The 55,728-nt window shown below is 59.8% G+C and carries 56 protein-coding genes (2 of these 56 only partly in view); 33 read left to right on the top strand and 23 right to left on the bottom strand.

From position 1 onward, the window contains the following. On the bottom strand, positions 1-119 hold the start of the coding sequence (locus tag JOE29_RS14175) for an ANTAR domain-containing protein (protein ID WP_003392969.1). It extends 457 nt beyond the left edge of the window; the window shows 119 of its 576 coding nt (coding positions 1-119); the start codon lies at positions 117-119; its stop codon lies off the left edge, out of view. A gap of 14 nt (positions 120-133) precedes the next feature. Further along, positions 134-1,345, bottom strand: a complete 1,212-nt coding sequence (locus JOE29_RS14170) for a CmpA/NrtA family ABC transporter substrate-binding protein (RefSeq protein ID WP_044311551.1) — start codon at positions 1,343-1,345, stop codon at positions 134-136. A 251-nt stretch (positions 1,346-1,596) separates the two neighbouring features. Here JOE29_RS14170 and JOE29_RS14165 point away from each other — a divergent pair, with 251 nt between their 5' ends. Continuing rightward, a complete protein-coding gene (locus tag JOE29_RS14165) occupies positions 1,597-2,628 on the top strand; it encodes a quinone-dependent dihydroorotate dehydrogenase (protein ID WP_003346110.1) in 1,032 nt (343 codons plus the stop codon). A 140-nt stretch (positions 2,629-2,768) separates the two neighbouring features. Here JOE29_RS14165 and JOE29_RS14160 read toward each other — a convergent pair whose 3' ends face one another. Next, complete coding sequence (locus tag JOE29_RS14160) at positions 2,769-2,984, bottom strand: ribosome modulation factor (protein WP_002553055.1); 216 nt, start codon at positions 2,982-2,984, stop codon at positions 2,769-2,771. A 588-nt stretch (positions 2,985-3,572) separates the two neighbouring features. Between JOE29_RS14160 and rlmKL the strand changes: the two genes are divergently transcribed. Then, positions 3,573-5,825: a bifunctional 23S rRNA (guanine(2069)-N(7))-methyltransferase RlmK/23S rRNA (guanine(2445)-N(2))-methyltransferase RlmL gene (gene rlmKL / locus JOE29_RS14155; RefSeq protein WP_074997704.1), complete on the top strand. Its 2,253-nt coding sequence runs from the start codon at positions 3,573-3,575 to the stop codon at positions 5,823-5,825. 202 nt (positions 5,826-6,027) lie between these two features. Next, positions 6,028-8,418: a diguanylate cyclase gene (locus tag JOE29_RS14150; RefSeq protein ID WP_210079622.1), complete on the top strand. Its 2,391-nt coding sequence runs from the start codon at positions 6,028-6,030 to the stop codon at positions 8,416-8,418. A gap of 52 nt (positions 8,419-8,470) precedes the next feature. On the opposite strand, the gene dacB is transcribed toward JOE29_RS14150, so the two are convergent. Continuing rightward, positions 8,471-9,937 carry a D-alanyl-D-alanine carboxypeptidase/D-alanyl-D-alanine-endopeptidase gene (gene dacB, locus JOE29_RS14145; RefSeq protein ID WP_003346102.1) on the bottom strand — a complete coding sequence of 489 codons (1,467 nt, stop codon included), beginning with the start codon at positions 9,935-9,937 and terminating at the stop codon, positions 8,471-8,473. A gap of 338 nt (positions 9,938-10,275) precedes the next feature. Between dacB and JOE29_RS14140 the strand changes: the two genes are divergently transcribed. Continuing rightward, a complete protein-coding gene (locus JOE29_RS14140; RefSeq protein ID WP_003346101.1) occupies positions 10,276-10,620 on the top strand; it encodes a 50S ribosome-binding protein YggL in 345 nt (114 codons plus the stop codon). A 93-nt stretch (positions 10,621-10,713) separates the two neighbouring features. Here JOE29_RS14140 and JOE29_RS14135 read toward each other — a convergent pair whose 3' ends face one another. The 7 genes from JOE29_RS14135 to JOE29_RS14105 form a co-directional block, all read right to left on the bottom strand. Continuing rightward, complete coding sequence (locus JOE29_RS14135; protein WP_080393283.1) at positions 10,714-14,334, bottom strand: transporter substrate-binding domain-containing protein; 3,621 nt, start codon at positions 14,332-14,334, stop codon at positions 10,714-10,716. A gap of 8 nt (positions 14,335-14,342) precedes the next feature. After that, positions 14,343-14,969 (bottom strand): response regulator transcription factor, encoded by a 627-nt coding sequence (locus tag JOE29_RS14130; protein WP_003423744.1) that lies wholly within the window; start codon positions 14,967-14,969, stop codon positions 14,343-14,345. Positions 14,970-15,328: 359 nt separating this feature from the next. Continuing rightward, on the bottom strand, positions 15,329-15,721 hold the full coding sequence (locus tag JOE29_RS14125) for a response regulator (protein ID WP_046719638.1): 393 nt from the start codon (positions 15,719-15,721) through the stop codon (positions 15,329-15,331). A gap of 249 nt (positions 15,722-15,970) precedes the next feature. Next, positions 15,971-17,302: a deoxyguanosinetriphosphate triphosphohydrolase gene (locus tag JOE29_RS14120; protein WP_003392987.1), complete on the bottom strand. Its 1,332-nt coding sequence runs from the start codon at positions 17,300-17,302 to the stop codon at positions 15,971-15,973. A gap of 179 nt (positions 17,303-17,481) precedes the next feature. Further along, a complete protein-coding gene (locus JOE29_RS14115) occupies positions 17,482-17,838 on the bottom strand; it encodes a hypothetical protein (protein WP_010415778.1) in 357 nt (118 codons plus the stop codon). After that, on the bottom strand, positions 17,835-18,227 hold the full coding sequence (locus JOE29_RS14110) for a phage holin family protein (RefSeq protein WP_002553117.1): 393 nt from the start codon (positions 18,225-18,227) through the stop codon (positions 17,835-17,837). The genes JOE29_RS14115 and JOE29_RS14110 overlap by 4 nt, the downstream gene beginning before the upstream one ends. Before the next feature lie 4 nt (positions 18,228-18,231). Then, positions 18,232-18,546, bottom strand: a complete 315-nt coding sequence (locus tag JOE29_RS14105) for a DUF883 family protein (RefSeq protein ID WP_003315618.1) — start codon at positions 18,544-18,546, stop codon at positions 18,232-18,234. A gap of 247 nt (positions 18,547-18,793) precedes the next feature. On the opposite strand from JOE29_RS14105, the gene JOE29_RS14100 reads away from it, so the two are divergent. The 8 genes from JOE29_RS14100 to pcaC all read left to right on the top strand — a co-directional run bounded on the left by JOE29_RS14100 (position 18,794) and on the right by pcaC (position 25,826). After that, positions 18,794-19,864 carry an acyltransferase gene (locus tag JOE29_RS14100; RefSeq protein ID WP_058444900.1) on the top strand — a complete coding sequence of 357 codons (1,071 nt, stop codon included), beginning with the start codon at positions 18,794-18,796 and terminating at the stop codon, positions 19,862-19,864. A 57-nt stretch (positions 19,865-19,921) separates the two neighbouring features. After that, positions 19,922-20,164, top strand: a complete 243-nt coding sequence (locus tag JOE29_RS14095) for a glutaredoxin family protein (RefSeq protein WP_003315616.1) — start codon at positions 19,922-19,924, stop codon at positions 20,162-20,164. Positions 20,165-20,216: 52 nt separating this feature from the next. Then, complete coding sequence (gene pcaQ / locus JOE29_RS14090; RefSeq protein WP_044311546.1) at positions 20,217-21,137, top strand: pca operon transcription factor PcaQ; 921 nt, start codon at positions 20,217-20,219, stop codon at positions 21,135-21,137. Positions 21,138-21,274: 137 nt separating this feature from the next. After that, positions 21,275-21,994, top strand: a complete 720-nt coding sequence (gene pcaH, locus JOE29_RS14085; RefSeq protein ID WP_003392994.1) for a protocatechuate 3,4-dioxygenase subunit beta — start codon at positions 21,275-21,277, stop codon at positions 21,992-21,994. Positions 21,995-22,005: 11 nt separating this feature from the next. Then, a complete protein-coding gene (pcaG, locus tag JOE29_RS14080; protein ID WP_003366941.1) occupies positions 22,006-22,608 on the top strand; it encodes a protocatechuate 3,4-dioxygenase subunit alpha in 603 nt (200 codons plus the stop codon). Positions 22,609-22,695: 87 nt separating this feature from the next. Beyond that, positions 22,696-24,045, top strand: coding sequence for an MFS transporter (locus JOE29_RS14075; protein ID WP_044311545.1), 1,350 nt, complete (start codon positions 22,696-22,698; stop codon positions 24,043-24,045). Between the two features lie 24 nt (positions 24,046-24,069). Next, positions 24,070-25,431: a 3-carboxy-cis,cis-muconate cycloisomerase gene (locus JOE29_RS14070; RefSeq protein WP_044311544.1), complete on the top strand. Its 1,362-nt coding sequence runs from the start codon at positions 24,070-24,072 to the stop codon at positions 25,429-25,431. Further along, a complete protein-coding gene (gene pcaC / locus JOE29_RS14065; RefSeq protein WP_003315610.1) occupies positions 25,428-25,826 on the top strand; it encodes a 4-carboxymuconolactone decarboxylase in 399 nt (132 codons plus the stop codon). The genes JOE29_RS14070 and pcaC overlap by 4 nt, the downstream gene beginning before the upstream one ends. A 58-nt stretch (positions 25,827-25,884) precedes the next feature. Here pcaC and JOE29_RS14060 read toward each other — a convergent pair whose 3' ends face one another. Further along, positions 25,885-27,141 (bottom strand): OprD family porin, encoded by a 1,257-nt coding sequence (locus JOE29_RS14060; RefSeq protein ID WP_044311543.1) that lies wholly within the window; start codon positions 27,139-27,141, stop codon positions 25,885-25,887. 236 nt (positions 27,142-27,377) lie between these two features. Between JOE29_RS14060 and JOE29_RS14055 the strand changes: the two genes are divergently transcribed. Continuing rightward, entirely contained in the window at positions 27,378-28,265 is an 888-nt protein-coding gene (locus JOE29_RS14055; RefSeq protein ID WP_003423758.1) for a DMT family transporter, read from the top strand. 488 nt (positions 28,266-28,753) lie between these two features. On the opposite strand, the gene JOE29_RS14050 is transcribed toward JOE29_RS14055, so the two are convergent. Beyond that, positions 28,754-30,082 (bottom strand): MFS transporter, encoded by a 1,329-nt coding sequence (locus JOE29_RS14050; RefSeq protein ID WP_003423759.1) that lies wholly within the window; start codon positions 30,080-30,082, stop codon positions 28,754-28,756. Between the two features lie 617 nt (positions 30,083-30,699). Here JOE29_RS14050 and quiC point away from each other — a divergent pair. After that, complete coding sequence (gene quiC, locus JOE29_RS14045; RefSeq protein WP_044311542.1) at positions 30,700-32,607, top strand: 3-dehydroshikimate dehydratase QuiC; 1,908 nt, start codon at positions 30,700-30,702, stop codon at positions 32,605-32,607. A 107-nt stretch (positions 32,608-32,714) separates the two neighbouring features. Further along, positions 32,715-33,371, top strand: coding sequence for a TetR/AcrR family transcriptional regulator (locus JOE29_RS14040; RefSeq protein ID WP_024665557.1), 657 nt, complete (start codon positions 32,715-32,717; stop codon positions 33,369-33,371). Between the two features lie 3 nt (positions 33,372-33,374). On the opposite strand, the gene JOE29_RS14035 is transcribed toward JOE29_RS14040, so the two are convergent. After that, positions 33,375-34,229: a shikimate dehydrogenase gene (locus tag JOE29_RS14035; RefSeq protein WP_074997711.1), complete on the bottom strand. Its 855-nt coding sequence runs from the start codon at positions 34,227-34,229 to the stop codon at positions 33,375-33,377. Positions 34,230-34,415: 186 nt separating this feature from the next. Here JOE29_RS14035 and JOE29_RS14030 point away from each other — a divergent pair, with 186 nt between their 5' ends. Beyond that, positions 34,416-35,306 carry a pseudouridine synthase gene (locus tag JOE29_RS14030; RefSeq protein ID WP_003423764.1) on the top strand — a complete coding sequence of 297 codons (891 nt, stop codon included), beginning with the start codon at positions 34,416-34,418 and terminating at the stop codon, positions 35,304-35,306. 77 nt (positions 35,307-35,383) lie between these two features. On the opposite strand, the gene JOE29_RS14025 is transcribed toward JOE29_RS14030, so the two are convergent. Both JOE29_RS14025 and mobA read right to left on the bottom strand, forming a co-directional pair. Beyond that, complete coding sequence (locus tag JOE29_RS14025; RefSeq protein WP_003315600.1) at positions 35,384-35,608, bottom strand: YgdI/YgdR family lipoprotein; 225 nt, start codon at positions 35,606-35,608, stop codon at positions 35,384-35,386. A gap of 96 nt (positions 35,609-35,704) precedes the next feature. Next, positions 35,705-36,310 carry a molybdenum cofactor guanylyltransferase MobA gene (mobA, locus tag JOE29_RS14020; protein ID WP_210079621.1) on the bottom strand — a complete coding sequence of 202 codons (606 nt, stop codon included), beginning with the start codon at positions 36,308-36,310 and terminating at the stop codon, positions 35,705-35,707. A gap of 75 nt (positions 36,311-36,385) precedes the next feature. Here mobA and moaB point away from each other — a divergent pair, with 75 nt between their 5' ends. The 3 genes from moaB to JOE29_RS14005 all read left to right on the top strand — a co-directional run bounded on the left by moaB (position 36,386) and on the right by JOE29_RS14005 (position 39,159). Beyond that, complete coding sequence (gene moaB / locus JOE29_RS14015) at positions 36,386-36,925, top strand: molybdenum cofactor biosynthesis protein B (RefSeq protein ID WP_002553131.1); 540 nt, start codon at positions 36,386-36,388, stop codon at positions 36,923-36,925. Between the two features lie 6 nt (positions 36,926-36,931). Further along, entirely contained in the window at positions 36,932-38,143 is a 1,212-nt protein-coding gene (gene glp / locus JOE29_RS14010; RefSeq protein ID WP_210079620.1) for a gephyrin-like molybdotransferase Glp, read from the top strand. Between the two features lie 89 nt (positions 38,144-38,232). Further along, entirely contained in the window at positions 38,233-39,159 is a 927-nt protein-coding gene (locus tag JOE29_RS14005) for a glycosyltransferase (protein WP_003393011.1), read from the top strand. 37 nt (positions 39,160-39,196) lie between these two features. Here the strand turns inward: JOE29_RS14005 and JOE29_RS14000 are convergent, their stop codons facing one another. Further along, positions 39,197-41,005: a monovalent cation:proton antiporter-2 (CPA2) family protein gene (locus JOE29_RS14000; protein WP_057405622.1), complete on the bottom strand. Its 1,809-nt coding sequence runs from the start codon at positions 41,003-41,005 to the stop codon at positions 39,197-39,199. Positions 41,006-41,249: 244 nt separating this feature from the next. Between JOE29_RS14000 and JOE29_RS13995 the strand changes: the two genes are divergently transcribed. Continuing rightward, positions 41,250-41,438, top strand: coding sequence for a hypothetical protein (locus tag JOE29_RS13995; protein WP_003393013.1), 189 nt, complete (start codon positions 41,250-41,252; stop codon positions 41,436-41,438). Between the two features lie 30 nt (positions 41,439-41,468). Here JOE29_RS13995 and JOE29_RS13990 read toward each other — a convergent pair whose 3' ends face one another. Continuing rightward, positions 41,469-41,861: a Fe2+/Zn2+ uptake regulation protein gene (locus JOE29_RS13990; protein ID WP_099315010.1), complete on the bottom strand. Its 393-nt coding sequence runs from the start codon at positions 41,859-41,861 to the stop codon at positions 41,469-41,471. A 225-nt stretch (positions 41,862-42,086) separates the two neighbouring features. After that, on the bottom strand, positions 42,087-43,115 hold the full coding sequence (locus tag JOE29_RS13985) for a FecR family protein (RefSeq protein WP_210079619.1): 1,029 nt from the start codon (positions 43,113-43,115) through the stop codon (positions 42,087-42,089). Between the two features lie 271 nt (positions 43,116-43,386). Here JOE29_RS13985 and JOE29_RS13980 point away from each other — a divergent pair, with 271 nt between their 5' ends. The 4 genes from JOE29_RS13980 to map all read left to right on the top strand — a co-directional run bounded on the left by JOE29_RS13980 (position 43,387) and on the right by map (position 45,851). Continuing rightward, positions 43,387-44,418: an Ldh family oxidoreductase gene (locus tag JOE29_RS13980; protein ID WP_210079618.1), complete on the top strand. Its 1,032-nt coding sequence runs from the start codon at positions 43,387-43,389 to the stop codon at positions 44,416-44,418. A gap of 102 nt (positions 44,419-44,520) precedes the next feature. Then, a complete protein-coding gene (locus tag JOE29_RS13975; protein ID WP_003416217.1) occupies positions 44,521-44,718 on the top strand; it encodes a hypothetical protein in 198 nt (65 codons plus the stop codon). 87 nt (positions 44,719-44,805) lie between these two features. Next, entirely contained in the window at positions 44,806-45,063 is a 258-nt protein-coding gene (locus JOE29_RS13970; RefSeq protein WP_003346037.1) for a ParD-like family protein, read from the top strand. Next, on the top strand, positions 45,060-45,851 hold the full coding sequence (gene map / locus JOE29_RS13965) for a type I methionyl aminopeptidase (RefSeq protein WP_003416218.1): 792 nt from the start codon (positions 45,060-45,062) through the stop codon (positions 45,849-45,851). Before JOE29_RS13970 ends, map begins: the two co-directional genes overlap by 4 nt. A 74-nt stretch (positions 45,852-45,925) precedes the next feature. Here the strand turns inward: map and JOE29_RS13960 are convergent, their stop codons facing one another. The 3 genes from JOE29_RS13960 to JOE29_RS13950 form a co-directional block, all read right to left on the bottom strand. Next, a complete protein-coding gene (locus JOE29_RS13960) occupies positions 45,926-46,162 on the bottom strand; it encodes a DUF6555 family protein (protein ID WP_044311535.1) in 237 nt (78 codons plus the stop codon). A 222-nt stretch (positions 46,163-46,384) separates the two neighbouring features. Then, positions 46,385-47,086 carry an endonuclease I family protein gene (locus JOE29_RS13955; RefSeq protein ID WP_003423784.1) on the bottom strand — a complete coding sequence of 234 codons (702 nt, stop codon included), beginning with the start codon at positions 47,084-47,086 and terminating at the stop codon, positions 46,385-46,387. A gap of 4 nt (positions 47,087-47,090) precedes the next feature. Further along, complete coding sequence (locus JOE29_RS13950) at positions 47,091-47,342, bottom strand: DUF1654 domain-containing protein (RefSeq protein ID WP_004418201.1); 252 nt, start codon at positions 47,340-47,342, stop codon at positions 47,091-47,093. Between the two features lie 137 nt (positions 47,343-47,479). Between JOE29_RS13950 and JOE29_RS13945 the strand changes: the two genes are divergently transcribed. From JOE29_RS13945 to JOE29_RS13910, 8 genes are all read left to right on the top strand, one after another. After that, positions 47,480-47,704 (top strand): YgdI/YgdR family lipoprotein, encoded by a 225-nt coding sequence (locus tag JOE29_RS13945; protein ID WP_003315580.1) that lies wholly within the window; start codon positions 47,480-47,482, stop codon positions 47,702-47,704. 193 nt (positions 47,705-47,897) lie between these two features. After that, positions 47,898-48,857 (top strand): sugar ABC transporter substrate-binding protein, encoded by a 960-nt coding sequence (locus JOE29_RS13940; RefSeq protein WP_003346032.1) that lies wholly within the window; start codon positions 47,898-47,900, stop codon positions 48,855-48,857. 53 nt (positions 48,858-48,910) lie between these two features. Beyond that, on the top strand, positions 48,911-50,464 hold the full coding sequence (locus tag JOE29_RS13935; RefSeq protein ID WP_210079617.1) for a sugar ABC transporter ATP-binding protein: 1,554 nt from the start codon (positions 48,911-48,913) through the stop codon (positions 50,462-50,464). After that, entirely contained in the window at positions 50,461-51,453 is a 993-nt protein-coding gene (locus JOE29_RS13930) for an ABC transporter permease (RefSeq protein WP_016567902.1), read from the top strand. Before JOE29_RS13935 ends, JOE29_RS13930 begins: the two co-directional genes overlap by 4 nt. Before the next feature lies 1 nt (position 51,454). Continuing rightward, positions 51,455-52,471 (top strand): substrate-binding domain-containing protein, encoded by a 1,017-nt coding sequence (locus JOE29_RS13925; protein ID WP_074953342.1) that lies wholly within the window; start codon positions 51,455-51,457, stop codon positions 52,469-52,471. Between the two features lie 30 nt (positions 52,472-52,501). Next, positions 52,502-53,422, top strand: coding sequence for a ribokinase (rbsK, locus tag JOE29_RS13920; protein WP_024684328.1), 921 nt, complete (start codon positions 52,502-52,504; stop codon positions 53,420-53,422). After that, positions 53,419-53,823, top strand: coding sequence for a D-ribose pyranase (gene rbsD, locus JOE29_RS13915; RefSeq protein WP_210079616.1), 405 nt, complete (start codon positions 53,419-53,421; stop codon positions 53,821-53,823). Before rbsK ends, rbsD begins: the two co-directional genes overlap by 4 nt. A gap of 23 nt (positions 53,824-53,846) precedes the next feature. Then, positions 53,847-54,872: a nucleoside hydrolase gene (locus JOE29_RS13910; protein WP_210079615.1), complete on the top strand. Its 1,026-nt coding sequence runs from the start codon at positions 53,847-53,849 to the stop codon at positions 54,870-54,872. 22 nt (positions 54,873-54,894) lie between these two features. Here JOE29_RS13910 and JOE29_RS13905 read toward each other — a convergent pair whose 3' ends face one another. Further along, positions 54,895-55,089 carry a hypothetical protein gene (locus tag JOE29_RS13905; protein ID WP_003315568.1) on the bottom strand — a complete coding sequence of 65 codons (195 nt, stop codon included), beginning with the start codon at positions 55,087-55,089 and terminating at the stop codon, positions 54,895-54,897. A 309-nt stretch (positions 55,090-55,398) separates the two neighbouring features. On the opposite strand from JOE29_RS13905, the gene JOE29_RS13900 reads away from it, so the two are divergent. Next, on the top strand, positions 55,399-55,728 hold the 5' portion of the coding sequence (locus JOE29_RS13900; RefSeq protein WP_004418197.1) for an I78 family peptidase inhibitor. 12 nt of this gene lie beyond the right edge of the window; the window shows 330 of its 342 coding nt (coding positions 1-330); its start codon is at positions 55,399-55,401; the stop codon falls past the right edge of the window.

The raw sequence follows: 55,728 nt of genomic DNA, 5'->3' as shown, positions 1-55,728 counted from the left end.
GCGGGCAGGTCGATGACCAGTCCGGATTCGTCGATCACGTCGAAACCGGCCTCTATCAAGGCTGACCTGAGGCGACCGACCTTTTTGGCCGTGTCATTGATAAGCAGGATACGCAGCATGGTTACGTTCTCCTTCAACGACTGGCCACAGCGGGCGCGTCGTCGGCCAGCGAGTGGAGCTTGAAGCTACGCGCGTAGCCCGCCGGATCGCTGCCGTCCCAGACCCTGCCATCGATCAGCTGGCTGCTGCGCAAGGTCGCGGCAGGTACGTCGATGCCCAGCGCACTGGCGGCCTGACGGTACAGGTCGAGTTGCTGCACACGGCTGGCCACCGCCAGGTAATCCGGGTCTTCGCGCAACAGGCCCCAGCGTCGGAACTGGGTCATGAACCACATGCCGTCAGACAGCCAGGGGTAGTTGACCTGTCCCTGGGCATGGAAGCTGACCGCGTGAGGGTCTTGCCAGCGATTGCCGAGACCATCGCTGTACTGGCCGAGCAAACGCGGCTCGATGCAGTCCACCGAGGTGTCCAGGTAATCGGCACCGCTGAGTAGTTGCGCGGTGCTGCGCCGGTTATCGTCGTTTTCCTCGATGAAGCGGCTGGCTTCCAGTACGGCCATGATCAGCGCTCTGGCAGTGTTGGGGTTCTGCTCGACAAACTCACGGGTACAGCCCAGCACCTTGCCCGGGTGATCCGGCCAGATCGACTGGCTGGTCGCCATGGTGAAGCCCAGTTGCTGCTGTACGGCGCTGGCGCCCCAGGGTTCGCCGACGCAGAAACCGTCGATGCGCCCGGCCTGCAGGTGTTGCGCCATTTGCGTGGGCGGCACCACGACACTGGTCACATCATCGAGCGGATGAATGCCTTGGCTGGCCAGCCAGTAGTAGAGCCACATGGCATGGTTGCCGGTGGGGAAGGTCTGCGCGAAGGTCAGCTTTGAGCCGCTTTGGTGCGCGCGTTTGTCAAGTGCTTCAGGAGTGATCACGCCGGCCTGCTGTAATTCGCGGGACAGGTTGATGCACTGGCCGTTCTGGTTGAGCCCCATGAGGATGGCCATGTCGGTCGCCGGGCCACCGCTGATGCCCAGTTCCACGGCGTAGATCAGGCCGTACAGGCTGTGTGCCGCCTGCAACTGCCCGCTGACCAGTCTGTCGCGCAGCCCGGCCCAGGAAGTCTGACGCTCAAGGTTCAGGCTCAGGCCGTAAGGCTGGGCGAAACCCTGCGTGGCCGCGACCACCAGCGGGGCACAGTCGGTCAACGCCATGAAGCCCACGTCCAGGCTGTTCATTTCCGGGGCGTCGCTACCGGCCACCCAGTCCAGCGCATTACCGGTTCGTTCGTTCATCGCGCGTGCTTCATCAAAGGTCCGTCCAGAAAAAAGGCGTCGTCCGACCCATTGCAATGCAAGTGTCGAAGCGACGCCGTTGTCCATGCACCGCTCCGCCGTTGGAGCGAGTGCCGATAGCGGTTTCAAGCAAGGCATATGCCATCGCCGGGGGAGGGCGAGCAACAAGTTTTTCGCGCGCCTCGCCTGACAGGCCCGCACACGTCTATAATCGCCACCCTGAATTCAGCTGCTCACGAGCCCATCCCGCCATGTATAACCTGGCCCGCCAGTTACTGTTCAAACTTTCCCCGGAAACCTCTCATGACCTGTCGCTGGACCTGATCGGTGCAGGCGGACGGCTGGGCCTCAATGGCCTGCTGAGCAAGTCCCCGGCGAAGTTGCCGGTCAGTGTGATGGGCCTTGAGTTTCCCAACCCCGTGGGGCTGGCAGCCGGCCTGGACAAGAATGGTGCGGCCATCGATGGTTTCGCGCAACTGGGCTTCGGTTTCGTCGAGATCGGCACAGTGACGCCACGTCCGCAGCCGGGCAATCCCAAGCCGCGTATTTTCCGCTTGCCCAACGCCGAGGCGATCATCAATCGCATGGGCTTCAACAATCTGGGCGTGGACAATCTGGTGTCCCGCGTCGAAGCGGCAAAGTATCGCGGCGTTCTGGGTATCAATATCGGCAAGAACTTCGACACGCCGGTCGAGCGCGCGGTCGACGATTACCTGATCTGTCTGGACAAGGTCTATGCCCATGCCAGCTACGTCACGGTCAACGTCAGTTCGCCCAACACGCCGGGGCTGCGCAGCCTGCAGTTCGGCGATTCGCTCAAGCAACTGCTCCAGGCCCTGAGCCTGCGTCAGCAGGAACTGACGCAACGGCATGGCAGGCGTGTGCCGCTGGCGATCAAGATTGCCCCGGACATGACCGACGAAGAAACCGTGCTGGTGGCCGCAGCCCTGATCGAGTCCGGTATGGACGCAGTCATTGCCACCAACACCACGCTGAGCCGCCAAGGCGTCGAAGGCCTTCCGCATGCTGATCAGGCAGGCGGTTTATCGGGCGCTCCGGTTCGGGAAAAAAGCACGCACATCGTCAAGGTTCTGGCCGGTGAGCTCGCGGGTCGTCTGCCGATCATCGCCGCCGGGGGGATCACCGAAGGCCGGCATGCCGCCGAGAAGATCGCTGCGGGTGCCAGTCTGGTGCAGATCTATTCGGGGTTCATCTACAAGGGCCCTGCGCTGATTCGCGAGTCGGTGGATGCCATTGCGGCGATGCCTCGCGCCGCACGCTGAACCCGGGTAAAAAAAGGGGCTCTGCAAGAGAGCCCCTGGGCGTTGGCCCGCCGCCCGGGTCGGGCGTGCATGGTGCAGGTGTGAATCAGTCAGTCATGTATGGCCCGACAGAGGCCTGAAAGTCTTTGATGTGAATCGCCTCATCCGACCGCGTGAAGTTCGTTGAGTCTGTGGATGCCCGCAGTGCCGGTCATACCGTCCCAGTTGTCGCCGCGTCCTTCGCGCCAGCCATTGATCCATGCCTGGCGTACTGACGGTAGAGTAAAAGGGCAAAGCTCACGGGATTTACCATGAACGCCGTATTGATAACCGCGTAAAAATGCTCTTTCCAACGGATCACGCTTAAGTCTTCTCATAGGGTAATGCCCTCGTCTGTTGACTGTAATATCCCTGAGACCCCGTGTTGAGGTCGGGCAGAATCTTCTGCCGTTGGGGCCCGCTGCCGGCGTCGCGGGCCTTGATGCCATCACCGTTGCGGCGATGACCTGAGACGATTTCTAACCAAAGCGCAGGGCGGTGTGAATGATCGTTTTGTCATAAGCACGTCACATTCAGGTCTGTCGAGCAATAAGCGCTGACCTGTTTCAACCACGATTTTTTCTGCAGCCCCGTGAACATGGGGGTTTGCGAGCTCATTGAGATCGCTTATCAGGCTCATATACTGGCTCAATGCCTTGGCTGCTTAAGCGACGAAGGGTCACAGTAAGGCTGCGAAAATGTGACTTTTCAAAAAAAGACTTTTGACTGCGCGCCTTTATTGCCGACATCGCCTTGCCTGATATCTGTTCTAATACGCGCCAAAACTGCCGCAATGACATGACAGGATCATGCGGTGGACCGGCACACATCACGTGCCACGCAGGCGTTCTCCATGAAAGACGCCTGTTCAAATCTGGCAGGGCAATGCGTTGCCCGCCGCAGACGGCTCAGGCCCTGGAATACACATGTCGGATCGCTACGAACTTTTCCTCACTTGCCCCAAAGGCCTCGAGGGCCTGCTTGCCGAGGAAGCCACTGCGCTGGGTCTGCAAGAGACCCGCGAGCACACTTCAGCCATTCGCGGCTCGGCTGACATGGAGACCGCTTACCGGCTGTGTCTCTGGTCGCGCCTGGCCAACCGCGTGTTGCTGGTGCTCAAGCGCTTCCCGATGAAGGATGCCGAAGACCTTTACCACGGCGTACTGGATGTCGAGTGGCAGGACCACCTCGAATCCGACGGCACCATTGCCGTGGAATTCAGTGGCCATGGTTCGGGCATCGACAACACCCATTTCGGTGCACTGAAGGTCAAGGATGCGATCGTCGACAAGCTGCGCACCCCGGATGGCGAGCGCCCTTCGGTCGATAAGATCAACCCCGATCTGCGCGTACACCTGCGTCTGGATCGCGGTGAGGCCATTCTGTCCCTCGACCTGTCCGGGCACAGCCTGCACCAGCGCGGTTACCGTCTGCAGCAGGGCGCCGCACCGCTGAAGGAAAACCTCGCTGCCGCCATCCTGATCCGCGCTGGCTGGCCGCGCATCGCTGCCGAGGGCGGCGCGCTGGCTGACCCTATGTGCGGTGTCGGTACGTTCCTGGTCGAGGCCGGTATGATCGCCGCCGACATCGCGCCGAACATCAAGCGTGAACGCTGGGGCTTCTCGGCCTGGCTGGGCCATGTCCCGGCGCTGTGGCGCAAGCTGCACGACGAAGCGCTGGCCCGCGCCGAGACCGGGTTGGCCAAAACACCTTCGTGGATTCGCGGTTATGAGGCCGATCCGCGGCTGATCCAGCCAGGACGCAACAACATCGAACGTGCCGGCCTGAGTGACTGGATCAAGGTCTATCAGGGCGAAGTCGCGACCTTCGAACCGCGTCCCGACCAGAACCAGAAAGGCCTGGTGATCTGCAACCCTCCGTATGGCGAGCGTCTGGGAGACGAAGCCAGCCTGTTGTATCTCTACCAGAACCTCGGTGAGCGCCTGCGTCAGGCCTGCCTTAACTGGGAGGCTGCGGTATTCACCGGCGCGCCTGATCTGGGCAAGCGCATGGGGATTCGCAGCCACAAACAGTATTCGTTCTGGAACGGCGCCTTGCCGTGCAAGCTGCTGCTGATCAAGGTCACGCCTGACCAGTTCGTGACCGGCGAGCGACGCACCCCTGAGCAGCGTCAGATCGAACGCGAAAACCCTGTCGAGGTTGAAGTCGTTGAGCGCAAACTCAACAAGAACGGCAACCCGATCAAGCCGGAACCGGTGGTGGTCGAACAGGCGCGCCTGAGTGAAGGCGGGCAGATGTTTGCCAATCGCCTGCAAAAGAACCTCAAGTTGATGGGCAAGTGGGTGCGTCGCGAAGGGATCGATTGCTACCGCGTGTATGACGCCGACATGCCTGAATACTCGCTGGCGATCGATCTGTATCACGACTGGGTGCATGTTCAGGAATACGCAGCACCCAAATCCATCGATCCGGAAAAGGCCTCGGCGCGACTGTTCGATGCGCTGGCGGCCATTCCGCAAGCACTGAACATCGACAAGAACCGGGTGGTGATCAAGCGTCGCGAGCGTCAGAGCGGCACCAAGCAGTACGAGCGTCAAAGTGCTCAGGGCCAGTTTCTGGAAGTCAGCGAAGGCGGCGTCAAGTTGCTGGTCAATCTGACCGACTACCTGGACACCGGGCTGTTTCTCGACCACCGGCCGATGCGCATGCGTATCCAGCGCGAGGCGGCCGGCAAGCGCTTTCTGAACCTGTTTGCCTACACGGCGACGGCCAGTGTGCATGCTGCCAAGGGCGGTGCGCGCAGCACCACCAGCGTCGACCTGTCGCGGACCTATCTGGACTGGGCGCGTCGTAACCTGTCGCTGAACGGTTTCTCCGACAAGAATCGTCTGGAGCAGGGCGACGTGATGGCCTGGTTGCAGGCCAATCGTGACGAGTATGACCTGATCTTCATCGACCCGCCGACGTTCTCCAACTCCAAGCGCATGGAAGGCATTTTTGATGTCCAGCGTGATCAGGTCGAGCTGATCGATCTGGCCATGGCACGTCTGGCGCCGGGTGGCGTGTTGTACTTCTCCAACAACTTCCGCAAGTTTGTGCTCGATGAAAACCTGAGTCAGCGTTATGCGGTCGAAGATATTACCGCGCAGACCATCGATCAGGACTTCGCCCGTAATGGCAAGATCCACCGCGCCTGGAAAATCATGGCGCGTAGCTGATCCGGTACGCGATGAACGGATCGGTAACGGTCCGTTCATCGCGCCTCGCGACACCTCCTGCACTCGTTTGTATGTCCTTGCGGACAGACCAACGGATCATCCCGAAACAGCCATAAACCTATGAAAATTACTGGCGAATAGCTATAACAGAAGTCATAGCCAGCCTGACGCTTCCGTATGTTGGCGTCACGAGTTTGTGTGTATGACAGTGAAACGCTTCAAACTCAGAATTCTGAGTTTCATCAATGGTCAGCTTTCAGCGTGGCTTATCGCCGTCCTGGCATTGCTGGTCGGCGCGGCACTGACGATCATGCTGGCGCTGGCCGACAATGAGTTGTATCAGCGCCAGTTGCGTCAGCGTTTCGACATCATTGCTGCGGAGCGCTTCAGTCGCCTGCAGGAGCGTCTGGACAGGCAGGTTACCCGGCTCGACACCCTGGCTCGCTTCTTTATCTACTCCCATCAGGTTGAACCGTCCGAATTCGACGGGTTCGTCGCGCCGTTGCTGATTGGGACACAGGCGTATGCCTGGAACCCGAGGGTGCTGCAGGCCGAGCGGGCGGCTTTTGAAAGGCAGTCGCGTGAGGACGGCTCGCCCGGATATGCCATACGCGAGATGGATGAAAACGGCGCCTTGAAAGTCGCTGCCGTGCGAAATGAGTATTTCCCGGTTCGATTCATCCAGACCCTCAGCAACATTCCGACGCCAGCGGGGTTCGATATTGCCTCGGAGCCGGTGCGCCGTGCCGCGCTGGAACGTGCGCGGTTGCTGAAACGAACCGTCGCAACGCCGCGTATCCGCCTGTTGTCTCTGGAGCCATCTGACACCTACGGCATTTTGCTGGTCGCGCCCGTGTTCTCGATTGGCCAACCGGTTGCACAATTGAGGGGCTACGTCACCGCAGTGATCAGCCTGACGCAATTGATGAACGTCGGCACGGCAGATCAAGACAACCTTGCCGTGACCATGCTGGACCTGAGTTCGCCGGAAACACCCGAGCAGGTCTACCAGTCGCCGCTCCCTGCGATAGGCAGTCCGCTGTACGCCAGCAGCCTGCTGAGCCTGGGCGACAGGGATTATCTGGTCGAGGTTCGCCCTACGCAGATTTTCAGCCTGAACAACCAGATCATGATGCCTGGCCGAGTGTTGTGGCTTGGAGGGCTTTTGAGCCTGATGCTCAGCGCCTTGCTCTACAGTCTGATCAGCCAGCGTCAGCGCGCCCTGCAACGGGTGGCGCAACGCACCCGCGAGCTGCGCCAGCGCGAGCAGCAATTGAGGGCTGCGCATGGGCAGTTGCGCAGTGTGTTGGACGCGGCGACCGAAGTAGCGATCATCGCGACCGATCTGGACGGGCTGATCAAGACGTTCAATGTCGGTGCACAGAAAATGCTCGGCTATGCACAGGAGGATGTACTGGGTAGGTTCCGCCTCATGGACTTTTACCAGTCAGCCGATCTGGAGGCCCGCGCGAGCCGCTTGAGCAAAAGCCGTGGGCAACCTATCAGCGCCTCGCAACTGATGTTTCTCGATGCCGTGCAGGACGGTAACCACCCTTCGCAGGAGTGGACCCTGCAGCGCAGCGATGGCAGCACGTTGGTGGTGAACATGCTGGTCACTGCGGTGCGTGACGATCAGGGGCTTTGGACCGGGTACCTGGCGGTGTGCATCGACGTCACCGAGCACAAGCGCGTCAATCAGGCCCTGGCCGAGAAGGGGCAATTGCTGAAAAAGCTTGGCTCGCAAGTGCCAGGCGGCATTTACCAGTACCACCTGGCCGTCGATGGCAGCGCACGTTTCAAGTACGCCAGCGCCGGCATGTGCGAACTGTTCGAGGTGGACGAAGAGCATCTGCTGGGCGATTCCGAAACTATCCTGCGACGCATACAGGCGGTGGACCTGGTGCGGGTCAGAAGCTCCATCCTGATCAGTGCCGAACACCTGACACCGTGGAGCGAAGAGTACCGCGTCGAGCTGCCACGCAAGGGGCTGCGCTGGTTACGTTCGGCGTCGACGCCTGAGCGCCTGGCCGATGGCAGCGTGCTCTGGCATGGCTTTGTGTCCGATATCACCGACCTCAAGCGCGTCGAGCAGGAGCTGCGTGCGCTGTCGGTCACCGATGTGCTCACCGGTGCCTACAACCGGCGCTACTTTCAGGACCGGATGCAGGCCGAGTTGAAAAGAATCGACCGGCACGGCGGTAACCTGTCGATCATCATGCTCGATATCGATCACTTCAAGCGGATCAATGACCGCTTCGGGCATGCCGCAGGCGATCAGGTGCTCAAGGCCATTTCGGAAAAGATCAGCCAGAGGCTGCGCAGCGACGATGTGTTCTGCCGTTTGGGTGGCGAAGAGTTCATGGTGATCTGCCCCGGAACGCGCGGTGCCCAGGCCTATCAACTGGCACTGAGCCTGCGCGAGGAACTGCGCAGGCAGGTTATCGAAGGCGTCGATCAGGTGGTCACAGGCAGCTTCGGGATCGCCAGCTGGCGCGAGGGTGAGGGGATTGACGCGATGTTGCTGCGCGCCGACTCCGGAGTCTACGCCGCCAAACAGGCCGGTCGCGATCGGGTCGAGCCCGAGCAGGACTGATGCAGACAGACCCGCTGCACAAGCGGGCCTGCCGATTGCCGGTATCGATTGGTTACTGCTGGATCGAGACCGTGGTGTTGGTCAACTTGGGCTGCCGGTACAGATCGACCAGTACCTCGTCGAGTATCGACGATGCGCCAAACGGACGCGGGTCGTTGAGGATCGCCACGACGGCCCAGGTGTTGCCGTTGCTGTCGCGGCTGAAGCCGGCAATCGCACGCACGGTATTCAGGGTGCCGGTCTTGATGTGTGCCTCGCCGAGCAGCGGGGTGCGCTTGAGTCGCTTGCGCATGGTGCCGTCGAGGCCGGCCAGCGGCATGGAGCTCATGAACTCGGCAGCATAGGGACTGCGCCAGGCCGCTTGCAGGATCACCGCCATTTCACGCGCGCTGACACGCTCGGCCCGCGACAGCCCGGAGCCATTCTCCATGACCAGATGCGGCGCGGTGATGCCTTTCTTCGCCAGCCACTGACGGATGACACGCTGTGCGGCCTTGCCGTCGTCACCGTCGGCTTCGTTGCGGAACTCTTCGCCCAGGCTCAGGAACAGTTGCTGGGCCATGGTGTTGTTGCTGAACTTGTTGATGTCACGAATGACTTCCACCAGATCCGGGGAAAAGGCCTTGGCCAGCAGCTTGGCATTGCCGGGCAGCACGCCAACGCGGTCCTTGCCCTGAATGGTGCCGCCCAGTTCCTGCCAGATGGCCCGCACTGCGCCAGCCGCATAGGTGGGGTGGTCCAGCAGTGACAGGTAGGTCTGTGAATTGCAGCCATTGCCCAGCTGGCCGGTGACCGTTACGTTGACGCTGCCATCGGCCTGGGTGACCGGGTTGTAGCGCACATCCCCGGTGCATTGCTTCGAGGCGCTTGCCTTGACCTGATTATCAATGCGGATGCTGGCAATAGGCGGCTCGACCGAGACCAGAATCCTGCCGTCGTCATTGCGGGTCACGAAGCGCAGCGCCTTGAGGTTGACCATCAGTGCGTCGGGCTTGACCAGAAACGGCTTGTTGTCGTCATTGCCGTCATCGTTGAACACCGGCAATTGCGGTTGCACGAAATGACTGCGGTCCAGTACCAGGTCGCCGGTCACCTGCTGCACGCCATTGGCGCGCAGGTCACGCATCAGCAGCCAGAGCTTTTCCATATTCAGCTTGGGATCGCCGCCGCCCTTGAGGTACAGGTTGCCGCGCAGCACGCCATTGCTCAGGGTGCCGTCGGTGAAGAATTCGGTTTTCCACTGGTGGGTCGGGCCGAGCATTTCCAGGGCCGCGTAGGTGGTGATCAGCTTCATGGTGGAAGCCGGATTGACCGAGACGTCGGCGTTGAACACGGTGGGCGTGCCGGGGCCATTGAGTGGCAACATCACCAGCGACAGTGCGTCATCGCCGAGTTTGCTGGCTTTCATGGCCTGTTGAACCTTGGGGGGCAGCGTGGTGTTGATGACGGCGGCGTAGGAGGGCAGAGCCAGGGGCAAAAGGAGTGACGCGAGCAACAATGGACGTAGCGACTTGATCATTGACTAAAACCCTACTGCAAAGAGGGAAACGAAAAAGAGGGCATGGATGAATTCCCTCGGTAACTATTGCAAATGTCGATTCGATTTCGATAACTATAGTAGTGAATGCGCGGCGGGCTTTTTTTGTAACACACAATGCCACGCATGAAACGAGCCGCATTATGCCCCAAGCGGGGCAGGCTTGTGACCGGGGGGCAAGCCGGTAAATGCTATTTTTTATTGAATCGGCATGCACGGCGGTCGCAAAGCCGGATATCCATCACACGCCGCAATTGTCGGGCTTTTAAGTCGCCAAGCTGGTAAAGTGCCGCCCGATATTTATTGATGAGGATTGTCCCATGGCCACTAACCGCTCCCGCCGTCTGCGCAAAAAACTGTGTGTGGACGAGTTCCAGGAATTGGGTTTTGAACTGAACCTGGACTTCAAGCAAGAGCTGGACGACAAGGCAATCGATGCTTTCCTTGACGCTTTCCTGAAAGAAGCAATGGAAGCCAACGGTCTTGGCTATGTGGGCGGCGACGACTTCGGTCTGGTTTGCCTGAGCAAGCGTGGCTCGGTCAGCGAAGAGCAGCGTGCTGCTGTCGAAGCCTGGCTCAAGGGCCGCAGCGAACTGACAGAAGTCACTGTCAGCCCGCTGATCGACGTCTGGTACCCGGAAAAGGAAATCAATCCGGCCGCCTGATGTAACGGGAAGCAGGCCAGCGCCTGCTTCCCTTGCTTGTTCCCCGCACGTCTCCCGTCTATACCCCTTCGTTGTATCGTCTCCGGCGCTCGCTCAGTCAGGTTTTGCCTGTTGCAGCATCAGTGCGTCCTCAAGCTCGATCATGGCCAGTTCGACTGCCTGCTGGCAGGTGTAGAACTGTTCATCGGGTGTGTCCGGTTCGCAGGCCAGTTCGAGCGCATCACAGGCATCGACCACCCGTGAAGCGGTGATGATGCGTGCCGCGCCCTTGATCCTGTGCGCCAGGTCGCGGGTTTTCTGACGATTGTTTTCCGGCATCAGTCTGGCCAGCAACAGCCGGTCTTCGTGGTTACTGTGCAGCAGTTGCGCGAGCAGACGCTCAACCATTTCAGGACGGTCACCGGTCAGGTTGCTGACGCTGTCGAGGCTGAAGGGCAGGGCTCGTGTGGGCGCCAGCGGGGCGATGGCTGTCAGCCGTTCGCTGAGCATCGAGAGGCTGATGGGTTTGAACAGGCAGTCGTCCATGCCCGCCGTCCGGCAGCGCTCGATCTCGTCAGGCTGCGCGTTGGCCGTGAAGCCCCAGACAGGGCAGCGTTGGCGTTCGCAGGTGCGCTCATGTTCGCGGATCGCAGCGGTCATGTCGTAGCCGTTCATGATCGGCATATTGCAATCGGCGACGACCAGATCGAAGGCATCTGTTTTCCAGCGATCAAGCCCTTGCGCGCCGTTTTCGGCCATTTCGCAGTGATGGCCGAGAAAGCCGAGCTGCTGGCAAAGCAGCAGTCGATTGGCTGGATGATCGTCGACGATCAGGATCCTGAGGGCCTGATGAGCGACGGCTGCCGGTTGCGCAACGACGGGCTGCCCGGTCAGAGGCTCCAGTGTGGTCAGCACCAGATTCATGCTGATCCGAGTGCCGTGCCCCGGTGTGCTGTAGAGCGAGAGATTGCCGCCCATCATCATGCACAGGTTGCGGCAGATCACCAGCCCGAGTCCGGCGCCGGTACGCGCCATTTGTCCAGTGTTATCGGCCTGGGCGAACGGCTCGAACAAGCGTTGCTGGTCTTCGACACTGATGCCGATGCCGCTGTCCTGAACGGTGATGTGCAGATGCAGCAGTTGCGGGTTCGGGCTTTCGGCTGCTTGCAATACGACCTTGATTCGCCCCATCGGGGTGAACTTGATGGCGTTGCTGACCAGGTTGGACAGTATCTGTTTGAAGCGCAGCGGGTCGATCAGCACGTCGGCGCTGATTCTGCTGTCCAGTTCCAGCACCAGCTCGAGGTCCTTCTGCCGCGCCAGACCGTCGAATACCCTGAGCACCGACTCTACCAGCCGGCGCAGATTCGCCCGCTCGGGGTTGAGTGACAGCCGCCCGGATTCGATGCGGGCGATGTCGAGGATATCGCCGATCAGGTCGAGCAGGTCGTTGGCCGAGCTGTAGGCGACTTCGATGGCGGACCGATCCAGTTCGCCGTGATCGGCACGTTTGAGCGCCAGCTCCAGCATGCCGATCACCGCATTCATCGGGGTGCGGATTTCATGGCTCATGGTGGCAAGGAAGGTGCTTTTGGCTCGGCTGGCGGCGTCGGCCTGTTCCTTGGCAGCCTGCAGGTCTTCGATGAGCTGGCGACGCTCGCTGATGTCGATCCAGCCGCCGATGATGCCCTGTACTTCGCCCAGAGAGTCACGAAACGGCAGGATCCAGTGGTAGATGGTCAGCTGTCGATCGCCAATGCGCAGAGGGCGGTCGAGGATCAATGCGGTATTGCTGGCCATGACCCGCTGATAGTCGGCAGCGTATTCCCGGGCTTCGAAGGCGTTGCCCAGCACCCCTTCGGTAGCGCTCTTGCCGATGATGTCTTCCCGTTGCGCGGAGAACACCCTGAGGTAGCTGTCATTGCACATGCGCAACATACCTTCGCGATCCCGCACGTAGATCGGATGCGGCGTACCCTCGACCAGGGCGCGCATGAATTCGAACTGATCGCCCAGAGCCCGTTCCGCCGCTTCACGCTGACGTATCTGCCGGCGCATCCAGGCATTCCAGGCCAGCAGGCCCAGCAGCAACAGGCCTGCACCCACCACAATCTGATAGATCAGCCGTTCATAGTCATGCCAGTTGGCACGTGAGGGTGTGTAAACGCGCCAGCGGTTGTTGATCGCTGCCATGTCCTGCGGAGCGATGCTTGCCAGGGCCTTGTCGAGAATCGAGCTCAGCTCGATGGCATTGCGTGAGGTCGCCATGGAAATCAGCGCCGGGTCCTCGCCGACGGTAGCGGTCATCTGCAAACGCTCCTCGAAGATCCCGGAAGACAGGAAATAGTCTGCGCTGAGCAGCGAGATGACCGCACCTTCCGCCCGGCCCAGTGACAACATGTCCAGCGCCTGGAACGGGTTGTCGATTTCCAGCGGCACGACCCTGGGGTATTTGCGGCTTAGCCAGTCGAGCACCGGGCTGCCCTGAGTGATCGCCAGACGCTTGCCGTCCATTTGCTCCAGATAGCTGGGGGCACCCTGGTCCTTGCGGGTGACCAGCACGAACGAATTGTCGATGTAGGGGCGGGTGAAGCTGAATCGGTCCTCACGCGCATCACTGGACACCAGCGCGCCGATCATGTCTGCCTGACCTTCGCCGACCTGATTGAGCATGTCGGTCAGGCTGGGCGAGCGTTTGACGTCGAACCTGAGCCCGGTACGCAGGCGCACCAGTTCGAGCAAGTCGGCGGTGATGCCGCGAAAGTTACCCTTGGCATCGAAGAATGTCAGCGGCGCGTACGCTTCGTTGACGACCACGCGCACGGTCGGGTGCTGAGCGATCCAGCGCTCCTCGCGTTGCGTCAGTTGCAGCTTCTGGTCGGTGAGCATCAGGTCGCTGCCCGTGCTCCAGCGTCTGGAAATATTGATCCGTTCATCGACGGGGATGGCTTTCAGCGTCTGATTGATGATGCCCAGCAGTTGCGTGTTTTCGTTGCTGACCGCGAAGCTGAAACCGTTGGGCTCGTGCTTGCCGAAATTCGACATCTGCACGTTGTTCAGATAACCCTTGTTGATGATGTACTGGGTGGAAATCGTATCGCCCAGGAACACGTCCGCCTGATTGAAGGCGACTGCGTTGATGGCGTTCTGAAAAGAGGGATAGGTCTTCAGCGTTGCGCCGGGATAGGACGCTTCGACCTCGGCAGGCGGCAGGTAGTGATAGACCATGCTCAGCCGCATGCCTTTCAGGCCCTCGTTCAGGGGGCGGGTGTCTCCCACCCGGGTGACCAGGACGGGCTGGTCCACCGAGTAAGGCTGTGAAAGCCTGATGTTGCGATCGACGGCTTCAAAACCGTTGGCGGTGCCCAGCAGGTCGATCTGGCCTGCGGCAAGGGCCTTGATCGCCGCATTACGGGTTTCGAAACGCTGGACCCTGACGGGCAGGTCCAGCGCATCCGAAATGATCCCTGCGTAGTCGGCAGTGATGCCTTCGTAATCGTTACCTGAAATCGTGATATCGAAGGGCGGGTAATCGGGGCTCGAGGTGCCGAGAATCAGTTCGCGTTGCCCGCGCACCCACTGCCACTGGTGACTGTCCAGCTTCACGTCCATGTGCGCCGGGCTCGAACGGCCGAGCAGGGTGTAGTGATCGGCCGCATGAATACCGGCCTCAGCACCCCAGCCCAGGCACAGGCTTGTGGCCAGTATTAATAATTGTCTGAAGCGCTTGGGCATCCGTTTTCTCACACTAGCGCGTTGCGTTTTGCCATCTCGATAAGTTCTACCAAGGTTCTGGTTTTCAGTTTTTGCATAAGCCGTGTTTTGTAAGTGCTGACGGTTTTGTTACTGAGAAACATGCCCTTGGCTATTTCCTTGTTGGAACGGCCTTGGGCAAATAACTGCAAGACCATCAGTTCGCGGTCATTGACCAACTTGAACAGCTCCAGCTCGTTGGTCTGGCCATCTTCACGAACTGCGCACGTCAACGCCTGACTGGGAAAGTAATTGTAGCCGGATAATACCGCTTTCACCGAACTGAGCAGTTCGCTAAGGTCTTCCTGCTTGCACACATAACCCGAGGCACCTGATTGCATGCAGCGAATGGCAAACAGGTTGGGGGTCTGCGACGTCAGCACCAGAATCTTGGAGGGCAGCCCCATCGTATTGAAGCGGGCCAGCACCTCGAGGCCGTCGAGCTTGGGGATGCTGATGTCGAGGATGATCAGGTCGGGCATGCATTCACGCACCATCTGCATGGCGTCGACACCGTTGTCGGTTTCGCCGACCACCTCATAATTTTCATTCTCCAGGAGCATTCTGACCGCCATCCGGATGACCGGATGATCGTCGATGATAAAAACTGAGTTCATATTCCATTCCATAACAAGCAGTGAAGAAAGCGCGCACCTTAGCTCAGATGTTCGGGCAGGCACATAAAGAGACTTGCTCGGCAGGCATATATAGGAAAAGTCCTACAAAAATTAGCGTATCGGAGTACGTAAAAGCCTACGTAGAACACAAGTGTGTTTAAACGTTAACGCTTATTTCAATGTGTATTTGACGAGTGATGCATCAAATGTTTATTACTTTCTGGAATCATCATTCATGTTGACTGCTGATTTCCTACGCGTCTGAACGTCGTATTTAATCGGTACGGTTTGTCGGTGTTAAGGTATGTATCTGTTTTTACACGGCCTATCTGAAAGCGGATAAAGCCGGTTTACCGACGTCAGTCAATGAGGTGCCCCAGCAGGCGGCTGAGGTCGGGCCCGTGCAGGGGCTTGCTCAGGCAGCCGAGCAGGGGCAGATCGCGCTGCAGGGCGAGTTGCTGCAGGTTTTCAAGCTGTTTATCCGGCAAGCCGCTGAGCAGAATCGCCTGGCGCAGCAAGCCTTGTCGGGCTGCCTCGTCGATCAGGTCGAGGCCTGACATGTCCGGCAGGCACTGATCGCACAGCACAAGCCCGTACGGTTCGGCGCTGCGTTGCATGGCGGCCATGGCCTCGGCAGCCGTCAGCACGGGCGTCAGCAGGAAGTAGCCATGGTTGTTGAGCAGCACCTGAGTGGCGATCAATTGAAACGGGTGATCTTCCACCAGAAGGATGCGCAGGCTATGTGTGGACATGAGCGTTCCGGAAAGGCCCTGGCGAGGCGTTCAGGCATCGGCAGGCGGCGTGCGGACCCGTGAGTATCGCAGGCGGATGGATGACGTGCCGGGTGGCAGTTGAAGTGGCTGGAATTATTGAGGGATGCAAGAAAAGCTGCGATAGGACTCGTCTGACATGCATGTAGGGCCTGTCTGAGTTTTGCGAGGCAATCAGTCTGACCAGCCTTTTGCCTGCATCCGTTCAGGCAGCGGGCGGGTCGATGGAGGCTATATTTGGCCGGAGCGGCCAGTCATTTCCCGGGCCATTTCACTGGCGTAGCTGTCGGTCATGCCCGCAATGAAGTCGATCATGCGCAGGAACGAGGCATGCAGCGGTGCCTTGGGATCGGGCGCGCTGTTACCCAGTAAATCGAGGATGCGTCGATGCTTGAACGATGGCGTCCTGCCGCCGAACTGTTCGACGGCCGCGCCGCAGAATGCGTTGAGGAGGATCTCCAGCGTGGTGTAGGCACCGATTTCATGCAGTGTCTTGCGCTTGTCCTGAAAGATTTTCTTGCGCGCCATGTCCTTGGCGTTGAGCACACAGCGTTTGGCCGGACCGTGCATGTGCTCGACCAGGTCGCCAGGCAGGGTGCCTGCCAGCAAGGCGTCCTGCTGCTCGACGAAGGCTCTGGCGGCCGCGTTGGTCAAGTGCTCGATGGCCTTGCCACGCAGGATTGCCAGTTTGCGCCGTCGTGAGTCGCCCGGGCCCAGTTGTCGGTAGGTTTCCGGAAGATCGTCGCCGACCAGCCCGAGCAAAAGCGATTCCACTTCTGCGTAGTTGAGCAGGTCCATCTCCAGGCCGTCTTCCAGATCGATCAGGGCGTAACAGATGTCGTCGGCCGCCTCCATCAGATACACCAGCGGATGACGCGCCCAACGCTGGTCTTCGAGCTGCGGCAAACCCAGCTTGCCGGCGATCTGCTCAAGGATCGGCAGTTCACTTTGATAGCAGCCGAACTTGTGCTTCTTGTAGCCCAGCGAGTCCGCGTGGCGGGCGGTCCACGGGTATTTGAGGTATGTGCCCAATGTGGCGTAGGTCAGGCGGGTGCCGCCGTCGAACTGGTGGTATTCCAGCTGCGTCAGCACCCGGAACCCTTGGGCATTGCCTTCGAAATTGAGAAAGTCATTACGCTCGGTATCGCTCATCGCGTCGAGCCAGCCACGCCCGGCCGCCTGATTGAACCAGTTGCGAATTGCATCTTCGCCCGAGTGACCGAACGGCGGATTGCCGATGTCGTGTGCCAGACAGGCCGATTGCACGACCATGCCCAGATCGCTGGGGTCGCACCATTCAGGCAGGGCAGAGCGCAGCGTTTCGCCGACGCGCATCCCCAGCGAACGGCCGACACAACTGACTTCCAGCGAATGGGTCAGGCGCGTATGGATATGATCATTGCTGGACACCGGATGCACCTGGGTCTTGCGTCCCAAGCGGCGGAAGGCCCCGGAAAAGATGATCCGGTCATGGTCCTTGTGAAACGGACTGCGCCCCAGTTCCTCGGGGCTATGCAGGGTCTTGCCCAGTCGTTCGCGGTTAAGCAGTGTTTGCCAATCCAATGCGTTCACTCCGTCAGTAATTGGGGCGTAGCTTCCCGCTTCGACACGCCTGCCGCAAGGGGCGCATTGATGAAAACAGGTCCCGTAGAAAAACAAATGCCTGCACCGGAATTCCGGAGCAGGCATTTATATTAAGGCCAGTACAGTCAGGCCAGGATCATGCTAGACGCGTGGCGCAATCAGACTTTGCGATTGCGATTCTGCAGGGCGCGTGCTTGCATGGCGACCTTGACCACCGGCGTCAACGTGATGCCCAGCTTTAACAGGCGGCCCAACAGGCTGGTACGTCCGGTCTTGGCACGTTTGCCGCTCAGGAAGCCCAGCAGGGCAACCGAGCCCACGCCCCAGAGCGGCGCGTGGCGAAAGCCCAGCGCGCTTTTCCAGTCATGGCGGATACCGCGAAAGCGTTGCAACGGTTGCATCAGTTGCGCCGATTCGTGGCGAATTTCCTGGCGGTGCATCTCCATGCGCAGGCGAATCAATGCCTTGCGCAGTTCTCGACGCGTATTGCTCTGGTGCGACTTGGGTTCACTCATGGCATCAATCGCTCACGGTCATTGGCCAGTTCTTCGAGGGTCGCATGGAAGGGCGAAGACTCGTCGAAGATCGCTGCCTTGAGGCGCAATCCACAAAAGATCGCGGCCAGCAGGTAAAACGTACACAGGCCGACGATGCCCGCCAGGCGATAACTGTCCCACAGAACGATCAGCAGCAAGGCCGAGAGCCCGGTGAGCAGCAGCAGGCCGAAAACCAGTGCCAGACCGGCGAACAGCAGCAGGCTGACGGTTCGCGCTTTCTGTTCCTGCAATTCAATGCCGAACAGCTCGACGTGAGTGTGCAACAGGCCAAGGAAGGCAGCGCCCAGGCGCCGCGGTGAAGAGCCCGGAGTTCCCTCGGGCGGTGCTGATTCCGTTCCCAGAGTCATGATGTTAGCGCCTTGTAGCCAGCAGACCGATCAGAAAGCCGACACCTGCGGCGATACCGACTGACTGCCAGGGGTTGTTCTGAACGTAATCTTCGGTGGCGACCACTGCCGCTTCACCGCGCTCGCGCAACGAATCTTCGGTGGTCTTCAGGGTTTCCTTGGCACGCAGCAGGCTTTCGCGGATCTGGGCGCGCAATTCATCGGCCTGATCACCCGCGAGAGAGGCGGTATGCGCCAGCAATTTCTCAGTGTCGGCAACCAGTACCTGGAAGTCGGCTCTCAGGATTTCCTGAGCATTCTGTGCAGTTTCGCGGGCCATGATGTTCTCCGTTTGGTGGGCGTATGAATGTTTCGAGTACAGGTGATTCCTGAAGGTTCACTTCGATTGGCGTATCGTGTTCGATCAGGCTTTACACTGCCGCTGCACCTTACTCCAAAAGTATCTGCCAGCAAAAACCGCAACCACTGGAAGATTGGGGTTTCGTATTTCTGGCCATTGGCTATGCTCCACACGCGTGATCAAGGGATGGCCTGGCGCGCGCGACATCCGTTGAATGGAGAGAGGCATGGAGCGGCTGTATTCCCTGCAGGGGCTCAGGGGCGTAGCGGTCCTGGGCGTCGTGTTGTTTCACATGATGTCGGTAGAGAGCAAGTTTTCCGGTGGCGATATCCTTTTGCCGCCCTGGCTCGATTTTTTTCAGTTGGGCGTCGATCTGTTCTTCGTCATCAGCGGATTCGTCATGGTGATTGTCAGCCGTGGCCGTTTTCAGAGCGCAATCGAAGCCCAGCGGTTTCTGTTCAATCGGGTATCGCGGATCTATCCCACCTACTGGTTGTACTTTTTCATCACCCTGGCGGTTTATCTGGTGCAGCCGGGCATGGTCAACAGCGGGCATGGCTCGTCCAATCTGATCATGTCGTTCCTGCTGTTGCCCAACGACAAGGTGCTGCTGGTGATGGTGGCCTGGTCGCTGCTGTTCGAACTGTGGTTTTACGTAGTGTTCTCCGGCTTTCTGCTTTTTCGCGAGCGCAGCCTGCCGTTTCTGCTCGGCGGCTGGTGTCTGATCATCGTGGCGTTCAACAGGCTGGCAGACTGGCAGGACTATTCCCCGGCAGTAAAGATCATCCTGCATCCCTATGCCCTCGAGTTCATGCTTGGCGCCGCGCTGGCCTTGTTCTTTTACGGTCGCCACAGTGCCCGCGTGCCGACTGCTGCGGTCTGGTTACTGCTCGGTGTCGCGTTGTTGGCGGCGGTGCCCCTGATCGGCTATTACCGGCTGTATGAGAGTCAGGGGTTGCAGCGCATGCTCATGGTCGGCGGCACGTTCGGCATGCTGGTGGTGACGCTGGCATTGCTCGAACGGCGTCGACACCTGCGGGTGCCCGGGTTTCTGGTTGCCGTGGGCGATATGTCCTACACGGTCTACCTGTCTCATCTGCTGGTGCTGGGGGTGATCGGCAGGGTCTGGAGTCTGGTGGGAGCCTGGCCCGAAAGCTACCTGGACAACCTGTTTTTCGCGCTGCTGATGATGGCTGCGGCGGTGTGCTATGGCTGGGTCGGTTATCGTTGTTTCGAGAAACCGGTACTGGATCGCGCCAATGCGTTCAGCAAGGCGCATTTTCGGGTGTCGACGTGATCCCGGTGCGCGCCTAGAATAATTTCCGCTTGCCGAGGATTCGCCGAGGATCGACTCATGCCCCCCGAATGTCAGCTGTTCAGCACCCTGGGATGCCCGCTGTGTGAGGTTGCCGAAGCGGTTTTACTGCCGTTCGCCATCGAACACGGCCTGCTGGTTGAGCTGGTCGACATCTGCGAGGATGAGCAACTGCTTGAACGCTACGAGTTGCGCGTTCCTGTGTTGCGGCGAGTCGACACCGGCGACGAGCTGGACTGGCCATTTGACGCGCCTCAAGTGGCGTCGTTTCTGAGTCGTTGAGCTGCCTTGTCGTTGAGCTGCATTCCCTTTCATTTACCGGACACGACGCGCAGTGAATATCGATACACGCATCAAATTTCGCCATCTGGTCTGCTTTCTAGAAGTGGCCCGGCAGGGCAGTCTGGCGCGTGCTTCCGACGTTCTGGCGATCAGTCAGCCGGCGCTGTCGAAAAGTCTCAAAGAGCTGGAAACCCTGCTCGACACCACGCTGTTCGTGCGCAGCAAGAGCGGCGCGGCACTCACCGAAGCGGGCGTGGCGTTCATGCGCTTTGCCGGGCCCAGCGTGCAGGCCCTGCGCGAGGGCGTCAGCAGCCTGCGTTCGGGTGAGCACGATACGGTCACTGCACGACTGGGCGTACTGTCGACGGCCGAAAGCCTGTTGGTGCCCGAGGTGGTTCATCGCCTGCACCAGCGGCACCCGGCGCTGATCGTCAGCGTGATGACCGGGCCCAGTGCCTATCTGCTGTCGCAATTGAGGGTAGGGGAGCTGGATCTGGTGGTCGGGCGCATGACGGACAGTCCGCAGATTCAGGGCCTGACGTTCGAGCACCTGTACAACGAGTCGATGACGCTGGTGGTGCGCAGCGGTCACCCGTTGCTGGCCGCACCGCTCAAGCCCGAAAGTCTGGAGCAGTTCCCGCTGGTGTTGCCGCTGGCAGGCACGACCATCCGCAAGTTTGCCGACAGCCTGTTCGTGCAGTGCGGTATCCGCATGCCGCGTCAACGCCTTGAAACCCTTTCGCTCACCCTCAGCCGCCGCTATGTGCAATGCAGCGATGCGGTGTGGATCGCGCCACTGGATGCCGTGTCGCTGGAGTTGAAAGGCGGCACGCTGGTCGAACTGGACATGGGTATTCGTGAGCCGGGCGGCTCTGTCGGTTTGTGCAGCAACCCGGCCTTGCCACTCACGCGCGCAGCGCAGTGGTGCGTGGACGAGCTGCGGAGTCTTGGAGAGGCCTATCGCAACGTCTAGCATCCATAACCAAATGGTTATGGATCATAGGGTTTATTTCAGTTCTCTATAAGCATGGATCGCGCGACACTTCGCCGCAGCCTGTAGCGCATGTGATCGACGCCTGCGCGCCCCATAAGAAAAACGAGGAGAACGCCATGTCTGCCGCGGACAACAGCCGCTTCGTCATTCGTGACCGAAACTGGCATCCAAAAGCTCTCACCCCTGATTACAAGACCTCGATCCTGCGCTCGCCGCGTCAGGCGCTGGTCAGTATCCCGCAGTCCATTTCCGAAACCACCGGCCCGGATTTCTCGCATTTGAAATTCGGCCAGCACGATAACGACCTGCTGCTCAATTTCAACAACGGTGGGCTGCCCATCGGTGAGCGTATCCTGCTGGCCGGGCGGGTCTGCGATCAGTACGGAAAGCCGATCCCGCATACGCTGGTGGAGATCTGGCAGGCCAACGCCGGCGGGCGTTATCGCCACAAGCGCGATGCCTATCTGGCGCCTATCGATGCCAATTTCGGTGGCGTCGGACGTGCACTGACCGACAGCGAAGGCAATTACAGCTTCCGTACCGTCAAGCCAGGGCCTTACCCATGGCGCAACGGTCCCAACGACTGGCGCCCGGCGCATATTCATGTGTCGATCAGCGGGCCGTCGATTGCCACACGGCTGATCACTCAGTTGTATTTCGAAGGCGACCCGCTGATTCCGATCTGCCCGATCGTCAAGGCCATCGCCAACCCAGACGCCGTGCAGAGCCTGATTGCCAGGCTCGACCTGGGCCTGGGCAATCCGATGGATTGCCTGGCGTATCGCTTTGATATCGTGTTGCGCGGCCAGCGCAAGACTCATTTCGAAAACTGCTGAGGAGGCCCGACATGCCCGTTCAATTGCTGCAGGAAACCCCTTCGCAAACCGCTGGCCCTTACGTTCACATCGGTCTTGCACCGCAGGTGGCCGGCAACCCGACCCGCGAGCTGGAAATCTGGAACGAGATGGCCAGGCCCGAGGCGCCCGGCGAGCACATCGTGTTGCTGGGCAACGTCTTCGACGGCAACGGTCACCTGATCCGTGATGCCTATCTGGAGTTCTGGCAGGCGGATCATCAGGGCGCGTATCACAGCGAATTCGACCCCGACAGACCGTTCAACGGATTTGGTCGCACGGCAACTGCGGACGATGGCCAATGGATCCTCAAGACCATCAAGCCAGGCTCGGCGCGCAATGCGGCGGGCGTGCCGATGGCGGCGCACATCAATGTTTCGCTGTTTGCGCGGGGCATCAATATTCATCTGCAGACGCGGTTGTATTTCGACGACGAAGCCCAGGCGAACGCGCAGGACCCGGTGCTCAATCTGATTGAGCAGCCCCCGCGTCGTGAAACCCTGGTGGCACGCCGCTGCACGCATGAGGGGCAGACGGCCTATCGTTTTGATATCCGCGTGCAAGGTGAAGGCGAGACAGTGTTTTTCGATTTCTGAATCGCTTGTCGATTCAGAAATCAATGTGCGTGCGTTTCAAGGCGCCTGCATCGGCAGGCGACCCTATAAAAATAAAAGGATCCCTCCATGACGCTTTCCGCCGGCAGCCCCGCGTCGAGTACGCTCGACGTTCAGGCCTTTATCAATGCACAACCGCTATCCGGGTATCAGTGGAGAGTGGTTGCGCTGTGTTTTCTGATCGTGTTTCTCGACGGCCTCGATACTGCCGCAATGGGCTTCATTGCACCCGCGCTCAGCCAGGATTGGGGGATCGATCGGGCCAGCCTGGGGCCGGTGATGAGCGCTGCGCTGATCGGCATGGTATTCGGCGCGCTGGGTTCCGGCCCGCTGGCCGACCGCTTCGGGCGCAAGGTGGTGCTGGTGGTCGCGGTGCTGCTGTTCGGTCTTTTCAGCCTGGCCTCAGCCTACAGCAGCAACATCGATCAATTGCTGGTACTGCGCCTGTTGACCGGGCTGGGGCTCGGCGCGGCGATGCCCAACGCCACCACCTTGCTGTCGGAATACACCCCCGAGCGGCTCAAGTCGCTGCTGGTGACGAGCATGTTCTGCGGTTTCAATCTGGGCATGGCGTGCGGCGGTTTTGTATCAGCCAAACTGATCCCCAGCATGGGCTGGCACAGCCTGCTGATGTTGGGCGGTATCCTGCCCATCCTGCTGGCGGTGGTGCTGATGGTCTGGCTGCCGGAGTCGGCGCGATTTCTGGTGGTACGCAATCGCGGTGCAGAGCGGATTCGCAAGGTGCTGGCACCGATTGCGCCCAAGGCGCTGGCCGGTATCACTGATTTCAGCGTTCCCGAACAGAAAACCGTCAGCAGCCGTAATGTGCTGAAAGTGATTTTCTCCGGCAACTACAGTGCCGGCACGCTGTTGCTGTGGCTGACGTATTTCATGGGTCTGGTCATCGTCTACCTGCTGACCAGCTGGCTGCCGACGCTGATGCGCGACAGCGGGGCGAGCATGGAACAGTCGGCCTTCATCGGCGCGCTGTTTCAGTTCGGCGGGGTGTTGAGTGCTGTGGGCGTGGGCTGGGCGATGGATCGTTACAACCCGCACAAGGTCATTGGTTGTGCCTACGCACTGGCGGGGGTGTTCGCCTGGCTGGTCGGGCAGAGTCTGGGTAATGTCGCGCTGTTGGCGACACTGGTGCTGCTGGCCGGCATGTGCATCAACGGCGCGCAGTCGGCAATGCCGTCGCTGGCAGCGCGTTTTTACCCCACTCAGGGGCGTGCCACGGGCGTGTCGTGGATGCTCGGGATCGGCCGTTTCGGGGCCATTCTCGGCGCCTGGGCCGGTGCCACGCTGCTGGGCCTGGGCTGGACGTTCGAGCAGGTGCTGACCGCGCTGGTCATCCCGGCGGCGCTGGCCGCGATAGCGGTGCTGATCAAAGGCTGGGTCAGCCATTCGGACGCTACCTGAAACCTTTCAATCTGGAGTGGTGATGTGAACAGAGCGAGCAATCAACTTTTCGATGCCTACTTCATGCAACCCGAAATGCGCGAGATCTTTTCCGATGAAGGCCGGGTGCAGGGCATGCTCGATTTCGAGGCTGCGCTGGCCCGGGCACAGGCGCGCGTCGGCCTGATCCCGCCCGAGGTGGTCGCCGACATCGAGCTGAGCTGCGACGCACGGCTGTTCGATTTCGACGCGCTGGCAATCGCCATCGGCAGTGCCGGCAATTCAGCGATTCCGCTGGTCAAGGCGCTGGGCAAACAGATTGCCGCACGCAGCGCTGAAGCTGAGCGCTACGTGCACATGGGCGCGACCAGTCAGGATGTGATGGACAGCGGGCTGGTCCTGCAACTGCGTCGAGCCATCGTGCTGCTTGAGCGTGACCTCAGTCGACTGGCCGATGCGATGGCTGAGCAGGCACAGCGTCATGCCGGCACGCCACTGGCCGGACGTACATGGCTGCAGCAGGCCACGCCGGTCACCCTGGGGATGAAAATCGCTGGCTGGCTGGGCGCAGTCACTCGCCATCGACAGCGCTTGAACGAGATCAAACCGCGCCTGCTGTGCCTGCAGTTCGGTGGTGCGTCCGGCAGCCTCGCGGCGCTGGGCGATCAGGCCTTTTCGGTGGCCGAAGCGCTGGCCGATGAATTGCAACTGGCATTGCCCGAGCAGCCCTGGCACACCCAGCGCGACCGACTGGTGGAGTTTGCCGGTCTGTTGGGCCTGATCGCCGGCAGTCTCGGCAAGCTGGGGCGCGATGTGAGCCTGTTGATGCAGACCGAAGTGGGCGAGGTCTTCGAGCCTTCGGCGCCGGGCAAGGGCGGATCTTCGACCATGCCGCACAAACGCAACCCGGTCGGTGCTGCAGTCATGATCAGCACCGCCACCCGCGCACCGGGTCTGGTGGGCACGATGCTGTCGGCCATGCCGCAGGAGCACGAACGCAGTCTGGGCCTGTGGCATGCCGAGTGGGAGACCTTGCCGGAACTGTGCTGTCTGGTCTCCGGTTCCCTGCAGCAGGCCTTGCAGGTGATACCCGGTCTGCAGGTCGATGCCGAGCGCATGGCGATCAATCTTCAATCCACCAAAGGCCTGGTTCTCGCCGAGGCAGTGAGCATTGCCCTGGCTCAGCGCATCGGGCGCGATGCTGCCCACCATCTTGTAGAGCAGTGCTGCCGGCGTGCGGTGGAGCAGGGCGCGCATTTGCGTCAGGTGCTCGGCGAAACCCCGCAGGTCAGCGAGCAGTTTTCTTCTGACGAGCTGGATCGTCTGCTCGATCCGGCCCATTACCTTGGCCAGGCTCGCCATTGGGTCGAGCGCGCCGTGGCCGAACACACAAGGATTTCCCAATGACCGAAGACGAACGTTACGAAGCCGGCATGCAGGTGCGCCGCGCGGTGCTGGGCGATGCGCATGTCGATAACAGCCTGAGCAAACTGACGCCGTTCAATGAAGAATTCCAGGAGATGATCACCCGTCACGCCTGGGGTGATATCTGGACACGTCCGGGGTTGCCGCGCCATACGCGCAGCCTGATCACCATCGCGATGCTGATCGGCATGAATCGCGAAGGCGAATTGCGCCTGCACCTCAAGGCCGCGAAAAACAACGGCGTGACCCGCGAGGAAATCAAGGAAGTGCTGATGCAGAGCGCTATCTACTGCGGCATTCCGGCGGCCAATGCAACGTTCCATCTGGCTGAAGCGGTGTGGGATGAAATGGGCGTGGAGTCATTGCAGGACAATTGAGAGCGGTGATCGAGAACGCTGCCGCAGCGCCCTCGACCACGGCGGCGTCCTGTGCGGATCAGAGCAGTGATAACGGGTAGCTGACGATCAGGCGGTTTTCGTCGAACTGGTTGGTGTTGTAGTCGCGACGCATGGTGGAGTTGCGCCATTTCACTGACAGGCTTCTGAACGCGCCGCTCTGGAACACATAGGCCAGCTCGGTTTCCCGTGCCCACTCTTCGCCGTCGGTGATGGCGCCAGTGTGCACGTTGTCGCCGCTGATGTAGCGGTTCATCAGGGTCAAACCGGGCACGCCCATAGCTACGAAGTCATAGTCATGGCGCAACTGCCAGGATTTCTCCTTGGCATTGTCGAAGCTGGAGTTGTAACTGTCGTTGGCCAAGGTCCCGCCACTGGTGCCGTTGACGCGCATCCAGGCGCTGTCGCCGCTGACTTTCTGCAGGCCCAGGTAAAAGGTGTTGCCACCGTGTCGTGCCGAAAGCAGCGCTGACCAGGTCTTGTTGTCCAGATCGCCGGCCAGAGACTGACCATCGTCCTTGCCTTGGAAGTAGCCAAGGTTGGCCCCCAGCGTCCAGCTGCCCAACGGCTGGCTGTGCAGCAGGTTGAAATATTGCTGGTGGTAGATGTCTTCAAGCTCGGCGTACCACACGCCGACCTGGGTGCGCTTTTCGTTGAACGCGTACTCGCCGCCGCCAAAGTTGAAGCGGTCGGAAGTAAACGCGGTACGGCCATTCAAGGACATGTCTTCCATGCTTGCGTCGTTGCGCGGGCTGTTGCCACGGAACTGACCACCGTAAAGGGTCAGGCCGTCGATTTCCTTGGAGGTGATCTGCCCGCCCTGAAAGGTTTGTGGCAGCGAGCGGCCGTCATCCGAGCGCAGGATCGGCAGCACCGGCATCCACTCGCCGACCTTCAATTCGGTCTTCGAGAAGCGTGCCTTGCCGGCCACTGCCAGACGGCCGAAGTCGTCGGCCGGGCGTCCATCGCCATGGATGGGCAGCAATTGTGTGCCGCCGGTACCCTTGCCGCCGTCTAGCTTGAGCGAGTAGAGGCCCAGTGCGTCGACACCAAAGCCGACGGTGCCTTGGGTGAAGCCGGAGCGGGCGTCGAGGATGAAGTTCTGCGTCCACTCCTCGGCGTAGTTCTGCGTATTGGCCGGGTCGACGAAGTTGCGGTTGATGTAGAAGTTGCGTAGGTTCAGATTGACCTTGGCGTCTTCGACGAACCCGGCACTGTGGCCGCTGATGGGCGTCAGGCTTGCAGCGACAGCCGCCGACAGACCGCAAAGGAGTTTGCAGGGGGAATTCACGCGCATGGAACAGACCTTTTTTGTAGTTATTGAGTCGTGTAACTGGCTGCGATAGTGAAATGGCGTAACGCCCCGTGCAATTGCGAAACAGTCGTTTCGGGCGATTATCGAACGCTAATGAACCGGTTCGAACATTTCCTGCGAGAAGCCGCAAACGTGTGTGCGATGCTCACGGGCAAATATGGGTAGAGAGCGCGTTCGGCCACGGCGTCGGGCTGCTGAAACTTGAACAAGGAAGCGCAATGAGTACTGCCAGCACGCCGTTGTCCGGCGTCAATCAACCTCTCAAAGGTATAGGCTTCATTCTTCTGGCGACTTTTCTATTTGCCAGTCACGACACCCTGTCCAAGTACCTGTCCGGCTTCTATCCGATCATTCTGGTGGTGTGGGCGCGTTATGTGGTGCACACGCTGCTGATGGCCTGCATTTTCATGCCGTCATCGGGGTTGCGGGTGCTGCGTACCAAGCGTCCTGGCCTGCAGGCCTTGCGCGCACTGGCGTTGCTGGGCACCAGTCTGCTGTTTACCAGCAGCCTGATGTTCATCCCGCAGGCAGAAGCGACGGCGGTCAACTTTCTTGCGCCGTTGCTGGTTACCGCGTTATCGGTGCCGCTGCTGCACGAGCGTGTGACGCGCGGGCAGTGGACAGCGGTGGTGGTCGGGTTTGTCGGGGTGATGATCATTATTCATCCGGGCGGCGAGCTGTTTACTCCGGCGATTCTGTTGCCGCTCTCATCGGCTTTGTGCTTTGCGCTGTATCAACTCCTGACGCGGTTGGTCAGTCCGTTCGACAGTCCGACCACCAGCAATTTTTTCGCGGGGCTGTTCAATACGCTGTTGATGAGTGCGCTGGTGCCGTTCTTCTGGGAAGTGCCAGCGCTCAAGCACTTGCCGTTTCTGCTGGCGCTGGGTGCGTGCGGGATGTCGGCGCATTTGCTGCTGACCCAGGCCTTCCGCTTCGCCGCTCCGGCCATGCTTGCGCCGTTTAGTTATTGCCAGATCGTGTTCGCCGGATTGCTGGGCTACCTGGTCTTCGACCACACCCCGTCTCCGACCGCGCAGGCCGGCATCGCCATCATCTGCCTCAGCGGTCTGGCGGCGGCGTGGCAACAGCGACGCAAGGGTGGGTAATTTGCGGCGCTGAAGATCCGATTGACGCCTATGCCGATGTTCAGTTGGCATGTTTTTCCTGACGCCCTGCGTCGCAGCACAATGTCATGCTGCGTCTGCAGGAGGCCGCCATACGTGCTTTTCGATCACGGTGGCACTGACGACGCAGAGTGCGACGTTAGTGACGGCTGAGTCCTGGCGCTGATCCGGGGGTAGCCTGGCAGGACGCCAGGCTAGCCGCACCGGGCCATGGATGGCCCGTTGCGGCGACCCCCGGATCAGTGACAGGGCGAAGGAACCCGACGGAGTCGGGCCGGAAACAGGAGCGGGGACTTTGCTCACTTTGGTCCCTCAAAGTGAGTCGCCGAGGGGCGAAAAGGTGACCTGAGCCGAACGCCAATCCACCTGACAAAGAAAACCCGCTGTGTGACGCAGAGCGTCACGAACTGCATCCCCACGCGGAGCGTGGGGACGATAGCCATTCTAGGTTTCCGGGCTGCGTCAGACGATCACTCGCTGAGCGTCGGAACCTTGCGAGGGGCCATGAAGTACATCCAGATCAGGGCAATGAAATACATCGCCGGGATCATGGTGAACAGCACGTTGTAGTTGTTATTGGTGGCGGTCAGCACCGCACCCACGATCTGCGTCATGAACATCCCGCCGATGGCCGCACACATCCCGCCGAAGCCGAACACGGTACTCATCATGTGCTTGGGGGTGTAGTCCATCACCAGGCTCCAGATATTCGCCGTCCAGGCCTGATGCGCACCCACGGCAAGCGAAATGGCCAGTACCGCCACCCACAGCCCGCTGGCATTGGCCGCGAACACCACGCTGCAGATCGTGATGGCAAAGATCAGCATCGACAACAGCCGCGCAGTCGTCGCACGCATGCCACGACCAATCAGCCAGGACGACAGAATGCCGCCACCGACACTGCCGAAGTCCGCCGTCAGCCAGATCAGAATCAGCGGGATGCCCATCTGAGTCACGCTGATCCCCAGGTTGTATTGCTGATTGAGGAACGGCGGCAGCCAGTACAGGTAGAACCAGAACACCGGAGCAGTAATCGCATACGCCAGCGCGAACGCCCACGTGCCCCGCATCTTCAGGATGCCGGTAAACGGCACCTTGACCGGCGCCGGTTCGACTTCCTTATTGATGTAGTCCAGTTCGGTCTTGCTGACGGTCGGATGCTCTTCGGGGTTGTAGTACTTCAAGCGCCAAGTGATGGCCCAAAGCAGCCCCAGCGAACCCATCGCCACGAAGGCGGCCTGCCAGCCCCAGACCGTGAGGATCACCGGCAGGAGGGCCGGGGTCAGCATGGCACCGACGTTGGTGCCGGCGTTGAAGATGCCGGTGGCCACCGCGCGCTCACCGGCAGGGAACCATAGCCGCGTGGTTTTCACACAGGCCGGGTAGTTGGCGGCTTCGGTCAGGCCCAGAATGAAGCGGCAGACCATGAAGCCGACAGCGGAAGTGGCAAGGCCGTGAGCACCGGTGGCCAGGCTCCACAGCAGCACCGCGAGGAAGAATGCGCGCTTCACGCCAACCTTGTCGATGAAGCGGCCCTGTAGTACGAAGCCGACCGCGTAACCGACCTGAAACCAGAAGTTGATGTTGGCGTAGTCCATCGCCGTCCAGCTCATTTCCTTGGCGAGGATGGGCTGCATGACGCCGAGCGCGGCCCGGTCGATATAGTTCAGCGTGGTGGCGAAGAACACCAGGGCGAGCATGCCCCAGCGAGTCTTGCCTACGGCGAGCGCGCCGCGGATCTTTTCGCCCATCCCGGCACGGGCGGCCTGGGCGACAGGGTTGGTCTGGGTGTTAAGCATGATGTTCTAACCATCCGTTCCAGGACTGTGCTGCTGGCAACAGTCGGACTGAGAAGTCCACTCGATGCAGGCGTTGTGCAGGTAAAGTGATGTCGTAGAACCGTGATTCGACTGGCCTGTAGACTCAGGCTGTCCTCGAAACGATCCGTCGGGCCGACAATTTACAGGTTGGGCCGCGTAAGTGTGTTGGAATGTTTCAGGCGACGCAGACCGTGGCCGGGCTTTTGGCCGGGCGGCTTCGTCGAACAGGACGTCTGGTGAGACGGACGGGTGAGCGGGCGAGCAAAGCGAGAAGGGTGCGCATGAGCAATGTTCCTGTTTTTTGAATTGTTATGGGTTTGCTGCTGATGGAGCGAATATCGAAATGTTGGACTGCGGGTCTATCCTGCAATGTGATGCCGATGTTGAGCATTACGAGATACAGCGTCAATTGAGTAAAACGGCTTTTGTTCGATAATCGAACGTAAAACTAACCGGTTCGTACACTTTATGTTGCTGTAGTGTTTTCACAGGCAAATACTTTACTCGCACCTCTGAATAAGGCCGGGAAAGGCCAGGAATGCGGTGCTGTCCAGTCGCGACCCAAGCAGGTCGCGTTCATCCAGGAGCTGAAAAGCATGCAGCGTTCAATTGCTACCGTATCCTTGAGCGGTACTCTGCCCGAAAAGCTCGAAGCCATCGCCGCAGCCGGCTTTGACGGCGTCGAGATTTTCGAAAACGACTTGTTGTATTACGACGGCAGCCCACGCAACATCAGGCAAATGTGTGCCGACCTGGGCATTGCCATCACCCTGTTCCAGCCGTTCCGCGATTTTGAAGGCTGCCGCCGTGATCGTCTGCAGCGCAATATCGACCGTGCCGAACGCAAATTCGATCTGATGCAGGAACTGGGCACCGATCTGGTGCTGGTCTGCAGCAATGCGTCTGCCGATTCGGTGGGCGACGAAAACATTCTGCTCGATGACCTGGGCCTGCTGGCCGAGCGCGCCGGTGCCCGTAACCTGAGAGTCGGTTATGAAGCGCTGGCCTGGGGCAAGCATGTGAACACCTGGCAACAGGTCTGGAACCTGGTGCGTCAGGTCGACCACCCGGCGCTTGGCGTGTTGCTCGACAGCTTCCATACCCTGTCGCTGAAGGGCGATCCGAGCGCCATTGCGCAGATCCCGGGCGACAAGATCTTCTTCGTGCAGATGGCCGACGCACCGCTTCTGGCGATGGATGTACTGGAGTGGAGCCGCCATTTCCGCTGCTTCCCGGGCCAGGGTGAATTCGATCTGGCCGGCTTTCTCGCGCCGATCCTGCGCAGTGGTTATACCGGGCCGTTGTCGCTGGAAGTGTTCAACGATGGCTTCCGTGCAGCGCCGACACGCGCCAATGCCGCGGACGGCCTGCGTTCGCTGCTCTATCTGGAAGAGAAAACCCGCCAGTTGATGGCGCGTGACGAGCCGGCTGCGGTTCCCGAAATCCTTTTCAAACCACCCGCGGCCAGTACCTACAATGGGGTCGAGTTCCTCGAGTTTGCCGTTGACGAGAGCCATGGCGCTCGACTGTCGGGCTGGCTGCAACGGCTGGGCTTTGCCAAGCTGGGTCAGCATCGCTCCAAGGCGGTCAGTCTGCTGGGGCAGGGTGATATCAGGATTGTGCTCAATGCCGAACCCTATTCCTTTGCCCACAGCTTCTTCGAGGCGCACGGCCCTTCATTATGCGCGACCGCCTTGCGCGTCGACGACGGTCATCAGTCGCTGGAACGTGCGCGTGCCTTCAAGGGCCAGCCCTATCGTGGCCTGGTCGGCCCTAACGAGCGGGAGATTCCGTCGGTCCGCGCGCCTGACGGCAGCCTGATCTATCTGGTGGATAACGCCGCGCCGGGAGAGTCGATTTACGACAGCGATTTTGTCGTCGATCCGCAAGCAGTCGCCAAGGGCGGGTTGCAGCGTATCGACCACATGGCTATGGCGCTGCCGGCCGACAGCCTGGACAGCTGGGTGCTGTTCTACAAAAGCATTCTGGACTTTGAGGCTGACGATGAAGTGGTCTTGCCCGACCCCTATGGTCTGGTCAAAAGCCGTGCGCTGCGCAGCCGTTGTAGCACCGTGCGCTTGCCGCTGAATATCTCCGAGAACCGCAATACAGCCATCTCCCATGCGCTGTCGAGCTATCGCGGCTCGGGTGTGCACCACATTGCATTTTCCTGCGAAGACATCTTTGCCGAAGTAAGCCGCGCCAAGGAAGCGGGCGTACCGTTGCTGGACATTCCGCTCAATTACTACGATGACCTGGCGGCGCGCTTCGATTTCGACGAGGAGTTTCTCAGTGAACTGGCGTATTACAACGTGCTCTATGATCGCGATGCGCAGGGTGGCGAGTTGTTCCACGTCTACACCGATGCGTTTGACGGGCGCTTCTTTTTCGAAATCCTGCAGCGCAAGAACGGCTACGTAGGGTACGGCGCTGCCAACGTCCCGGTGCGTCTGGCCGCGATGGCCAAGGCGCGCAATGTGGCAGCACGTCAGGCGCGTCTGTAAGGCGAATCCGATTGCAAGGCTGCTGCGAGGGTTTGACGCCCTCGCGGCTTCCCTCAGTTGCCGGTCGGCTGCATACTCCGCGCATCACTCGTGGGCATGAGCCAACAATGAAAACTACTGACGACTCCGTTGCCGTTGCATCGAAAGGGCGCAAGAACAATCCGGAAAAAACCCGCGAAGACATTCTGCAGGCCGCCGTTGCCGAGTTTGTCGCCCATGGCCTGTCGGGTGCGCGCGTCGATGCCATTGCCGAACGCACCAAAACCTCGAAACGGATGATCTATTACTATTTCGGCAGCAAGGAACAGCTGTACGTCGAAGTGCTGGAAAAACTCTACGGCGCGATTCGCAACACCGAGAGCCAGCTCAATCTGTCCGAACTCGAGCCTGTGGAAGCGATTCACCGCGTGGTCGAGTTCACCTTCGATCACCACGACAGCAATGTCGATTTCGTGCGCATCGTGTGCATCGAAAACATCCATAACGGCGAGAACGTCAAACAGTCCGAATCGATTCATGCCAAGAGCCAGAACATCATCAGGGCGCTCGACGGCATCCTGCGTCGTGGCGAAGCCAGCGGCCTGTTTCGTGAGGGTGTTCATCCGGTGGACTTGCACCTGATGATCAGCTCGTTCTGCTTCTACCGGATCTCCAATCGCCATACCTTCAGCGAAATCTTTCAGATCGAGTTGTGGAGCGAGGAGGTCAAGCAGCGCCACAAGGCAATGATCTGCGACGCTGTGCTGCGTTATCTCAAGCGCTGACATTTACAACGTGTGGAAGTGCGCCATCATCCGCTCTGCGTCGGCGGACTGGCCGCTGAACAGTTCAAAGGCCTTGACCGCCTGAAACACCGCCATGGTGCTGCCATCCAGGGTACGGCAGCCCAGTACGCGGGCATGCTTGAGCAGTTCGGTTTCCAGCGGAAAGTAAATGATTTCCGCCACCCACAGGTCAGGCCGCAGCAACTCGATCGGCAACGGCGTGCCTGGCAGTTTTGACATGCCGACCGGCGTGGTATTGACCAATCCGTCTGCTTCGGCCATTGCCGCAGGCAGGTCGATGCCCACCTGAGCACGCCCGGCACCGAAGTGCTGGTTAAGGTTGTCCACCAGCCGTTGGGCGCGTTGCGGCTCGACCTCAAACACGCTGAGGCGCTCGACGCCTGCGCTCAGCAGCGCATGCGCCACGGCAGCGCCCGCGCCGCCTGCACCCATCTGCACCACCTGTTGGCGTGGGGCCTTGTCCAGGCCGCGCTGAAAACCTTCGGCAAAGCCCAGGCAGTCGGTATTGTGACCGATGCGTTTACCGTCCTTGAACACCACCGTATTCACCGCGCCGATACCGCGTGCTTCATCGGACAGCTCATCCAGTAACGGGATGACCGCCTGCTTGCAGGGGAAGGTGATATTCAGGCCGGTAAAGCCACACTGTCGGGCGCCTTCAAGCAGCCGGGGCAGGGCATCAACGTCCAGTTGCAGGGCGTCGATATCGATCAGCCGATACAGATAGCGCATACCCTGAGCATCGCCTTCACGCTCGTGCATGGCAGGTGTCCGCGAGGCCTGGATGCCCGAGCCGATCAGGCCGGCGAGGATGGAAGGTTTTTCAGCGTGAGTCATAAAATACATCTCTTGTTTTTGTGTCACTGCCCGGTTGACTGCAGGTGTTAAACGGAATGTACCAGATGGTTAATAGTGCCGCAGGCAGAAGTCGATTACCACGCAGCGATGTTGTGCGGTGATCGCACTAATCAGTGATAATCCACGGCCAGCCGCTTCAGGCTTACACGAGTTCGAGTCCCCCGCATGTCCGAGTCCGTCTTCAGCGCCGCACAGCAGCAAGCCAGTACGTTGTATCTGCCACCGGGCTCGTGGGCCACGGTGCTCGATTGCCTGTGCGCGAAATTTCCGGCCATCAGCCGCGAACAGTGGCTGGATCGGTTTGCTCGCGGCCGGGTGCTGGATGAAAACGGCAAGGCCATCGCGCCTGATCTGGCGTACCGGGAAGGGCTGCGTGTTCACTACTTTCGTGAGGTTGCCAACGAAACGCCGATCCCTGTGGTTGAAACGATCCTCTACGCCGATGAGCATCTGGTGGTGGCTGACAAGCCGCACTTTCTCCCGGTGACGCCCGCAGGCGAATACGTCGAGCAAACCTTGCTGCGGCGCTTGATTCATCGCCTGGGCAATCCTGATCTGGTGCCGCTGCACCGCATCGACCGGCACACCGCGGGGCTGGTGCTGTTTTCCGCCAACCGACAGACGCGCTCGGCTTATCAGACATTGTTTCCCACCCGGCGCATCGACAAGTTTTATCAGGCCATTGCGCCAGCGCTGCCGGAGCTGACATTTCCGCGTTTGCACGAGAGCCGTCTGGTCGAGGGTGAACCGTTCTTTCGCATGCAGGAAGGTGTCGGCGCGAGTAACACCCGTACGCAGATCGAGGTGCTTGAGCGGCAGGATAAATTGTGGCGTTACGGGCTTTACCCGGTGACCGGCAAAAAGCATCAGCTGCGTGTACACATGGCTGCACTGGGCGCTGCCATCTGCAACGACCCGTTTTACCCGGACGTGGTGAAAGACCCTGTGGACGACTATCGGAATCCGTTGAAGCTGCTGGCCAGCAGCTTGCGCTTCGTCGACCCGCTCAATGGCGAACAGCGCCACTTCGAGAGCCTGTTGCAGCTCGACTGGTAGTACAGGAACAGTGAAATGACAGGTAAAAAAAACCCGCACTCGGCGGGTTTTTTCAAATCAGTAACGCGACGCCCGGATCACAGATCCTTGACGGTACGTACCTGATCCTTGTTGATGCGGGTCTGCTTGCCGTCGAGTTGCTTGAACTCGTAGAAGCCAGAGTCTTCATCGTACTTCGGCGTGTCGACAGCCTGGATTTCACGACCATCGTTCAAGGTGATCACAGTGGGCGATGCGCAGCCGGCGAGGGAGGCAATGCTCAGTGCAAGCAGGAAGGCAGCGGGAAGGGTCCGTTGTTTCATTACTGTGTCTCCAGATGGATTCTTGATTTGCTGAACTCTCAGACGGATACACCGTCAGCAAGTTCCGTATACACCCGCAGCAACTTCAATGACCAGTCACTTGTTGCGGTTTTCACTGATCCCGGTCAACAGACAGGGAGTGTTCAGGTTGGCCAGGCGTGGATCGCCGGCTTCCAGTTGCAGAGCGACTGGCTGCAGCGGTTCCAGAGCCCGTCTCGGGCTGCGTTCGCCGGCCTGCCATGCGGCTTCCAGCGTTGCGGCGTGAGCGACAGGGATCATACCTAAAAGCGGCTGCCAGTGCTGACCTTCACGCACCATTATCGGTCGCTCCGGGTATTCAGCGGCTTTTTCACGCAATGCGTGCAGCAACGCCTTATCGACCAAAGGTACGTCGCAGGGCAGGATCAGCAACCATCGATGCCGCGCCAGAGGCAGTGCGGCGCGAATCCCGGCCAGAGGACCGTTGAAGTCAGTATCGTCGTCCTGCACCAGTCGATCGGCGTAACGCGCATAGTGATCGATATTGCGATTGCAGGAAATGATCAGGTCGTCGGTCAGCGGCCGGGCCAGTCGGTGCAGATGTTCGATCAGCGCAGTGCCCTGCCACTCGATCAGGCCCTTGTCACGCCCGCCCATGCGCTGTCCCCGGCCTCCGGCCAGCAGCAGAATCGAGCAGGGCGGCAGTGGGGCAGGAACATTCATCAAACACTCGTCGGGCAGTCAAAAGGAGTGCTGTGATATAACACCCGCCTGTTTTCTTAACAACTGGATGAGGCCATGAAAGCCAAGGCTGACACACCTTTCGTACCCCTTAATATCGCCGTACTGACCGTCAGCGATACCCGCACCCGTGAAACCGATACCTCGGGGCAGATGTTCGTCGACCGCCTGACCGACGCAGGCCACGGTCTGATCGAGCGCGTGCTGCTCAAGGATGACCTGTACAAGATCCGCGCTCAGGTAGCGACCTGGATTGCCGACGATCAGGTGCAGGTCGTGCTGATCACCGGTGGCACCGGCTTTACCGGCCGCGACAGCACGCCTGAGGCCGTGGCCTGCCTGCTGGACAAGCAGGTCGATGGTTTTGGTGAGCTGTTCCGGCAGATATCGGTACCGGATATCGGCACCTCGACCATTCAGTCCCGTGCGCTGGCCGGCCTGTCCAATGGCACCCTGGTGTGCTGCCTGCCGGGCTCAACCAATGCAGTGCGTACGGCATGGGACGGCATTCTTGCCCAGCAACTGGATTCGCGCTTCCGGCCTTGCAACTTTGTACCTCACCTCAAGCAGGCCGAGCCCTGTGCGACCCGTGGTTGAGTGCTCATGAGCAACGAGCCGAAAACCCTGCTGCCTGTTGAAGACGCCATTGCGCGTCTGTTGAAGATGGCTGAGGCCACGCCGATCACCGAGCGCGAAAGGGTCTCGCTGGCTGATGCCGAAGGCCGGGTACTGGCAGTGGATCTGGTCTCCACGCTGGATCTGCCGCCCTGGCCGAACAGCGCCATGGACGGTTATGCCTTGCGCGCGGGGGACTGGCACGGCGAGCCGTTGACGGTCAGTCAGCGTATCTTCGCCGGTCAGGCCCCCGAGGCTCTGGCCCCTGGCACCTGTGCGCGTATTTTCACTGGCGCGCCGATGCCGGAAGGCGCTGACTGCGTCGAGATGCAGGAAAATGCCGAGGTGCTGGCGGATCAGCGTGTGCGGTTCAACGAACCGCTGGGTGTCGGGCAGAATATTCGTCCGCAAGGCCAGGAAACCCGGGTCGGTGATGCCGTGCTGGCCGCCGGCACGCGGCTGGGTCCGATCGAACTGGGTCTGGCGGCCTCGCTGGGCCTCGCCGAGCTTGAGGTCATTCGTCGCGTGCGGGTCGCGGTGCTGTCCACGGGTGATGAGTTGATTGAGCCCGGTCAGCCGTTAGGGCCGGGGCAGATCTACAACAGCAACCGGGTATTGCTGTGCAGCTGGTTGAAGCGGCTCGAATGCGAGGTGGTGGATGCAGGCATCCTGCCGGACGATCTGGAAAAGACTCGCGCTGCGCTGGCGAATCTGCAGGGTGTCGATCTGATTCTCTCCACAGGCGGAGTGTCCGTGGGCGAAGCGGATTTCCTCGGCCACGCATTGCGTGAAGAGGGTGAGCTGACGCTATGGAAGCTGGCCATCAAGCCTGGCAAGCCGCTGACCTTCGGGCATTTTCGGGGTGTGCCGGTAATCGGTCTGCCTGGCAATCCGGCCTCTACGCTGGTCACTTTCGCCCTGTTGGCCAGGGCTTACCTGCTGCGTCGCCAGGGCGTGATCGACGTCGCACCCTTGCAGTTCCCGGTGCCCGCCGGGTTTGTCTGGACGCGTCCTGGCAATCGTCGCGAGTACCTGCGCGGTCGTCTGGAGCAGGGCCGGGCCGTGGCTTATCGCAATCAGAGCTCAGGAGTGCTGCGCAGCGCTGCGTGGGCCGATGGTCTGATTGAAGTCCGCGAAGGCTCGACCGTGGCCGAAGGTGACTGGGTCAACTTCATCCCGTTGAGTGAAGTGCTCGGCTGAGTGCATTCGAATGGTGGGGCGGGTAAGCATAAGCTACTCTCAACAACGCTGACACAGTGGGCAACCGGACTTCGCCCTGGAGTATTGTTATGGCGCCATTGAGAGTGGCTTGTGTGATCCCGACCTACAACGGACGCAAGGATCTGGAGCGTCTGCTGGATTCACTGGCTGCGCAGACTGCCAGCTTCGATACGCTGATCGTGGACTCCAGTTCTTCGGATGGCACGCTGGAGCTGGCGCAATCGCGATGTGCCAATGTACTGCGTATCGACAGCAAGGATTTCAACCACGGCGGCACCCGGCAGATGATGGTCGATCTGCATCCCGACTATGACGTGTATGTCTTCATGACCCAGGATGCGTATGTTGAAGACATCAATGCCATCGCCAACCTTCTGCTGCCATTCGCCGACCCTAAGGTCGGTGCGGTATGCGGGCGACAGTTGCCGCACAAGGACGCCAACCTGCTGGCCCAGCATGCGCGGTTGTTCAATTACCCGCCAACCTCGCAGGTCAAGACCCTCGCCGATGCCGGTACGCTGGGCATCAAGACCCCATTTATGTCCAACTCGTTTGCGGCCTATCGAGGCGAAGCGTTGCGGGCCATTGGCGGTTTCCCGCGACATGTGATCCTCTCTGAAGACATGTACGTCACCGCGAAAATGCTTATCGATGGCTGGAAAGCGGCTTACGAAGGTTCGGCAGTATGCCGTCATTCGCACAATTACAGCCTGCGTGAAGAGTTTCGCCGTTACTTCGATATCGGCGTGTTCCAGGCCCGCGAAGCATGGATCTACGAAACCTTTGGCGGCATCGGTGGTGAGGGCATGCGTTACGTCAAGTCCGAGCTGAAATTCCTCGGTCCCCGGCGAATTCTCTGGTGGCCTGTGTCGTTCGTGCGTAATGCGCTGAAGCTGCTGGCCTACAAGCTGAGTCGGCAGGAAAAGCGCCTGCCGCGCGGCGTGAAGAAGAAGCTCGGCATGTACGCGCGCTACTGGGACAGCCCTTACGCCTGAGTTGCGCCGCAGACCAGGCCTGCGGCGCATGAGCAGGTCAGCTTTTCGCGGCTTCTTCGTCCAGACGGTCTGACTCGAACAGCTGCGCCAGGTCGGCCCTGGCTTCGCGGGCAGTCTGCAGGACCTTGGCGTCGTCGTCATACACCTCGTGCTGAGCGGCCAGCACCTGTTCGTCGTGACGCTTGAAGCGACTGACGCGCGCGTCGGCCTGGGTTTCGCTGAGGCCCAGGCCCATAAGGGTCTGGCGACTCATTTCCAGGCTCGAGTAGAACGTTTCGCGAACTGCGTGAGCGCCCAGGTCCATCAACCGATGAACATGCTGGCGGTTACGTGCGCGGGCAATGATCTTCATGTGCGGATACAGCTTGCGGATCAGCTCGGCAGTCTTGATGTTGGTGTCGGGATCATCGGTCGCGATGACGAAGAACTCGGCCTCATCGACTTTGGCGGCACGCAATATTTCCGGGCGCAACGGGTCGCCATAGAAGACCGGGACATTGCCGAAGCTGCGTGAAAACTCGATGGACTCGACGGCTGTGTCCAGGGCGATGAAAGGAATCTTCTGCGCGCGCAGGATACGCGCGACGATCTGCCCCATACGGCCCATGCCGGCAATCACCACCCGAGGTTTGTCGGTCTGGATATCGCGGTATTCGGCCGGCACCTCGACGGGCTTGATCCTGGGTTTGATCCAGCGTGCCAGGGCAATGAACAGCAACGGCGTGATCGCCATCGACAAGGTGATGGTCAACACCAGCATGTCGTACAGCCCGGCCTCGAACAGCCCCTGAGCGCTGCCGATCTTGAACACCACAAAGGCAAACTCGCCGCCTGCGGCCAGTACCAGGCCCAACTGCAGCGCGCTGCGGTTGTTGAGTTCGCCAAGGGTGCGACCGATCAGGAACAGCATCGGCAGCTTGATTGCGATCAGCAACAGCGTCAGGCCCAGCACGATCAGCGGCGAGCTGAGCAACAGGCCGACGTTGGCGCCCATGCCAACGCTGATGAAAAACAGCCCCAGCAGCAGCCCCTTGAACGGTTCGATCTGTGCTTCCAGTTCGTGACGGTACTCGGAGTCGGCCAGCAACAGGCCGGCGAGAAACGCGCCCAGCGCCATGGACACCCCCACCAGTTCCATCAGCCACGCCGTGCCTATCACCACCAGCAAGGCCGTGGCGGTCGAGACTTCCTGGATTTTGGTCTTGGCGACGATACGAAACACCGGACGCAGCAGATAGCGTCCGCCAATCACTACGATGGCAATGCTGCCCAGCACGCGCAGGCCGTGGTTGATGCTTTCGCCGGTGTCCATTGCATGATCGGCTCCGGCCAGAAACGGCACCATGGCAATCAGCGGGATCGCCGCAATGTCCTGAAACAGGAGAATGGCGAACGCCATCCTGCCGTGCGGGCTATTCAGTTGTTTGCGTTCCGCCAGGCTCTGCAGGCCGAAGGCCGTGGACGACAGGGCAAGGCCAAGGCCCAGAATGACCGCCGTGTTCAGCGACTGGTTGAAGGCAGCGAAGGCGACCCCACCGATGATCAGGCCGGTGAGCAGCACCTGCGCCATGCCCACGCCAAACACGGATTTGCGCATGACCCATAAGCGTTTGGGCGAAAGCTCCAGGCCAATGATGAATAGCAGCAGTACCACGCCAAGTTCGGAAATATGGCTGACGCTCTCGGTATCGCCGATCAGGCCTAATACCGAAGGGCCGATGATCACGCCGGCGAACAAATAGCCGATCACCGCGCCCAGCTTCAGCCGCTTGGCCAGCGGCACAGTCAGCACGGCGGCGAGCAGAAATACCACTGCGACCTGCAGCAGGCTGCCTTCATGGGGCATGTAAAACTCCTTGGTAATAATTGAACACACGGTTGAAGCAGGGGCGGTATTAAAGCATGGGAGTTTTACACGGCAACGCGCATCGCGGCATGACGATAATCAACGTCGTTGATAGAACGTACATGAAAGGGTGCGCAGGAGAGTGATAGGTAGGGTGACGATGCCATCCGTTGCGCATGGGCGTAAGATATGCCCGCAAACAGGCAGCGTCAGTTGCCGGCTCATGAGCATTCAGGAAACCGTTATGACCAACAAGCAGCGTTTGATTTACTCGATTCTGATCGCCCTCGGCGTTCTGGCGATCATGCTGGGCTTGTCGCATCTGCAAAACAGCGGTGCCATCACCGAAAAGACCTTTCAGTACATCGCCATCAGCGTGGCGGTGCTGGTAGTGATCCTCAACGGCATCATGCGGCGCAAGGTCAAGCGCTAAGCGCTGGTGACCGGTGCGACGAAGACGGATTTACCGGGCACCGTCCTTGCCGACTTCCCCCAGCCAATCCCGGGCCCGGGGGTGCAGGCTGTAGGTCTTGTCGTCGTTGAGGTCGATCACGCCCTCGTCGCACAGACGCTTGAGGACCTCGCGCACGCTGAGAAACGATAGCGGCACATCGAGCCTGAGCAACTGGCTGTGTACGCCGCGTACTCCCAGAGGGTGGCCTTCTTCGCTCGAGACCAGTAGCGCGTCGAGCACCTTGAGTCTGACCAGGCTGGTGCGCAGGCCAAAGCTTTTCAGAAGCATCCGGATGTGCTCGTTTCCGGGCCGCTCGGTCTCCAGAGCGGGCGACCGTGCCTGCGCAGCCACTGCGGTTTGCCGCAGCAGGGTGCGAGTCGTGATTCCTTGGCGATTGAACATCCGCAAACTCCTTTTCAGGCTTTTTAAACACTCTCAATTACTAAGACGAACGAGCTCGGCAAAACCTCAGTGATCGACGGAAAAAAATACGCGACCCAGTCTGTACAGGCTCGCTGCAGCATGGTGCGCTTGAGGTTAGATGAAGAATCGTCGGGAGTGAGAGGGGATTGTTCCGACGATGGGCGCAGCCGAATGGGCTACGCATCTGCAAGACCGCGAGTGCGATCAGCCTTTCGGTGTGTCGGCGGTGCGGCGGTTGAGTACCGGGTTGCCGTTCTGATTCTGCGTCACATACACCGGCAACACCTTGGGCAGAGAGCCTAGCAGGCTCGACAGGTCGTGGGTGTTGTAACTGCCGCCCAGGCGCATGGCACCGGTTGCGCTGTCCGCCAGCAGAATGGGTGTTTGCAGGTAGCGATTGATCAGCGGCAGTGCCTGGCTGAGCGGCAGATCATTGAAGATCAGCTTGCCATTGCGCCACGCCAGGCTGGTATCGCGTGCTTCGGTCTGGCTGATCAGTGGAGCGTCGTCGCCGGTCTTGTAGATGGCCTGCATGCCGGGGGCGAGGGCGTGGCTCGAAGAAGGATGCGCACGATCACTGTTGATCTGAACCGACCCCTCGACCAGCGTCACGCGTACCTGATCCTGATACATCCATACATTGAAGCGCGTGCCGGTGACCCTGATGCTGCCTGCACCGGCATCGACGACAAAGGGATGCGTGCTGTCGTGGCTGACCTCAAAGAACGCCTCGCCCTTTGTCAGCGTGACGCTGCGTCGATCCCGATAATTGGCATAGGTCAGCTCGGTACCCAGGTTCAGCTCGGCACGGCTGCCGTCCTCGAGCATGACCAGGCGTGTGGCGGTATCGGCGTTGTAAGTCTCGTAGGCGTCAGGCAGCCAGCCTTGATGCCAGCCGACGTACCCGGCAATCGGCAGCGCCATGGCAACCACCGCTGCGGCTGCGGCCAGTTTTGCCCAGCGGCGACCGCGACGAGGTCGAACCTGATCAGATCGGACAGCCTGGGCTTGGCGCACAGGTGCCGGATTGAGCGGTTCGATTTGCCCGGCGATATCCCAGACTTCCAGCATGGCGTTGTATTCAATCGCATGCAGAGGGTGGGCCTTCAGCCATTGCTCGAATGCTTTCCGTTCGGCGGCGGTACAGTCTTCTGCATGCAGGCGCATGCACCAATGCGCAGCGGCATCGGTGATCGCGTCGTGTTCTGCGTTGCTGAAAAGAGGGTCGCTCATGGGCGCTCCGGCCTATACCTTCGGCGCATTCTACCCTTTGATTTCAGGCAGAGAGAACATTTGCAGGCTATTGCCCATCAAGGCGCTGCGTATTTTCTGGTGAATGCAAGCTGGTCTCATTGAAAACTTCCCGTCGCAGTCTGCCCGCTGCGATCAGGTTATTACCCTTGGGAGTGTCTTTGCACAACCCGCAGCGCTACTCTCGGGGCCTGCCTTCGCCTTGTAATTCTCGCTAGCGTTCTCGATCTACCGCCATGAACAGGAGTTTCAGATGCGCGCCAATTCTGCCGATCAGTCGACCCGGACCGTTTCCTTTGAGCAACTGACAGATCTGTTGCGCCGAATCTTCCTCGCCCATGGCACCAGCGCAGAGGTTGCCGAGGTGCTTGCCGAGAACTGCGCCAGCGCCCAGCGTGACGGCTCGCATAGCCATGGCATCTTTCGCATCCCCGGCTATCTGTCATCGCTGGCCAGCGGCTGGGTGAATGGCAAGGCTGTGCCGGTGGTCGAGGATGTCGGCGCTGCGTTTGTCCGGGTCGATGCCGGAGGCGGTTTTGCCCAGCCCGCACTGGCGGCGGCCAGAGCCCTGTTGATCGACAAGGCGCGCAGTGCCGGCATTGCGGTTCTGGCCATTCGCAACTCTCATCACTTCGCTGCGTTATGGCCGGATGTCGAGCCTTTCGCCGAACAGGGGCTGGTGGCCCTGAGCATGGTCAACAGCATGACCTGCGTTGTGCCACATGGTGCGCGTCAGCCCCTGTTTGGCACCAACCCGATTGCTTTCGCCGCGCCCCGTGCAGGCAGCGAACCCATCGTTTTCGACCTGGCGACCAGCGCCATCGCCCACGGTGATGTACAGATCGCCGCACGTGAAGGTCGACTGCTGCCGGCGGGCATGGGTGTCGATTGTGACGGCCAGCCCACTGAAGAGCCTCGCGCCATTCTCGAGGGGGGCGCGTTGTTGCCGTTCGGCGGGCACAAGGGTTCTGCATTGTCGATGATGGTCGAGCTGCTGGCAGCAGGGCTGACAGGGGGCAATTTCTCGTTCGAATTCGACTGGTCGAAGCATCCCGGTGCACAGACGCCCTGGACCGGTCAGTTGCTGATCGTCATCGACCCTGACAAGGGCAGCGGTCAGTCGTTTGCACAGCGCAGCGAGGAGCTGGTACGACAGCTCCATGGGGCAGGGCAGGAGCGTCTGCCGGGGGATCGGCGTTATAGCGAACGCGCGCAATCGATGGTGCACGGTATCAGCATCGCCCAGGCTGATCTGGAGCGCCTGCAGGCCCTGGCGGGTCATTGAGGGATTTACAAATTCACCGACCATTCGTCGCGATTGGTCTTGTATCAGCGCGCGGTTCAAAATACTGTATGTATGAACAGTAAAGAACGAATGAGGTCTGTCATGTCCCTTAAGTCAGCGCAAAGCCCGATTGCTCAACAACACCGTACGCTCTCTTCAGTCAACGAAATGCAGCGCGAGGATTTTCTCCGGCTGGCGGCCGGACTGCGCCAGTTCAATGCCTACGAGCCGGAGGTGTCGATCGTCATCGCTGCCGCCCGCGCGGGCGGCGAATACCGCCAGGCCAGCGCGATGGAATAACGTGGCTGATTGCAGCCACGGCACGTCTCGGGTTGATTGTGAGTATACGTAACGTATATGCTTCATATATTCAACTTGAGGTGAATCATGGGTCTGGTAAAAATTTCCGAAAACATGCACGCCAATCTGCGCTCTGCCAGCGTTGCGCTCAGCCGCTCCATCAATGCGCAGGCCGAGCACTGGATGCGTGTCGGTATGCTCGCTGAACTGCACCCGGCGCTGGATTACAGCGAGATCTGCCAGATGCTGATCCGTCTCGAAAATGCTGGTGAGACCGTGCTGACCGCTTCGAACTTCAACGTCTCGGAGCCTTCAGCTTCCAGCCTGTCTAAGGCGGCCTCATGAGCAGCGCTATCGGTATCAAGACCGAACAGGATCTCGTGCAGCTGCGTATAGCCGGCAGACTGGCCGCCGATGTGCTTGCGATGATCACACCTTACGTCAAGGCTGGCGTCAGCACCGAAGCGCTCGACGATATCTGTAATGAATACATCGTCAAAGAGCTGAAAGTGATTCCCGCGAACGTCGGCTATCACGGTTTTACCAAGACCACCTGCATCTCTCCGAATGCTGTGGTGTGTCATGGCATACCTTCTGCCACCGATATCCTCAAGGAAGGCGACATCGTCAATATCGATGTCGCGGTCATCAAGGACGGCTGGTACGGCGATACCAGCCGGATGTACCTGGTGGGTGAGGTCAGCCCTCTGGCCAGGCGTCTGGTCGAGACGACTTATGAGGCAACCCGCGCCGGTATCCATGCCGTGCGCCCTGGGGCAACCCTGGGTGATATCGGTTATGCCATCCAGAGCGTCGCTCATCGCGAAGGCTTCAGCGTGGTGCGCGAATATTGCGGACACGGCATCGGGCGCAAATACCATGAAGAGCCGCAGGTTCTGCACTACGGTGCGCAGGGCAAAGGCCTCAGGCTGAAACCCGGCATGGTGTTCACCATCGAGCCGATGATCAACGCAGGCAGGGCGGGCACCCGGACATTGCCGGATGGCTGGACGGTTCTGACCAGCGACCTCTCACTGTCTGCGCAGTGGGAGCATATGGTTGCCGTCACCTCGACCGGTTTCGAGCTGCTCACGCCGTGGCCTGATGGCACAGGCAACTACCCCGCCATCTGATCCAGGAGGGGCTGGCGATACATACGAACAATGGCCTTCTCGAAGGCCATTATTTTGTTGAAGAGGACGATGCTTCAGGCTTGTAGCGAAGACCTTCTCCAATGCACCTGCGTCACGCCGAAACGCTTGGCCTGCAAGGTTGCGACGCCCATCGGGCCTGCGGATATATTGCCGCTCACGGTCCCGACACCTGCATGCAGGGTCGCACAATGCAATGCGTCGCTCTGACACAATTGCTTTGCATGATGCAGAAAGCAGTGAGGTTCGCCGTTGAATTGATAGTGAATTTCAAATTCCGTTTGATGATTCATCTTTCCTGCCTGCGAACGTGATAATCAGCCTGATTTTTTTGGCATATGCACGGGCAGAGTCTTCCCGATCACGCCCTTGTTTTCAGAGAGTAGAACGAAAATCGTACTGTTCATGGTTTGAGTTAACAGTTGTCCGATGAGTGGTTTTGGATTCACTCAAGTGCATCAGTCAATGGCCGAGCAATCCATCCGTTTGAGGGCTCGGCCTTTGATCAATCGTAGTTATTTACACGATTTCAGGTCTACCGGGCCTACAAAGTCATTACCGCGTCCCATGACACAAGCGACCTGCTGGTTACGCTGGCGCTCCCATGCCTGAGGCGGATAGGTTTTGTTCCAGGCCTGATAGAGCTGCTGGTCCTGGCGCGATAGGCGCAAGTTGTACTGTTTGCTCATGTAGAAGTAAGTGCGTGCGATCATGCCGCGTATCGAGGGGCGAGGCATGACCTTTTTGGCCTTGAAATCCACTTGGGTCAGGCATGAACCGTACTGGCCCTTTTGCTCGGGTATCCAGCCAAAGCTGAAGTTGCTGCGGTCACCGTTGACCTCGCCGATACTGGGCACCAAGTTATGCAGGTCTGCCTCAGCGCGTTTGTAGACCGGGTCAGTTTTTGTGCAGTTCTTGCGCCCGCCGTTCTGCCAGCATTGGCGCAGGTGTCCGATCTGCCAGGCAGGCACGATGTGTTCCCATTCAATACGACTGGCGCGCTTGGCGCTCTTGCGCGGTACATAGCCGCACCCAGCGATATCGACCCGATTGCCCGTGTATTTGCAGCCGCAGTAAAACTCGGTCGACTGCGGTGCATACAAGCCCCAGGCAACTTTCTTGGCTTCGCTGAAGGTGCGCGGTGCTTGTGCCTGGGCGGCGAATGAGGCGGTGATGAGCAGGGTAGTGCAAAGCAGTGAGGAAAATCGAAACGTCATGCCGTCAGTCTTCCTTCGGCAACGTCCAGAATATTTGCACGCCACCGTCGTCGCGCCAGGCGAGGGTGACATTGTCGTTCTCGGCTATTTCTTCAAGGAGCTGTGCCCAGTCGTCTTCTGCCTCGTCCGGCTGACGAAAGAGCAGGGCAGCCCTGGATTTCTGCGCGGTGGGCGAGTTGATGATCTTCTGTACCCGCATGCCCATGCGCTCGTAAGGGCCGGGAGTGGAGGGGGTCGCTGTGCTTTGTTTTGCCACGGAAAAAGGTCCCTGAATATTGCTGTACGGGCATACAGTATTTGAGTGTCGGATCTTTCGCAACATCTATGTAAGATAAAGCGCTCGAAGTGGCACACTATTGCCTTGAAAAAAACCTGACGTTTCCGGAGTCACACATGAATATCAAGTCACTGGCATTTCCGTTACTGGCCTCGGCAGTTGTGCTGCTGGCAGGCTGTTCCACGCCCTCGGTCGTCACGCTGCAAAACGGTACTCAGTACGTGACCAAAGACATGCCCAAGACCAAGACCCGCGACGGTTTCTACGAGTTCGAGGATATCTCCGGCAAGACAATCCGGATCAAGGCCGATGATGTGGCGACGGTCAAACCTGAAGAGTGAAACCCGACTTTTTGTGACGCCCGTTCCCCGTGCTACCGGGGAAGGGCAGCTAGGGAAGATTTAATTTCCGGTGGATTGACAAAGGCTGCAGCTTTTTCCATAGTTCGCTCCTCGCAAACGTTTGCGCGGCGATGCCCGGCATCGATTCTGCGCCGTTCGCCCGAACAATAATCACAAGATCGGAGATGAACTCATGAAGCTGCCATTCGCTGGACGCCTTCTCGCTGTCGCCATGTTTGCTGCCGTCACGGCAGTTATGCCCCTCTCTACCGTCTATGCCCAGACGCCTGAAAAACCCAAGGTTGCACTGGTCATGAAGTCATTGGCCAACGAGTTCTTCCTGACCATGGAAGACGGTGCCAAGGCCTACCAGAAAGAACACGCTACCGAATTCGACCTGATCTCCAACGGGATCAAGGATGAGTCCGACACGTCGGCGCAGATCCGCATCGTCGAGCAGATGATCGCCTCCAACGTGAATGCGCTGGTGATCGCGCCCGCCGACTCCAAAGCGCTGGTACCGGTGCTCAAGAAAGCCACCGATGCCGGAATCAAGGTCGTCAACATCGACAACCAGCTCGATGTCGACGTGCTCAAAAGCAAGAGCCTGCAAATTCCGTTCGTAGGACCTGACAACCGCAAGGGTGCCAAGCTGGTGGGCGACTATCTGGCCAAGAAACTGACCGCTGGCGACGAGGTGGGCATTATCGAAGGTGTGTCGACCACCAATAATGCTCAGCAACGCACCGCCGGTTTCAAGGACGCGATGGACGAAGCGAAAATGAAAGTGGTGTCCACGCAGTCCGGTAACTGGGAAATCGACAAGGGCAACGCTGTGGCCTCGGCGATGCTCAATGAATACCCGAACCTGAAAGCCCTGCTGGCCGGTAATGACAGCATGGCGCTGGGCGCCGTCTCTGCAGTGCGTGCGGCAGGCAAGGCTGGCAAGGTCATGGTCGTGGGCTACGACAACATCAATGCGATCAAGCCGATGCTCAAGGATGGCCGGGTTCTGGCCACGGCCGATCAGTACGCAGCCAAGCAGGCGGTCTTCGGTATCGAAGCTGCCCTCAAGCTGGTCAAAGGCGAGAAGGTCGATACCAACGATAAGGGCGTGATCGAAACGCCGGTGCAGCTCGTTACTCAACCTTGATCCACGCCGTGTAAAGGTGCCCGTCCGCAGAGGACGGGCGCTGGGAGAAATGTATGTCAGCGTCTGCTCAGACAGCTGTTCTTTCGGTCAGTGGCATCGGCAAAACCTACGCACAGCCCGTACTCGGTGACGTCGACCTGACGTTGATGCGTGGCGAAGTGCTGGCCCTGACCGGGGAAAACGGTGCCGGTAAAAGCACCTTGTCGAAAATCATCGGCGGGCTGGTAACGCCTACCACCGGAAACATGGAATTCCAGGGCCAGCCTTATCAGCCGGCAAGTCGTACCCAGGCTGAAAAACTCGGCATTCGCATGGTCATGCAGGAACTCAACCTGCTGCCGACCCTGACCGTGGCCGAAAATCTGTTTCTTCACGACCTGCCACGCAGGGCCGGCTGGATCGACCGCAAGCGCTTGCGCGAAAACGCGATCGAGGCCATGGCTCAAGTGGGGCTGGACGCCATTGATCCCGACACACTGGTCGGCGAATTGGGGATTGGCCACCAACAGATGGTCGAGATCGCACGCAACCTGATCGGCGACTGTCACGTGCTGATTCTCGACGAACCCACTGCCATGCTCACCTCGCGCGAAGTGGAAATGCTCTTCGAGCAGATCACCCGACTGCAGGCACGTGGCGTCTCGATCATCTACATATCCCATCGGCTTGAAGAGCTTGCCAGGGTGTCCCAGCGCATCGCCGTGCTGCGCGACGGCAAACTGGTGTGTGTCGAGCCGATTTCCCGATACAACAGTGAGCAACTGGTGACTCTGATGGTTGGCCGTGAGCTCGGCGAGCATATCGACATGGGCGCCCGGCAGATTGGCGAGGTGGCGCTGTCGGTCAAGGGGATCAGTCGCGCCGGCAAGGTTCAGGATGTGTCCTTCGACGTGCGTCGAGGTGAAATCTTCGGTATTTCCGGGCTGATCGGTGCCGGACGTACCGAGTTGTTGCGCCTGATCTACGGTGCAGACGTTGCCGACAGTGGTCACATTGAAGTCGGAAGGCCGCTGCAGAAGGTCAGCATTCGCTCGCCATCCGACGCGGTGGAGCAGGGTATCGCGCTGATCACGGAAGACCGGAAGAGCGAAGGCCTGCTGATGTCGCAATCGATCAGCGCCAACATTGCGCTGGGCAACATGCACTCGATCTCCAGCGCGGGCGTGGTCAATAGCGACGATGAGCTGAAACTGGCGCAGCGCCAGGTGGCGGCCATGCGCATTCGCAGCTCCAGTCCGGGCCAATTGGTCTCCGAGCTGTCGGGTGGCAATCAGCAGAAGGTGGTGATCGGTCGCTGGCTGGAACGTGACTGCACGGTAATGCTGTTCGACGAGCCGACACGGGGCATCGACATCGGTGCCAAGTTCGATATCTACGCGCTGCTGGCCGAACTGACCCGTCAGGGCAGGGCGCTGGTGGTGGTTTCCAGTGATCTGCGCGAGCTGATGCTGATTTGTGATCGTATCGGCGTGCTGTCTGCCGGTCGCCTGATCGACACGTTCGAACGCGACAGCTGGACCCAGGACCAATTGCTGGCCGCTGCCTTCGCCGGCTATCAGAAACGTGACGCGCTGCTCAATGATGCGGCGCCCAGGAACGACTCATGAAAAATACTCCTTCTCCGACGCTGACCGCGCCGGTCCGTCGCGGCGGCAACTACCTTGGCCTCGGTACCTACATCGGGCTGGCCGGTGCGTTGCTGGTGATGATCGTGCTGTTCTCGCTGCTCAGCGATCACTTCCTGTCCTACCAGACCTTCAGCATGCTGGCTAACCAGATCCCGGACCTGATGGTGCTGTCGGTCGGCATGACGCTGATCCTCATCATCGGCGGCATCGACCTGTCGGTCGGCTCGGTGCTGGCCCTGGCTGCTTCGGCGGTCAGTGTGGCAATCCTCGGCTGGGGCTGGAGCGTGTTTCCGGCTGCGTTACTGGGCATTGCCTGTGCGACGCTGGCGGGTACGATCACCGGTTCGATTACGGTTGCCTGGCGCATCCCTTCGTTCATCGTGTCTCTGGGCGTGCTGGAAATGGCCCGTGGCGCGGCCTATCAGATGACCAATTCGCGTACCGCCTACATCGGTGATTCGTTCGCCTGGCTGTCCGATCCGATTGCCTTTGGCATTGCGCCGTCCTTCATCATCGCGTTGCTGGTCATCTTCGTCGCTCAGGCGGTACTGACCCGCACCGTTTTCGGTCGCTACCTGATCGGCATTGGCACCAACGAAGAGGCCGTGCGTCTGGCGGGTATCAATCCCAAGCCTTACAAGATTCTGGTGTTCTCGCTGATGGGGCTGCTGGCCGGTGTTGCGGCACTGTTCCAGATATCCAGGCTGGAAGCGGCCGACCCTAATGCCGGTGCCGGGCTAGAGCTGCAGGTCATTGCGGCAGTGGTGATCGGCGGTACCAGCCTGATGGGCGGTCGCGGTTCGATCATCAGCACCTTTTTCGGTGTGCTGATCATTTCTGTGCTGGCCGCAGGCCTGGCGCAGATCGGTGCGACCGAGCCGACCAAGCGGATCATCACCGGTGCGGTGATCGTGATCGCTGTGGTGCTGGACACCTATCGCAGCCACCGGGCTCGGCGCCAGGGCTGATATGGCAACCATCAAGGATGTCGCGGCCCTTGCGGGTATCTCGTACACCACGGTTTCCCACGTGCTGAACAAGACCCGGCCGGTCAGCGAGCCGGTCAGGCTCAAGGTCGAAGCCGCCATTGCACAGCTCGATTATGTGCCCAGTGCAGTGGCGCGTTCGCTGAAGGCCAAGACCACCTCGACTATCGGTCTGTTGATTCCCAACGGCATGAACCCGTACTTCGCCGAGTTGGCGCGGGGTATCGAGGATTACTGCGAGCGCAATGGTTTTTGTGTGATCCTCTGCAACTCCGATGACAATCCGGAGAAACAGCGTGGTTATCTGCGCGTGCTGCTGGAAAAGCGCGTGGACGGTCTGATTGTCTCTTCGGTCGGTGGTGATGCCGGTGTTGCAGGCGGACTTGCCGAGGTCCGTACGCCGCTGGTGATCGTTGACCGGGAACTGGACGGTATCGATGCCGACATGATTCGTATCGACCATGAGCAGGGCGCTTATCTGGCGACTCGGCACTTGCTGGACCTGGGGCATCGCGCCATTGCCTGTATCGGCGGGCCAGTTCATAGCACCGTGGCAGAGATGCGTCTGGCGGGTTATCGGCGCGCCCTGCAGCAGGCGTCCGTCCAGGTCCGGGCCGAATGGTCGCTGCACAGTGAGTTCACCAGCTCTGCCGGTCATGAGGCCGCGTGCCAGCTGCTGGCAGAAAGCCCGCCGACCGCGATTTTTGCCGGCAACGACGTGATTGCCATCGGTGTGCTGCGCGCCGCCGCCGAGCGCTTGATTCGCGTGCCTCAGGACCTGTCGGTGATCGGTTTCGATGATATCCAGATGAGTCGCTACGTTTATCCGGCGCTCACCACCGTGGGGCAGTCGATCATGCAATTGGGCGAAACCGCTGCAGAAATGCTGCTGAGCAGAATCGCCACACCCCATGGGCTTCCTGCCGAAAAAAGACTCGTGACGCCCAGCGTCGTGGTGCGCGAGTCCACGGCAGCGCCAAACACTTTGTCCAACGAATGACGTGCACGTACAGCAACGGATTAATGAGCCATGCAAGCAAAAATAGTGATAGTGGGCAGTCTGAACATGGATCTGGTCATCCGCGCCCAGCGTCTGCCGCGTCCCGGCGAGACCTTGAGCGGGGAAACATTTGACACCGTGCCGGGCGGCAAGGGTGCGAATCAGGCGGTCGCTGCGGCACGTCTGGGCGCCAGCGTGGCGATGATCGGTTGTGTCGGGGCCGATGCCTACGGGGAACAATTGCGTGCAGCGTTGCTGGCCGAGCAGATCGATTGTCAGGCGGTGACCGTCGTTGAGGGCGTGTCCACCGGTATCGCCTCGATCGTGGTCGACGCCAACAGCCAGAACGCCATTGTCATCGTGGCCGGTGGCAATGGTCGGCTCAGTCCGGCATTGATCGAGCGCTTCGACACGCTGCTGGCGGATTCGCAAATCGTCATCTGCCAGCTCGAAGTGCCGACCGAGACCGTTTTCCATACCCTGGCCCGCGCCCGTGCGCTGGGCAAGACCGTTATTCTCAATCCTGCGCCTGCCAGCGAGCCCTTGCCGGCAAACTGGTATGCCCTGATCGACTACCTGATCCCGAACGAAAGCGAAGCGCAGACCCTGACCGGTGTAAACGTTGACTCACCGGCTGCCGCTGAAAACGCGGCATCATCCATGCTGGCGGCCGGCGCGCGCAACGTGATCATTACCCTCGGCGAGCACGGAACCCTGTTCGCCAATGCGTCTGGCATGGAGCATATTCCAGCGCGACGCGTGCAGGCCGTGGACACCACCGCTGCAGGTGATACCTTTGTCGGCGGTTTTGCGGCGGCATTGTCCGCAGGCCATGGCGAGTTGCAGGCAATTCGTTTCGGTCAGGCTGCGGCGGCCATCTCCGTCACCCGAGCGGGTGCCCAGCCGTCCATCCCGACGTTTGAGGAAGTACAGGAATTCAATTCGCTATGAAAAAGACCCCGTTACTCAATATTGTCCTGTCCCGCGTGATTGCATCGCTGGGCCACGGTGACATCCTGATGATCGTCGACGCCGGCATGCCAGTACCGGCAGGCGTCGAACTGATCGACCTCGCGCTGACCCGCGGTGTGCCGGATTTCATCAGTGTGCTGGATGTCGTGCTGAGTGAAATGCAGGTTGAAAGCCATGTGCTGGCCAGCGAGATGGCCGAGGTCAAGCCGCCTGCGTTGCAGGTGATCGAAAGCCTGAATCTCGACGACCAATTGGGGCAACAACGCTGGATAAGCCACGAAGACCTCAAGGTCTTGAGTCGCAAGGCCAAGGCAATCATCCGTACCGGAGAATGTCAGCCGTACAGTAATGTGGCGCTGGTGTCCGGAGTCGTCTTCTAGTTATTCAAGAAAGGGAGTTTCATATGACATTGATACAGTTTTCCAGGCAGTTCATTCGTGGAGCGTTGCTCTTGTGCATTCTCGGTACTGCTGCTGTCCAGGCGGCTGAAAAGCGCGATCTGATCATCGATACTGACCCGGGCGCAGACGATGTCGTTGCGCTGCTGCTGGCGCTGGCGTCACCTGAAGAGCTGAACGTCATGGCTATCACCACGGTGGCCGGCAATGTGCGGCTCGACAAGACCTCGCGCAACGCCAGGCTGGCGCGGGAGTGGGCCGGGCGCGAAGAGGTGCCTGTGTATGCCGGTGCGCCCAAGCCGCTGGTGCGTACACCGATCTATGCAGAGAACGTTCACGGTCAGGAAGGTTTACCGGGTGTGCCCGTGCATGAGCCCGCCAAGGGGCTGGCCGAAGGCAATGCCGTCGATTACCTGATTCGCACCCTGAGCAAGGCCAAGCCGCACAGCATCACCATCGCCATGCTCGGCCCGCAGACCAACCTGGCGCTGGCGCTGGTGCAAGCTCCGGAAATCACCCAGGGCATCAAAGAAGTGGTGGTCATGGGCGGCGCGCATTTCAACGGCGGTAACATCACTCCGGTTGCCGAATTCAATCTGTTCGCCGACCCGCACGCTGCGCAGATCGTTCTGGCCAGTGGTGTGAAGCTGACGTACGTGCCGCTGGATGTGACCCACAAGATTCTCACAAGTGAACAGCGCCTCAAGCAGATCGCCGCATTGGGCAACAATGCTGGCAAGCTGGTGGACGGCATTCTCAATGAATACGTCAAGCTGGACATGGAGCATTACGGTTTGCCCGGTGGACCGGTACACGATGCCAGCGTGATTGCCTGGCTGCTCAAGCCCGAGTTGTTCTCCGGAAGGCAGATCAACGTAGCGGTGGACACTCGTGAAGGGATCGGTTTCGGTCAGACAGTGGCCGACTGGTACGGAACGCTCAAGCAGCCGCAGAACGTATTCTGGGTCGAGAACGGCGACGCTCAGGGTTTCTTCGATCTGCTGACCGAGCGACTGGCGCGTCTCAAATAGTCACGCATTCTGAAGCCGCGTATCAGGCGGGCAGTCCTGCCGCCGCATAGCGGCTCAGCACCTGGCTGATGAAGGAGCGGGCACCCTCGGTGCCCAGTTCCTTGATCAGCAGGTCGACTGCGATGATCATCAGCTCTTCCGGATTCCCGGGGCTGTGCGAGCAGTGGCCCTGAGGCCACTTGGCCTTGATGTCGGCGTCTAGGGTTATGGCTGTCATGTCTGTCTGATCTCCAGTGAAGGGCCACGTACACGCTGCTCGCGTCCCGGCGCTTGTGTCTCTGGCAGTAAACCATCCCCCGCGCATTTTGACACTTCTACTTACACATGATCCTGATAGCCCGGTTCAATGAGTACCGGCGATAAACGTTTTGTGACGATTTCTTCGCGCGTCCAGTGTCATGCCAAGGCAGACTCCCGTTCCAGACAGATCAACAGGTTACGCAAGGCATCTCGGTCGGACCGTGCAACCAACGCGCCCGAGCGCGGTCGGACAGGTCTGGAAATGTTCATTGGCAGAGGAGGGTGTATGCCCCGGAAATTCGCAACATTGGGTTTTATGGTCGTGGCTTCATTGATGGCAGGCTGCAGCAGTACGGCCCCCGATAGCAGTGCCAGTGCTGAAGCGCCCGTCAAGGCCGACGCGCCAGCCAGCAACGCGATACCTGGCCGCTGTGATGCAGGGCTTGCCCAGTTCGCCATTGGCAAGCAAGCGTCCATAGACCTCCTTTCTCAAGTCCGCGCCCGTTCCGGTTCGCAGGATGCGCGCATTCTCGGTCCTGACGACATGGTCACGCTGGAATACCGATCCGAGCGGGTAAACGTCAACACCGACGCTTCGGGTAAGGTCACCCGGATC

The sequence above is a fragment of the Pseudomonas sp. PvP009 genome (genome assembly GCF_017832995.1).
Classification (GTDB): domain Bacteria; phylum Pseudomonadota; class Gammaproteobacteria; order Pseudomonadales; family Pseudomonadaceae; genus Aquipseudomonas; species Aquipseudomonas syringae.
Note: the sequence above shows the minus strand (reverse complement) of the source record. Positions and strands in the feature narration are given on the sequence as shown.

What these genes read in the sequence shown, in the direction of transcription:
- JOE29_RS14170 (WP_044311551.1), bottom strand. Translation starts at nt 1,345, where the DNA reads ATGAACGAACGAACCGGTAATGCGCTGGACTGGGTGGCCGGTAGCGAC.
- JOE29_RS14165 (WP_003346110.1), top strand. Translation starts at nt 1,597, where the DNA reads ATGTATAACCTGGCCCGCCAGTTACTGTTCAAACTTTCCCCGGAAACC.
- JOE29_RS14160 (WP_002553055.1), bottom strand. Translation starts at nt 2,984, where the DNA reads ATGAGAAGACTTAAGCGTGATCCGTTGGAAAGAGCATTTTTACGCGGT.
- rlmKL (WP_074997704.1), top strand. Translation starts at nt 3,573, where the DNA reads ATGTCGGATCGCTACGAACTTTTCCTCACTTGCCCCAAAGGCCTCGAG.
- JOE29_RS14150 (WP_210079622.1), top strand. Translation starts at nt 6,028, where the DNA reads ATGACAGTGAAACGCTTCAAACTCAGAATTCTGAGTTTCATCAATGGT.
- dacB (WP_003346102.1), bottom strand. Translation starts at nt 9,937, where the DNA reads ATGATCAAGTCGCTACGTCCATTGTTGCTCGCGTCACTCCTTTTGCCC.
- JOE29_RS14140 (WP_003346101.1), top strand. Translation starts at nt 10,276, where the DNA reads ATGGCCACTAACCGCTCCCGCCGTCTGCGCAAAAAACTGTGTGTGGAC.
- JOE29_RS14135 (WP_080393283.1), bottom strand. Translation starts at nt 14,334, where the DNA reads ATGCCCAAGCGCTTCAGACAATTATTAATACTGGCCACAAGCCTGTGC.
- JOE29_RS14130 (WP_003423744.1), bottom strand. Translation starts at nt 14,969, where the DNA reads ATGAACTCAGTTTTTATCATCGACGATCATCCGGTCATCCGGATGGCG.
- JOE29_RS14125 (WP_046719638.1), bottom strand. Translation starts at nt 15,721, where the DNA reads ATGTCCACACATAGCCTGCGCATCCTTCTGGTGGAAGATCACCCGTTT.
- JOE29_RS14115 (WP_010415778.1), bottom strand. Translation starts at nt 17,838, where the DNA reads ATGAGTGAACCCAAGTCGCACCAGAGCAATACGCGTCGAGAACTGCGC.
- JOE29_RS14110 (WP_002553117.1), bottom strand. Translation starts at nt 18,227, where the DNA reads ATGACTCTGGGAACGGAATCAGCACCGCCCGAGGGAACTCCGGGCTCT.
- JOE29_RS14105 (WP_003315618.1), bottom strand. Translation starts at nt 18,546, where the DNA reads ATGGCCCGCGAAACTGCACAGAATGCTCAGGAAATCCTGAGAGCCGAC.
- JOE29_RS14100 (WP_058444900.1), top strand. Translation starts at nt 18,794, where the DNA reads ATGGAGCGGCTGTATTCCCTGCAGGGGCTCAGGGGCGTAGCGGTCCTG.
- JOE29_RS14095 (WP_003315616.1), top strand. Translation starts at nt 19,922, where the DNA reads ATGCCCCCCGAATGTCAGCTGTTCAGCACCCTGGGATGCCCGCTGTGT.
- pcaH (WP_003392994.1), top strand. Translation starts at nt 21,275, where the DNA reads ATGTCTGCCGCGGACAACAGCCGCTTCGTCATTCGTGACCGAAACTGG.
- pcaG (WP_003366941.1), top strand. Translation starts at nt 22,006, where the DNA reads ATGCCCGTTCAATTGCTGCAGGAAACCCCTTCGCAAACCGCTGGCCCT.
- JOE29_RS14075 (WP_044311545.1), top strand. Translation starts at nt 22,696, where the DNA reads ATGACGCTTTCCGCCGGCAGCCCCGCGTCGAGTACGCTCGACGTTCAG.
- pcaC (WP_003315610.1), top strand. Translation starts at nt 25,428, where the DNA reads ATGACCGAAGACGAACGTTACGAAGCCGGCATGCAGGTGCGCCGCGCG.
- JOE29_RS14060 (WP_044311543.1), bottom strand. Translation starts at nt 27,141, where the DNA reads ATGCGCGTGAATTCCCCCTGCAAACTCCTTTGCGGTCTGTCGGCGGCT.
- JOE29_RS14055 (WP_003423758.1), top strand. Translation starts at nt 27,378, where the DNA reads ATGAGTACTGCCAGCACGCCGTTGTCCGGCGTCAATCAACCTCTCAAA.
- JOE29_RS14050 (WP_003423759.1), bottom strand. Translation starts at nt 30,082, where the DNA reads ATGCTTAACACCCAGACCAACCCTGTCGCCCAGGCCGCCCGTGCCGGG.
- quiC (WP_044311542.1), top strand. Translation starts at nt 30,700, where the DNA reads ATGCAGCGTTCAATTGCTACCGTATCCTTGAGCGGTACTCTGCCCGAA.
- JOE29_RS14040 (WP_024665557.1), top strand. Translation starts at nt 32,715, where the DNA reads ATGAAAACTACTGACGACTCCGTTGCCGTTGCATCGAAAGGGCGCAAG.
- JOE29_RS14035 (WP_074997711.1), bottom strand. Translation starts at nt 34,229, where the DNA reads ATGACTCACGCTGAAAAACCTTCCATCCTCGCCGGCCTGATCGGCTCG.
- JOE29_RS14030 (WP_003423764.1), top strand. Translation starts at nt 34,416, where the DNA reads ATGTCCGAGTCCGTCTTCAGCGCCGCACAGCAGCAAGCCAGTACGTTG.
- JOE29_RS14025 (WP_003315600.1), bottom strand. Translation starts at nt 35,608, where the DNA reads ATGAAACAACGGACCCTTCCCGCTGCCTTCCTGCTTGCACTGAGCATT.
- mobA (WP_210079621.1), bottom strand. Translation starts at nt 36,310, where the DNA reads ATGAATGTTCCTGCCCCACTGCCGCCCTGCTCGATTCTGCTGCTGGCC.
- moaB (WP_002553131.1), top strand. Translation starts at nt 36,386, where the DNA reads ATGAAAGCCAAGGCTGACACACCTTTCGTACCCCTTAATATCGCCGTA.
- glp (WP_210079620.1), top strand. Translation starts at nt 36,932, where the DNA reads ATGAGCAACGAGCCGAAAACCCTGCTGCCTGTTGAAGACGCCATTGCG.
- JOE29_RS14005 (WP_003393011.1), top strand. Translation starts at nt 38,233, where the DNA reads ATGGCGCCATTGAGAGTGGCTTGTGTGATCCCGACCTACAACGGACGC.
- JOE29_RS14000 (WP_057405622.1), bottom strand. Translation starts at nt 41,005, where the DNA reads ATGCCCCATGAAGGCAGCCTGCTGCAGGTCGCAGTGGTATTTCTGCTC.
- JOE29_RS13995 (WP_003393013.1), top strand. Translation starts at nt 41,250, where the DNA reads ATGACCAACAAGCAGCGTTTGATTTACTCGATTCTGATCGCCCTCGGC.
- JOE29_RS13990 (WP_099315010.1), bottom strand. Translation starts at nt 41,861, where the DNA reads ATGTTCAATCGCCAAGGAATCACGACTCGCACCCTGCTGCGGCAAACC.
- JOE29_RS13985 (WP_210079619.1), bottom strand. Translation starts at nt 43,115, where the DNA reads ATGAGCGACCCTCTTTTCAGCAACGCAGAACACGACGCGATCACCGAT.
- JOE29_RS13980 (WP_210079618.1), top strand. Translation starts at nt 43,387, where the DNA reads ATGCGCGCCAATTCTGCCGATCAGTCGACCCGGACCGTTTCCTTTGAG.
- JOE29_RS13975 (WP_003416217.1), top strand. Translation starts at nt 44,521, where the DNA reads ATGTCCCTTAAGTCAGCGCAAAGCCCGATTGCTCAACAACACCGTACG.
- JOE29_RS13970 (WP_003346037.1), top strand. Translation starts at nt 44,806, where the DNA reads ATGGGTCTGGTAAAAATTTCCGAAAACATGCACGCCAATCTGCGCTCT.
- map (WP_003416218.1), top strand. Translation starts at nt 45,060, where the DNA reads ATGAGCAGCGCTATCGGTATCAAGACCGAACAGGATCTCGTGCAGCTG.
- JOE29_RS13960 (WP_044311535.1), bottom strand. Translation starts at nt 46,162, where the DNA reads ATGAATCATCAAACGGAATTTGAAATTCACTATCAATTCAACGGCGAA.
- JOE29_RS13955 (WP_003423784.1), bottom strand. Translation starts at nt 47,086, where the DNA reads ATGACGTTTCGATTTTCCTCACTGCTTTGCACTACCCTGCTCATCACC.
- JOE29_RS13945 (WP_003315580.1), top strand. Translation starts at nt 47,480, where the DNA reads ATGAATATCAAGTCACTGGCATTTCCGTTACTGGCCTCGGCAGTTGTG.
- JOE29_RS13940 (WP_003346032.1), top strand. Translation starts at nt 47,898, where the DNA reads ATGAAGCTGCCATTCGCTGGACGCCTTCTCGCTGTCGCCATGTTTGCT.
- JOE29_RS13935 (WP_210079617.1), top strand. Translation starts at nt 48,911, where the DNA reads ATGTCAGCGTCTGCTCAGACAGCTGTTCTTTCGGTCAGTGGCATCGGC.
- JOE29_RS13930 (WP_016567902.1), top strand. Translation starts at nt 50,461, where the DNA reads ATGAAAAATACTCCTTCTCCGACGCTGACCGCGCCGGTCCGTCGCGGC.
- JOE29_RS13925 (WP_074953342.1), top strand. Translation starts at nt 51,455, where the DNA reads ATGGCAACCATCAAGGATGTCGCGGCCCTTGCGGGTATCTCGTACACC.
- rbsK (WP_024684328.1), top strand. Translation starts at nt 52,502, where the DNA reads ATGCAAGCAAAAATAGTGATAGTGGGCAGTCTGAACATGGATCTGGTC.
- rbsD (WP_210079616.1), top strand. Translation starts at nt 53,419, where the DNA reads ATGAAAAAGACCCCGTTACTCAATATTGTCCTGTCCCGCGTGATTGCA.
- JOE29_RS13910 (WP_210079615.1), top strand. Translation starts at nt 53,847, where the DNA reads ATGACATTGATACAGTTTTCCAGGCAGTTCATTCGTGGAGCGTTGCTC.
- JOE29_RS13905 (WP_003315568.1), bottom strand. Translation starts at nt 55,089, where the DNA reads ATGACAGCCATAACCCTAGACGCCGACATCAAGGCCAAGTGGCCTCAG.